Origin of the sequence: Asanoa iriomotensis, from assembly GCF_016862515.1 — a bacterium.
GTDB lineage: Bacteria > Actinomycetota > Actinomycetes > Mycobacteriales > Micromonosporaceae > Asanoa > Asanoa iriomotensis.
On sequence record NZ_BONC01000030.1, the window covers coordinates 1 to 56924 of the forward strand.

The window sequence follows — 56924 nt, forward strand, 5'->3', positions numbered from 1 at the left end:
AGGGGTCGCCGCCGGCGCGCCGCGTGATGAGCATCTGGCGGTAGTCGTCCTCGCTGAGGCCGATGATGAGGTTGTTGTGCGGCAGCCACTGTTCGCGGCTTGTCCACCGAGCGTCAGCGAGGCCTGACGAATTAAGGTAATGGCCTACGGCTGGGTCGCCGTAAGGTCATTCGGGCGCGGATGCACACGTTCGTCACCCAGTTGGTAGCCATACTGCCGCACGTCGCTCAGAGGTGCATGGCCCGCATTGCCGGGGTCCACGTACGTAGGGAGCAGTGCATGGACACGCCGCGTCGTACCCGCACCTACCGCAGCCATCACCTCGACAGCGAGCGGTGGGACCATGTCACGCTGCGGTCGGGCGACGTCGTCATCTCGACCTCGATGAAGGCGGGTACCACCTGGATGCAACGCATCATGAGCCTGCTGGTCTTCGGCGCGGGCCCCTTGCCGGCTCCGCTGGCCGCGTTGTCTCCGTGGATCGACGCGGCCTTCCTGGGCGACGTGGATGGCGTCGTGGCGAGCATCGAGGCCCAGGAGCACCAGCGGTTCCTGAAGAGCCACCTGCCGTTCGACGCACTGCCATACGACCCGGCGGTCCGTTACGTGTACGTCGGCCGCGACACGCGGGACGTGTTCATGTCGGCCTTCAACCACTACAGCGCCTACACCGAGTTCACCTACTCGCTGCTGGACGCCGCGGGCGGCGCGGCTGGACCGATGCCCCGTTGCCCGGCCACCGAGCGAGAGCTGTGGCCCGACTGGATGACCCGCAGCCTGTTCGATTGGGAGACGGACGGCTGGCCGTTCTGGTCTCACCATCACCACGCCGCGACCTTCTGGCCGCATAGGAACCTGCCCAACCTGCTGATGGTCCACTACGCCGATCTGCTCGCCGACCTCGAGGCGCAGATGCGCCGCGTCGCCGCCTTCACCCACATCGAGGTGGCCGAGGATGCTTGGCCCGAGCTCGTGGCGGCCGCCCGGTTCGACGCCATGAAGCAGGAGGCGATCCGCAACGAGAAGTCCGTCAAGCCGCTCTTCTTCGAGGGCGGCGCCCGTCGCTTCTTCTACAAGGGCACCAACGGACGTTGGCGCGATGTCCTCACCGAGGAAGACCTGGCCCTCTACGAGACAGCAGCCGCCCAGCTCGACCCGGGGCTGCGCGCATGGCTCGAAGCCGATTCACCGCCAACGCTTGACTCCGGCGTTTGACGCGAGCGGCGAGGATTCGGGACGACCTCACGATGGACGTCTTGCTGCGGAGCGTGCGCCACGTTCCGCCGAGGGCTCCGGCCACATTCGCCTTTGTCGACGGACCACCAACGGACGCCGCAGCGGCAACGGCTCAGTCAAGACCGCTCATCCACAGGTTTGACAATTGTTCCGGCCTCGCCTTCTCCATTCGTTCGCAGACAGCGGCACTGGCTGCCGACTGGCTACGGTGATCGGTTCAGCATTCGTGCCCTGGCAGGCCGCAGCTTGGGCCTGCAAACCCCGACTGGGCCACCCACGCCCCTCAGGTTTGAGTCCAGTCCTACCGCCATGTGCCGGTTACGGCTTGGCTCAGCCCTGGGCGTTCCAGGTTGGGAGTCGCCCAAAGCCTTGGTGTGGGGGTTCAACTCGATAACGAGCAGACGTGCTCTGAGCTGGCGTTGGGTTTGGGTTCGTATCGAGGGGCGACACGAACCGATACCCAACCGGGGTATCGGCTTGCAAGGACGATACTGCTGCCCGACTAGCCACGCCGTCAATGCGGCACCATCGGTCTCCCGATCTTGATGTCATTTTTGTCGCCTGCCTGACCGTCGAACGAGGCGACGGTCAGGCCGACGATGACTCGCGATCGGATGGCGACGACGGTCAGTGGACGAGCAGGGGTGTCGCGTCGCCGGCTGGGCCGTTGTTGGGTTCGTCGGCTCTGCCGGTGCCGTCTGGTTGGGGTACGCGTACCAGAGTGATGGCGAGGAACGCGGCGACGACGAGGAAGCCGACGGCCCACCAGACTGCGGTGGCGTACCCGTGCACGATCGCCTGGTTGGTGGTGCCGGCGTGGTCGGCGAGCCACGCCGCCGTGGCGCCGGCCGCGACCGTGTTGAGCAGCGCGGTGCCGATGGAGGCACCGATCTGTTGCGACGTGTTGATGATCGCGGAGGCGATGCCGGCTTCGTGTGCGCGCAGCCCGTGGGTGGCCAGGCTCATCGCGGGCAGGAACGCCGTACCGGTACCGAGGCCGAGCAGGACCTGGCTGGGCAGGATCAGCGCCAGGTAGGAACTATCCACCGTCAGCTGGGTCAGCAACAGCAGGCCGATCGCCGCGGTCAGAAAGCTCCCGGCGAGGAGGACTCCGGGCCGGACGCGGTGGCTGAGCCGGGCGCCGATCAGGGTCGGGCCGAGGATCATCGCGATGATGAGTGGCAGGAAGCCGAGGCCGGTGCGGACCGGTGACCAGGCCTGGACGACCTGCAGGTAGTAGGTCAGGAAGAGGAAGAGGCCGAACATGCCGACCATGGAGAGCCCGATCGAGGCGTAGACGCCGCCTCGGGTGCGGTCGGTCACCACGCGCAGCGGCAGCAGCGGGTTTGGCACTCTCGCCTCGACCAGCACGAAAGCGAGCAGCAGGACGGCGGACGCGAGGAACGAGCCGAGCGTCCAGCCGGCACTCCAGCCGTCCGACTCGGCCCGGGTGAAGCCGTAGACGAGCGCGACGAGACCGGCGGTCGCGACTGCGGCACCGGGGATGTCCAGGCGCTGGCGCCGGCGTGCCCCCGATGTGTCGTGGATCGTGGGTATGGCACCGATCGCGGCGACGAGAGCGAACGGGACGTTGATGAACAGCGCCCAGCGCCAGTCCAGATATTCGGTGAGGACACCGCCGAGGATCAGTCCGACGCCACCACCCGCGGCGGCGATCGCTCCGAAGACGGCGTACGCTCGGGCACGCTCCTTCGCTTCGGTGAAGGTCACCGAGAGCAGCGCCAACGCGGCCGGGGCGAGGAGCGCGGCGAAGGCACCCTGCAGGGCGCGGGCGGCCAGCAGCGTGCCGGTGTCGCCCGCGACGCCGCCGACGGCCGAGGCGACGGCGAAGCCCACCAGCCCGATCAGGAAGATCCGTTTGCGGCCGGCGATGTCCGCGAGCCGGCCGCCGAAGAGCAGGAGGCCGCCGAACGCGAGGGTGTAGCCGGTGATCACCCACTGCCTGTTGCCGTCGGAGAAGCCGAGATCGTGCTGGGCCGAGGGCAGCGCGATGTTCACCACCGTCGCGTCCAGGGCGACCATCAGCTGCGCCAGGGATATGAAGACCAGAGCCGTCCAACGGCGGGGATTGGCGGGTGCGGGGTCGGACGTGAGTCGCATGTGGACCTGTTCTGTTCGAGGGGTGGTGTCAGAGGCTGATGACGATGCCGATGCGGCGGTCGCGTCGGCGCAGGAGCAGATCGGCGGCGAACACCAATCGGGAGATCGGGAAGCGGCGGGACATCAGGCGGCGTACCCGGGCCGTCCCGTCGCGGTCCAGCAGCCGGGCCTGGCCGCGCACCGTCGGTGCGCCCCCGGCGACCCGCCCGCTCATGTCGCACGGCGTGACGGTCACCGTCGCGTTGTTGCGGATCCGCTTGACCTTCCCGCTGGTGCGCTCGGTGAGCACGAACAGCTCGCCGGCATCCGCGACGACCCCGACCGGCGTGAGGACCGGTCGGCCGTCCCGGCGGTACGTGGTAACGCTGGCGTACCGGGCGCGGGCGATCGAGGCGGGCACACTCATGCCGGCCTCCCGGCGTTTCGGCGGTCCAGCCAGAGGGCGCCCGCGACGGCCGCGGCACCGAGTGCCTCCCAGCCCGCCGCGTGGAGAAATGCCCTCGGCGCGCGACCGGTGACCGCGAGCCCGGCAAGGCCGGCGGCCATCAGTGCCCTACGAGCGATCACGAAGGCGGGAAAGCCGGGCCACCCTCGCGCCGCACCGAGCAGGTAGGCCGCGCCCTCGCCGATCGCGGCGAAGGAGCTGCTGCCCAGGACGGCGGGCGTGTGGTCACCCGGCCCTCGCTCGGTCGGGCGTTCGAACCCGGACAGGCGTAGTTGGCGGTCGGGACTGACCACGCCAAGGATCCCGAGGGCGGCGCCGGCCGCGCCCAGGGTGGTCAGCGTCCAGAAGGCGGCGTCTCGCGGCGGCCCCAAAAACGGTAGTGTCATCACCGTTTTGACGATAGCGCTAAAGTGGTGGTGTCGCCACCACTTCGATCGGAGGTCCGATGACGCGGGCTCCCCGCCGGGACCAGCTCCGCAACCGGCAACGGTTGATCACGGCCGCCCGCGAGGCGTTCACCGAGCAAGGCCCGGACATCGCCTTGGAGGAGATCGCGCGCCGGGCCGGCGTGGGGACCACCACGCTCTACCGGCACTTTCCCGAGAAGGAGGGGCTGATCGAGGCGGTCCTCGACGACCTCACCGCCGCGGTGAAGGACAGCGCGGCCCGGGCCATGGAGGGCACCGACCCGGTCAGCGCCTTCCGAGCGGTGTTCACGCAGAGCTGCGACATGTCGGAACAGGAAACGGCGACCTTCGCCCAACTGGCCGGCGCCGGCCACCGCGCCGATCAACACGCCCAGCGTCTGATCACCTCCGTGGTCGGCCCGGCCACGGACCGGCTGAGAACCGCCGGTCGGCTACGTGCCGGCATCACCGCCGAGGACATCGCCTCCTTCGTACGCATGACCCTCACCGCGGACAGCGACGACGCCCGCGAAAAGGCGATCCACGTCATGCTCGACGGCCTCGTCACCCCCGAAGGCGCGGCGGTGCCGTGACAGAGCGGGTGAAGACGTTCAGGCGGGTGTGTGTACGGCGGCGAGGTAGGCGAGTGCCTCGGCGCCGCGGCTACCGCGTTCCGGCGTACCGACCAGCAGTAGCCTCTCGCAGGTTGGCGACGAGAGCCTGGATCTCCGGGTCGTCGGGGAACAGCCCGGCGTTGAGGCGCAGGGCGCGGACCTGCTTGTAGAGATCGCTCAGCTCGGGGCCAGCCCCAGCTGACGCTGGAAATCCAGCTCGTCGAAGTAGAGATGATGCTCCGTGATCTTCCCGTTCTTCACGGTCGCGATGTCGGCGCCACGGATTTTGACGTGCTTCCCGGTCGGTTCCATGGTCGCGCCCGTCGGCCCCCGCACCGACCCGGTGTTCGTGCCAACGAAGAAACCCTCGTCGACCGCCTTGTCGCCCGACTCGACCTTGCTGGTCGATTCCCAACTGCCGTCCGGGAAACCATCGATGAACTGACGCCAGTAATCCCCGATCTGCTGGCGTCCCTTGACCTCGCCCGCGTCCGGAGTCATCACGACCGCATCGTCCGCGTACAAAGCCGCTGTCGCGTCCACATCATGAGCTTCCATGGCCGCAACGGTCATCCGGTCCAGTAGTTCGCGCGCCTCTCCCATGTTGCCACCCCCTTTCCTGCTGGTTATCCCCCGATTCGGGCGCCAACCATCGCCGCGGCCCGAAATACCGGAGCGGGCGACGAAGGCCGCCAACCTTGGTTGACAAGTAGCTCAATCAGGCCAGCCGCGGTAATGATCGGCACGACCGCTGGACCGGAAGCAGAAGCGGCGCCCAGTGGTGCTGCGCGGCGTCGCGATCGCGCGCCGGCAAGCGCAGGGCAGGTGGTCCTCCACCGGTTCCGGCCTCCTTCGGCGGTCTGCACGTTCAAGGCTCGGAGCCGGCTTCGAGCCGAGGCGTGGGGGTTCAACTCGATGACGAGGAGGTGCTCTGAGCTGCGTTGGGTTTGGGTTCGTATCGAGGGGCGACACGAACCCATACCCAACGTGGGTGTCAGCTAGCAGGGACGATTCCACTTCCCGACCACGCTGTTCCAGGACTCCGGATCCCCCGGACCTCAAGATCCGTGGGTCAAGTGCCCAAGATCAGGGGCAACTCCACCACGGTAATCAGGTTTGACACCCGACAGGGCGAGGGCCTGGCCAGCCAGGCTCAGGCGAACCTGAGCGTGGCTGGCCAGGCTACCTGCGGCTGGACGCCGCCGGGCCCTGCCTAGGGCAGCGCCCGCTCGACGGTCAGCGTCATGTCGCCGTGCCGGTAGGACACCCTGAACAGGTGGCGGCCCGCGTTCAGGACCCGCCGTTCCGGCAGGGAATGGAAGTTGCCCTTGATCGAGTCGCCACTCATGATCGTCAGGACCGTGCCCGGAGTGAGGCGCGCGCGGACGTCCAGGTCGAGTTTGCCGCTCAGCACCAGGTCACCCGCGGCCCGGACGCTCGTGTAGTCGTGGTCGCCGGAGATGGTGATGGCGAGGCGACCCGCTCGGCCGACGGTCACGTCGCCGCCGACCCTCAGGACGTTGCCGGGCGCGACGTCGGTGAGGGTGAGGGATGCCGCGGACGCCGCTTCCTCGGATGACAGACCAGGCTCCAGCACGCCATTGTCGACGTTGATGCTGCCTGCCACGAAACCGGTGCCGCCGAGCGTGCCGCCGCTGACGTCGATCGAGCTTGCGTGCGAGCCGGTGATCGCAAGCTTTCCGCCTTCAACCGTCGTGCCGCCCTCGTACGTGTCGGCGCCCGTCATGACCAGCGTCCCCGAGCCTTGCTTGGTCAGCGAAGCCGTGTAGAGGTTGTTGTCGATCTTGTCCTGAATGTAGGCCGCGCGCGCGTCCATCCATTGCTTGCGCCACTTGACGGCGTCCTCATGGGTGATCTTGTCGTACAACTCGGGATGGCCGTCAGTAATGGCTTGGACGTACGGATCAGCCAAAATGCCCTGCAGCATGAAGGCCTGTTCGTCGAGCGTGCCGTCCGGGTTCAGCACGTTGGGGCTGAATTCACCGGCGTACGCAACGCCTTGCTCCTTGTAGCGCGCCAGCCACTGCAGATCTTGCCGTTCCCGTTCCTTGATCGCGATCTGGCTGATGTCGTTGGACCAGACGTCCAAGGGCGCTTTATCCATGTTGTACGTCATGGGGCTCAGGAGCTGGCCCGGGCCGTACATGCCCTTGGCCAGGTCGGGAATCCCCCAGCCCCAGCGGTCGTCCGGAAGACCGTCGGGAGCGGTCCAGGCGATGGATGCCCCGGAGGGGGACGTTTGCCCGGTGCCGAGGAATCTCACGCCGTCGGACATCTTGTTGTTCGCCGTGGTGAACATCAGCTCGCGCACCTGGATGGCGTCCATGTTCGGGTAGCGAGAGAGCAGCACACCCATCACCGCTGTCGCGACGGGCGTCGCCGGTGACGTGCCGCTCGAGTTCGAATAGTTGGTGTCACCGGCGCTGCTCGTGGTCCGCACGCTGTTCGAAGGAGTCGACACGGTCCACCATTTGGCGAGCCCCGCCTCGTTGAACCCGAACTGCTTCGTGTATTCGGGATTGGTCGCGGTGGGCGGTTGCACCCCGCCGACGGCTACCCACTGCTTTTCCGCCGCGGGATTGAAGAGGGGGTACGCCGGGCGAAAATACGGGTTGCTCCAGTCGTTGTTGCCGGACGACCGTACGTTGACGGTGCCGCTGTCCTTGATGGCTTCCCAGATGGCGTCCATGAAGGAACGTCCGGGGTGGTTCGGATTGTACTGGATGCCGCCTTCCGAATAGCTCTTCAGGAACAAGAAATACTGGTACTCCAGATCCTTCAGGAACTCGTTGGGGACAATCGTCGCCATTGCCGTGGGGCTGGCGCTGTCCTTGCCAGGCAGTTGGTAGGCGTTGGCGAGGTTGCCGTTGACACCGAGATCTTTTCCGAGGCCGTCAAAGCGGGCCCTGTCAAGGGTCTGGACAAAAGAGCCCCAACTGCTGTTGATGACCCGGGCGCCCGCGTCGACCAGGGCCTTGTTGGCGGTGTACCAGTAGACGTAGTCGTGGAAGGGACCGTGCGACTGGGTATCGGAACCGCCGGTCTTGGCAACGTACATCGTCGATCCGAAGGCGATGCCGTGCTGGTCTTTACCGTCCCGAATGCCGGAGGTGACCCCAAGCATCCCGGTCCCGTGCCCGTAGTCACTTGTCCGCGCCTGATCACCGGCCACAGTGAACGGCTCGCCCGCGGTGAACGGGTTCCCCGGGGTTGCCGTGTTCCGGTACCCGAAGCCGGAGGTGCCGTAGACGCCCTCCGCTCTGACCGGAACGATCAGCCCGGTCTGAAATCCTTCGTGTGTAGTCCGGTAGCCCGAGTCCATCATGCCCAGCGCGACGCCCTGCCCGAAGTAGCCCAGGGCGTAGGCGGTGGACGCGTTTACCGCGACGAGCTGCCACGGGGAGTCGATCGCGGTGCCGGGGTTAGCAGGATTATGTCCGGTGTAATAACCGTATTCCGGCGTTTCCCAACTGGCTTTGGCGGCATCCAGCTCGCCTGGGCTCCTGGCGACAAAGCCGGGGTCTCCCGGGTACGTCGGCGGGCCGCCTGCATTGCCAGACGTCAACGTTGGACCGGTCTTGGACGTTGCCGAGGCGAACCCGGCCGGAAACAACGCGACGCCTGCTCCGGCAGCTACGGCGCCTCCCAGTCGCCGCAGGAACTGCCGCCGACTCGTGAACCTCATGCTCATTCCGGCTCCTTCCCGAGGGGTCGATATCGCTAACGGACCGGGGCGACCTGATCCGCCCCAGCCCCATGATTTACACGCGCTGGCCGAGTCAAAATGATGGGCCGTTACGCCGCTTCCAATAACGGCGCCCGACCCCATTCGCCCGGATCAAAGGGGTGGATAGGGACAAGAGACTCGCACGGAGAGCAACCCTCAGACGTGAAGACCGTCACCGAACGACCCAGCTGCACGGGCTCGCTCCGTCGGGCGCGGCGAGGCCGACCTCCAGTCCACTGAGGGCGCGTGCGTCGCTTGGCGGCCGGGAGGTGATCTCATCCAGCGCACGGCCATCCTGGTCGTCATCGCGGCAGCGCCTCCAAACCGTTGTGCATGCGAAGGCCGACCGCCAACGCCCGCCGCAGCACCTGCAAACTCGGAGGAACAGCGCCGGACAGGCCCGCAGAGATAGCCAAGCCACCGGTCCGCGCGACGATGACGGGGCTGTCCTCGCCAACACCGCAACCGCAGAACGGTCGGCGCCCTCGAAGGAGTGCCGATGCCGTCGCGAGCCCGAAGGAACCGAACAGCGCAGCCGCGAGCGGAAGCATGACCGCCGGCTGCCAACCACCGATGAGGCCGGTGCCGAGGATGACTACGACGCCGGCAACGCTCCGGGCCAAGATCAAGGCAGACGGCACAAGCCGGTAACCGGCAACGGGCGTTGCGGACCGACGCGGTGCGCGCACCTTCGCGGCCGCAGCCGCGATCAGAAGGAAACCCTGCCACGCCGGAACGGCGAACTGGAACTCTCCCACCGCGCGGCCTCCCTTCATGATCATCAATTAGACTGCGACAGAAGTGCCTCGTCAAGAGGGCAGCGTCTATCCACCAGAAGCGGTTTGAGCGACCGTCCACATCGGATCTCCGCCGGAACGGTGGTTTGGCGCGAAGAGCGCGTGGTCTCGGGTGGGACTGCCCCAAGTTCGGTTGACTTGGGGGTTCTGTCGATCAGGCTGCGGTTGCGTCGGCCGCGACGAGTTGGCGGCCGACGTCGGTTTGGACCCGGACGAGGCGCAGAAGGCGGCGAGTGGGCTGCTGACCTTGCTTTCGTTCGGAACCGGGCGTTCGGGCGGCCCTCGGCCTGCGGGCCCGCCCGGAGGTCCTGCTGCGCGATCAGTGGTTGCGAACCGTGCCCGCGGAGTCGGTCGGCGTGCTGACGGACAGAGACGCCGTCGACGCATGGGTGCGCGAGCAGACCGGCGGCCTGCTCAACGGGCTCTCGACGCTCGTGTCCCAGGAGCGGTTGCTGGTGCTCGCAATGGTGTTGACTGTGCGCACTACCTGGAAGGAGCCTTTCGAGGAGGACATGCTCGCGCCGCGCCTCGGTCCGTGGGCCAGGCGGTCAGCCCATAGTCAGTCGCGATCCGGCCCAGACCTTGACCAGCTCGCGGTGTACGAGATGGCGCATGGCCCGGTCTCGTGCTCGGCGTCGAGGGCGACAACGGCGCGTGGTCGACTTGGTGCTGGGCCCTCCTGACGCGCCGGCCGGCGTGGTGCTCGCGCCGGGCTCGCGGCTCCCGGCGGCGGTTCACCGGTGCGGGTCGTTGGATGCCTTCCAGGTCGTGGTCCGCTGGAACGTGATCTGGTGGTGACGCAGGAACTGCCGCAGCCGTTCGCCGACCACGACGACCCGGTCGGGGTTTATCGGCCAGGCACTCGGCGAGCTTGCGGATGCTCCAGCGGGTGAACGGGCGCCCCAGCGTGGTGGGGCGGGTGTTGGCCGTCATACCGGCCCACCGAGGGTCCAGGATGGCCATCCCCATCTCGTTGAACCGATGGATCACCTGACGCACCGAGTCCCCGTCGGCAGTACCAGACGGGCAAACGCCGGCACCGTGTTCCCACTCGCAGCGGCGAGCACAACCATCGCCCGCCGCAACCGCAAGACCCCAACCCGGTACCACGGCGCACGAGAGTTGCGTATCGCTAAGCCGGCCAACGTCTGTGGTCAAGGCACTAGCCAGGGTTGACCGGTTTGGATAAGTTGAGAGCAAATTCATCTGCTTCGCTGGGCGGCGGGAGATCGCGGTGGGTTACTACATGGAGATCGCGTCGATGGGTGACCTCGGCGAGATGATTTCCAACTCAGGGCGCTTTTTCGGGAGGCCCTACGGGGCGTACATCATCGCCTTGGCGACCCGCGTCGACGAAGAAGCGCTGGAGTGGCTCTATGAATACCGGGAAGCCATGGATTCTCTCACCGGCGAGCTCGTGGCGTTCGTGCTCTTCTACAACGAGGCCGAGCTGAGGATCGAATCGAGTACCGGTGACTTCGGCAGAAACCATCCGGCGGTGATGATGACCGTGCGAGACATCATCAAAGAACGCAAGGAGCCGGAAGACCTGCCCTTGGCTCGCGGTCGCAAGCTGGGGTTTGCCACCGCCATGACCTACGGCTCCGACGCTGTCGCCCGCGAGCTTGAAATCATCGACCAGTTGCCCTGCTTCGTCGTCTTCGACGACGCCAGCTCGAACTCGGGCGTGTTCCACACGTTGCCGATGACGGGCCAACGCTCCGACTTCCAGGTGTTCCGCGAACTCATGTCGGGGTTCGCCGCCGACCCGGCCAACGCCGCATACTCCGCCGTTTCCCGAAAATGGGACCGAGCCGCCGCGAGACGGCTGGAGTTGGTCAACCGCGTCAGCTACCTGTCGCACGAGGCGGGCGGATCCTCGAAAGTGGCCGAGGCGAAGCAGGAGATCGCCGAGATCGACCGACAGTTGGCCGTCTACGTCGAGCAGCTCAACCGTCTTCCGAAGCCCTCGCTCGGCCCCCACGTCGACGAGATCCTCAAGGATCGAAAGCGTTCAGCCCGGATGAAAGGGCTTCGCAAGTCCGCGTCGGCCATCGCGACCAACACGCCAACGGTCCTGGACACGGTGGTCAAGACCGCGTCTTCACTCGGCTACATGTGATCGCCGTCCCCGCCAATCGCGGGAGGAACGGATGCCGCTACTGCGGGTGGCGGCGAGTGCCAGCAGGATAAGCAGAGCCGAATAGACGGCGACGGTCCCGATCGGCCCGCCCACCGTAGCAGCATGCCGGCGAGCTACGGTCCGAACGGCAACGCAGCCTTGGTGAAAGGGTTGATGGCCGCGTCGACGCTGCCCTGGATCGGTTCGGGGCCGTGAGTCACGATGTAGCCTAGGACGCCCGCCGTCGCGGCCGGGCCGAGGAAGAACGCGGCGCCGCGGACGGCACCGATGGCGCAGGCCGATTCCGCGACCGCCATCAGCGGTGACCAGCGCCGTCGTCCAGCCGAACGCGACGATGAGGGTTCGCGGCGCGAGCCAGGCCGTCAGCCGTGGCGCGGCAAGCGCGCCGGTGGGGCCGCCCGCGCGGGCAATGGAGAAGAGTGCGCCGACCTCACCCGGCCCAGCGGCGTGTGCCCTGGCCAGCATCACCGACACCGGGCCGCTGCCGCCCTTGATGCCTTGACACGTGCGGTGGCTCTGCCCGCATCGCGTGCGACCTCGGAACGACAAGCCGGCCGCTGCGGCGCCTTGCCGACCGGGGCAGGGCAACGCCGGCCGCCGCACCCCGCTGACCGCAACCTAACGCCGGCGCCGGTACCCAGATCACGGCCTCCGCGGCGACACCCTTCTACTCACAAACCCGCGAGGTCTGGTGATCGACCAAGGGGGTAGGTCGCCCTCAAGAAGGCGCTTCGACGATCCTCCCAGCACCTGTCGGACGCGGCGGACCACGCCGGCCTTTCCAGGCGCCGCCGGACCTCGCGGGAGGCTGCTGCTGGCCGTCCACGCCGATGGACGTCAGGACGCGTCGCCGGTTAGATCCGATCTATGTGGCCTTGCGATGGCCTATCGACCGTGAAGGTTGCCACTTTGGATCGACAGTCGTACGATCACTCGACCCAGACATCCGATGTCTGGTCGTACACCTGTTCGTCGAGATCGGAGCGCCGCGCGCAAGCCCGACAGGACGTGAGGTCGGCGGTGCTCGATCGGTCGAGGGATGTTCGATCAAAGGAGAGAGAACTGTGCCAACGACCAATCGGTATCGAAGGAATGGATCCGCCGCTCTCGGCGTGAGGCGGCGAGCGAGGAGGTGGATCGCCGGTTCGCTCGTTCTCATGCTCGGCGTGGGCGGCGTCGTGTCGCTGAGCGCCCCGGTCGCCGCCGCGGAGCAGCCCGACATCTACGGCGAGCAGCCCGCTCTGAAGGCTTGGTATTCGGCACCCGCGGGGCCGGCGAACGACAAGGCGCTCGCGTGGGAGAAGGAGAGCATCCCGCTCGGGAACGGCTTCATGGGCGCCGGCATCATGGGCGGCGTCGACAGCGACGAGATCATCATCAACGATCACACCTACTGGACCGGGGGGCCCGGGCAGAATCCCGCCTATGACGGCGGGTTCAGCGCCAAGACCTCGGCAGAGAACGCCGCCAACGTCAAGAAGGCGCAGGACCTGCTGCAGGCTGCCTGGGACGCGACGTCGCCCGCGACCGTCGACGCGGAAGGCAGGATCACGCCGGCGACAACGCCGAGCGGAGCGGCGATGTCCGCGATAACCAGCACGGTCGACCAGCTCAAGGGAGTCAAGAACAACTTCGGCAGCTACCGGCAGCTCAGTACGGTCGCCATGAGCTCCAGTGACATCATCGAGCTCACCGGGTTCTCGGCGAACTACACCAACCCGAACAACGCGAACGAAGGCACCGCGGCGCTGTTCGACGGGACCACGGGAACGAAGATGTACGCCGACCGGTTCGGCCGGCCCACCGCTGACAGGCCGTACGAGGTGCAGTGGTCGTATTCCCATCCGTTTGTGGCATCCACTTACCGCCTCGCGACCGGCAACGACGTTCCCGGGCGCGATTTCAAGAGCTGGCAGTTGTACGGCAAGCAGGGCGGCTCGGACTGGGTGCTCGTCGACACGGTGACGGATGCCGCGTTCGGCGCGCCCCGGCAGACGTACAAGTCGTTCGAGGTGGACGTTCCCGGGTCGTACGACGCGTACAAGATGGCCGTGACCGAAACGGTGGCCGGTGCCGACCCGCAGATGTCGGAGATCCAGGTCATCCTTCCCTCGACCGAGGGCGACCCGGTGACGAACTACCGGCGCGAGCTGGATCTCGACGGCAGCAAGGCCTCGGTGTCGTACACGCGGGATGATGTCAATTTCGCGCGCGAGTACTTCGTCTCGAATCCTGGCAACGTGATGGCGATCCGGCTGAGCGCCTCGGAGCCGGGTCAGATCACACAGTCCTTCTCGATCCGGCCGATCGACCCGCAGTCCATTGTGGCCGAAGGTGACACGGTGACGGCCACCGGCTGGGTCGGCGGTCACAACCAGGCCGCGGACGACGTCAACAAGTTCAACGACGCGCTCCACTACGCCCAACAGCTGAAGGTCATCCCCCAGGGCGAGAACGCCGAGCTGGTCACGTCGGGGAAAGCGATCACGGTCAAGAACGCCGACTCGGTCCTCGTGCTCACCACGACGGACACCAACTACCAGCAGGACGTTACGGCCGACCCGCTGTATCCGGGCGAGAAGCCGCTGAACAACTACTTCGACGGGCGTGACCCGCTGATCGACGTCGCGCAGCGCATCGACGCGGCGTCCGGGCGGACGTTCGACGAGCTTTACGCGACCCACCTGGCCGACTACAAGTCGCTCTTCGACCGGGTCAAGCTGAACCTCGGAAACGTCGCGTCCGTGACCAACAAGACGACCCCGCAGTTGTTGGCCGGGTACCGCGCAGGCACGAACACCGCGGCCGAGAACCGCTACCTCGAGACGCTGTACTACCAGTTCGGACGCTACCTGCTCATCTCGTCGTCACGTCCGGGAGGGCTCCCGGCGAACCTGCAGGGGATCTGGGCCTACGGCACGAACGTCCCGTGGAGCGGCGACTACCACGCGAACATCAACCTGCAGATGAACTACTGGCTCGCCGAGCAGACGAACCTCTCCGAGTTGACCGAGCCGCTGATCAGCTATGTCGACAGCCTGGTGCCACGGGGCACCGAGGGTGCCGAGCGGGTTTTCGGTGCGGGCACCCGCGGGTGGACCACGTGGCACGAGAACAACATCTGGGGCAACACCGCTCCCGCGGTGTCGGACGCGTTCTACAGCCCGGAGGACGGCGCCTGGCTCGCCCAGCATGTCTGGGAGCACTATCAGTTCACGAAGGACGTCGACTTCCTCGCGGAGCATTACGACATGCTGCGTGATGCCGCGCTGTTCTGGGTGGACACTCTCGTGCTGGACTCGAAGAGCAACAAGCTCGTCGTGAGCCCGTCATACTCGCCGGAGCACGGACCATACTCGCTGGGCGCGACACAGCCGCAGTCGGTCGTGATCGGCATCTTCGAGGACGTCATCGAGGCACACGAGGTTCTCGGCAACCGACTCAACACGGCTGACGCGGCGAACGGCCTCGAGGGCCGCGCTGCCGAGGACGCGTACCTCGACGAGATCGCCACGGCCAAGGACGGCATGCTCGACCTGCAGGTCGCTCCGCAGGGCACCTACACCCAGAACGGCCGACAGTACCCCGGCGGACAGTTGCAGGAGTGGCAGCACCCCATCGCCATCGACTTCACCGGCGACGGCAGCCACCGCCACACCAACCACCTCTACGCCCTGCACCCTGGTGACCAGGTCGTCGCAGGCCGGAGCGCGGAAGAGGACGCGTTCGTGAACGCGATGAAGGTGACGCTCAACACCCGCGGCGATTCGTCGACGGGGTGGTCGATGGCTTGGAAGTTGAACTTCTGGTCCCGGGTCCGCGACGGCGACCGTGCGCACGTCCTGTACAGCAACCTGCTGAAGCAGGGCACCTATGACAACTTGTGGGATGCGCACCCGCCGTTCCAGATCGACGGGAACTTCGGCGGCACGGCCGGGGCGACCGAGATGCTCCTGCAGTCCCAGGGCGACGCCATCGAACTCCTGCCGGCGATGCCTCAGGTCTGGGACACCGGCTCCGTGACGGGTCTGCGCGCTCGTGGAGACGTCGGAGTGGACATCGCGTGGGCCGACGGCACGCTCTCCGAGGCTGTCGTGACCCCGGACGTCGCACAGACCCTCACCCTCAAGAGCCCGGGCATCGCCCACAAGAGGGTGACGGACTCGAACGGCAACGAGGTGCGGTTCGAGGCAATGGCGAACTACGACGGCGACCTGGACGGCAACACGATCCGGTTCGACGGGCAAGCCGGTGAAACCTACCGGATCTCGGACGGGCCCGGGTTCTCGACGGTCTTCTGGCTCGTCGATCGTGCCGTGAGCGTCGGGCATCTCACCGGCCAGACCGCGGAAGAAGTTCGCAAGCACATCGAGAAGGCGGAGTCCCTCGCCGATTCGCCCGCGTCACACCGGGCGGTCGTCGCACAGCTCGACAACGCGGCACGGAAGGGTCGGGCGAGCGCGGAGCTGGTGGATGCACTCCAGGCACTGGAGGCCAGATTCCGCTGAATTGTGGCACCACGGGTGCCCGGCGACGTGGTCGCGGGGCACCTGGCGGGTGGTGCTCCCGCAGTGCCCTCGATGATCGCGTACGCCAGCTTGGCGGCCCGACCGACCGCGTGGGCCAGGTCCGGGCAGCTGCGGCGAGCAGGTCGATCGCCTCGCGCAGGTACCGCCATACGGTGCTGACCGACACCGCGAACCCGACCGCCTGGCTATTCGGGTCGGTTGCCGTGCTCGCCGCCGAGGACGTACGGCGTCGTCACGCCCTCGTACATCAAGTGGACGATGAGCCCCTCCACGGCGTGGTTCAGGTTGTGACAGTGGTCAGCCCAGGTCCCAGGGTTGTCGGCGACGAAGGCGATCTCGTAGGTCTCGCCGTCGTCCACGTTGAGCGAATCGACCCACCACGGGCTGCCCGTCGCGGCGACTCCATTCCTGCTCAGCACGACCACGTGGTGGCCGTGGAGGTGCATCGGATGTACCTCACCGCTGTTGTTGCTGATCGTCATGCGGACGACATCACCGTCGGACACCAGGTAGGTGGGCACGTCGGGGTACAGGCGATCGTTGACAGTCCAGTAGTAGGCAGGCTTGCCGTCGAGGAAACCGAAGCGCCGCCCGATGTCGTACCTGAACGTCCGGTCCCGCTCGTCGGCGTTGAAGCCGAGCGGGGCCGGCGTGCCGTACCGAAGAAGGTCCACCGTTGCCGTCGGCCGCGAGGCGAAAGGGGCGTCGAAAGAGCTCGAGCCCAGCACCACGGAGAGCGCCCCGCCGACCTGGATCCGGACCGGGGCGCCGCCGGCCGGCATCGTCACCTCCAGATCGGCCCGGGCACCGGCGGTGACGAGCACGGCCTCGCCATCGATGGACGTCGGCCCGTTCAGGTCGGTGCCGTCCACCGCGACGAGGCGAGCGGACGCGCCGGTGACCCACACGGACGTCGGGCCGTTGTCGGTGTTGATGACCCGGACCCGGGCCCGGCTCCCGGGCGGGATGGTGACGGCGATGTCGTTCTCCTGCCCGTTGAGAGTCCGGATGCCGCGGTAGAGGTGGGTCAGCGTCACCACGTCGGTAACCTCATCGGCGGACCCGGTGGGCCGCACCACCAGTGGCCCGAGCAGGCCACCGATGACCTGCTCGTGCGAGATCTGGTGCGAGTGGTACCAGAACGTGCCGGCCTGGTCCGGCACGAACCGGTAGACGAACTGCTCACCCGGCCGGACCGCGTCCTGCGTTATGCCGGCCACGCCGTCGGCGGCGTTGGGAACATCGACGCCATGCCAATGCAGTGTGGCGCCGTCCGGTACGGACTCGTTGACGAGCCGGACCTCCACAAGTTGACCGACCGTCGCCTCGATCAGCGGACCAGGCGACCGCCCGTTGACGGTGTATCCGTCGATTTCTCGCCCCGATGCCAGCCGGAACCGTTCCTTGCGGACGGTCAGCGTGACCGACACATCCGCCGGTCGATCGGGGTCGGCGACCAGACTGGTGATGGTGCGCGCCGAGTCCCCGTGGGACCCATGCCCTCCGTGGCCGGTGCCGCCGTCGTCGACGTATCCCATATCCATAATGGAGTATGGGTCGGGCAACAGGCTCCGCTGCCACTGCCAGACGAGCGGGCCCGCGATGAGCAACGTCGCGGCGATCGCCACAGCCAGGCGAAGACGTCGGTTACGCAGCATCGGTTCTCACGCCGCCGATCGGACGGCTTCGCCTTCCGCCCTGCGGTCAACGCCCGCGACGGCTCGGACCCGACGCCCAGCGTGCAACGCGGCGAGGAACAGCACAATCGCGTTCAGGCCGTGCAGCGCGCCGGCGGCCGGTAAGTCATGGCCGAGGTAACCGAGCTGGCCTTGGACGACAGCGAGCATCACGACGATGCCGGCCCACTTCACGCCGCCGGGAATCTTCGCGAAGAACGAGAGAACCAGCGTAATCAATGCGATCCCCGGAATGATCAGGCCGCCGTTCAGGCCGTGCAGCGGGATCCCCAGGATCTCCGGGAAGATGATCTGCCTGTCCTCCATGACGGCCTTGTCGAAGACGCCCCCGTTGTTGACCCACTTGGTGAGCCCGGCGATGGCCCAGACCATCAGCATGGCCTGCACGACGACCTCGGCAGCGACGACGTACGCCAAGACCTTGTAGACCTTTCTCATGACCGTTCCTTTCCTAGCTCGAGCGTGCGGGACGCGGATGCGGTTTGTTGATGCGGAAACCGTGACGCAGCCTGCGCCTGGGTCGGTCCCGCCGTGGTACGGGGTCGTTGGGGGCGGCACGGGCACGCCCTGCAGCAGCACGCCGGTGCAGACGGGTCGACCGTAGAGCCGGACGGCTGGGCTCGTCATCGGTGCAACCCCGTAGATGCCTTCAGTGCCAGCACTTATCGGCGATGCCGTGGTGGCGCGACATCAAGCTAGGCCCAGGCGTCCTCGCCAAGAAGGCCCACGACACGCACGTCCGGTCGAACGTTCAGACCGAGGTACAGGAGCACCGCCGACCATGCTGTTGATTCAGTTGACGGTCAGCCGCATTGCCAGGTGAACACCGCTCGGTCGAAGTCGCGGGCTCGCAGGTCCGCCGGCCGGACCAACCAATACAGGGTGCCGACGTCTCCCCAGCACATGTTCGCTTCCTCGTCGCTGTCGATCTGCGCGAGCAGGACCCAGCGCTGCGCCTCCTCGTGCACGGCGGGGCCGGTCCAGTCGGCACGGCCGCCGAGCACGACCTGGGCCGCGTCCATCTCGACCGGCCCCTGGACCGGGTCGGCATGCCCGCCCACGCCGTGCCAGGGCCGGCCTACCAGGTCGCTCAGCGCCCAGGCGAAGTCATCCCGGTTGCGGTAGTCGTCCATGAACGCCCGGTGCTCCGGAGCCAGATCCGTTATGGACGCTCTGAAGGCCGGATGGTCCCAATCCGGGCCCGTGACGATCGCCTCGGCGGTGAGCGCCACCTCGCGGTAGGTGGGGACGCCGCTCGGGGTCGAACGCGGCGAAGTCGGTACGCCGGCCGGCACGTAGGTCACCCGGGCCCCGGCCTGGGTTTCCGGCGCCCACGTTCCGACCACCTCGTCCCTGTCCCGATAGAAGAACAGCAGCGTGCCGTCGCCCGGCAACGCGATGTCCAGGGAATCTGCCGGGAGGCTGCCACAGTCGATCGCGGCGACGAAGCCTAGCCACCCTTGACCTTTCCACCGCGGCCAGCCGACATCGCGAGGAAGCTCCGGCAGGCCACCGAGCCTCGCGACCACCGATTCGCCAGGCAGGGCTTTCCGCAACCACAGGCCAGGACGGAGCAGCCCGATCCACCGATCCGCCACAGGCTCCGGAAGATGCCGACGAGCCACCTCGACCAGATCAGTGTCCAACGGCATCGCCATACCCTAAGGCAACTGCATCCTTGTTCTCAGCCCTTACCGGTAGGACAAACGTCATTGCTGGCACCAGACCACGATGCCTCAGGTGCGGTCCGCAGGGACCAAGACGTTGAGAGCACCACTAGTCGGAAAGCAGAATCGATCAAGGGTTTGGGAACGATGTCGAGCGAGGCCTACGGTCTGGCCGAGCTGCTGTTGGCCGCGCGGGAGGCGCATAGAGGCGGTCGGCTGTCAGGTTCGACCTGACAGCCGACCGCACGGATTTAGGGGACGACTTCGATCGTGTCGCAGCCGTAGAAGCTCGTCTGCGTCGACGGGCCGCTGGTGAACTTGCCGAAGACACAGGCCGTCCGTGTCCGTCGGCGTCAGGGCGTCCCGTGGCGGTCCGAAGTGGAGGACCGCGTCCGGGTCCTGGTCGCGGGTGCGCTCGTCGCGCTCCAGCGAATCCTCCTTGTGGACCTTGTTGTGGAGCTCCGGCACGCCGAGACCGCGCAGCAGGACGTCTGGCGAGCCGAAGCGGGTCGCGTTGACGACGATCGTGGTCGCGTCGAACGCCAGCGGGTTGCCGTATTCGCCGGCGCGGGTGGTGAGGACCGCGGTAGGAACGTCGGCGGCGCCCAGGTTGATCGGGTTCACTTCGCTGCCGGGGTGGATGTTGATGGTCACCGGCACCGCGCAGTCGAGCGTGAGCCGCGTGGTCCGCTGGTTGTTGTCAGCTCGACCGTCGACGACGTACGCCCGCCTCGGATTCACCGTCGTGGTGAAGTCGAGCGTGCGCGGACCTGGCTGGCCACACGTCACGGTGTACGTCTTCTCCAGCCGCTGCGGCGTGCCGACCGCGAGGGTGGCCGGCGTCGTGTCCGGGGCGTCGGGGGTGACGGTGATGCCGGGACCGGCCACGACCGTGCGTTCCACCCTGGCCTCGGTCGGACCGTCGGGTCCGGCGTTGGCGACGGTGCTGGCCACCGTGATGGTCACCGGCCTGCCGATCACGCCGAACAGCGGCCCGGGTGCCGTGACGGCGTCGACCGACAGGTCGCTTTCGCGGCAGTCCGGGTCGTTCGGGTTGGCGACGCAGTAGTCGCGAACGGCCGCCGTGGTGTCGACCGTGGCTACCAAGGCACCACCCTCGCCGGCCACTTGGATTTGCTCGACCCGGCTGTCATAGGGGACGAGCACCTGGCCGCGGCCCGCCTGGCTGACGAAGCCCGAACCCTCCGCGTACGCGAGAGCCGGGTTCGGCATTGTGGTCGACCTGAGCACCGCCCCGTCGGCGATGCTGGACACCTTCAGATCCGGCCTCAGGAACGCGGTCCCCGGTGTGGCCACGTGCGCCACCACGACGCCGGCCGACGTGCCGGACTGCGCGGACCGGAAATCGATCTCGGCGACGAAGCTGCGGGCGTCGTCGACATATTCCGGCCGCGGAACCGGATCGCTCAGCGGGTTGGCGACGGTGGGGACCGCCTCTGCGGTCGTGTGGAGCGCGCCGATCGTCAGGGCGACGGCGCCGATTATCAGCATCGGTACGCGGGCCCGCCGCAGCCGGCGGGCGGGAGTGCGGTTCGGCATCGTAGGACCCCTCAGCAGTTTGCCCGGTCGCATTCACCGAAGACGAAGGCTATGCGCCTGCGGTCGGCTCGCCGGGCGAAGGTGTTGTCGTTCATCAGGTCGTTGGACGCCGGGTCGGAGACCCAGAAGTCCGGGTCGGTGTCGGGGTCGAAGACCGAGTCCATGCCACGGCAGTCGCCGGCGACTCCGCCGAGGTTGCCGACGTCAGCGACGCAGGAGTTCCGGCTCCTGTAGACGTTCGGAACGGTGGGCATCTCGAAGTAGCCACCGTTGCAGCAGTATTCGTCGGCCAGCTCGAAAGCGGAGTGGCCGGTCTCGTGGATGAACACCCCGGTCTCGCCGGCCTCGGCGCTCTGCACCCGATTGAAGGCGCACTCCCGCAGGGTGTTCCTGTTGCCGGGCGGCGGGGTCGCGGGATGCAGGATCGCACGGACATGGCCGAACCCGTAGTCGGCGCCGAGATTGGCCGGCATCTGGTGCTGGCAGGTGTCGTCGATGCCGTCGCCGCCCTGCAGATCCCGGAAACCACCCGTGGCGGCGCCGTCGAGGGCTATCCAGACGTTGACGGCACGCTGGTTCTCCAGCAGGAGTTGTTCTCGCATCAGCTCGAGGACGGCGTCGTGCGCATGGTTCAGGAAGTTGGCGTCCTTCGGCCCGCTGTAGACCGGATACGTCAGCAGGCTGGTGTCCGCGGGGTTGTTCGGTTGTCTCCGAACGTTGGTGGTCGCCGGGAACAGGATGACGTCCAGCGCCCTCTCCCGGGCGGCGGTCAGCAGCACGGGTGCGGTCCGGCCCTGTGGCGGATCCCCGACCTGCACCGTGTGCCACCCGGAGTCGACCGGCTCGAGGCGATCGATCGCCAGGCAGCTGTAGGAGAACGTCGAGCCGGCCGCCCCGGCCGTCCGGCTGGCACTCAGCGTCGTCTGCCGGCCCGAGCCACCGATCTTCTGCCGGGTCGCGCCGCCGTCGGTCGAGAAGAAGATGTCCAGCTGGTCGGAGATCAGCGGCGGCAGGCCGGCGCCATCCGGTTGGTCGCCGAACGCTTCTGCGGTGATGGTGACCGTCTCGCCCGGCTGCGGCCACAGCGGGGAGTGCAGGCACCGCACATGCCGTCCGGGTGCTTGCGGCGGCTCGTTGACCTCGACCATGAGGATCATGTCGCCGACGTCGCCGTCGTCCGCGTTGCCCTGCGTCGTGACCTCGGCGCCGCACGGTCCGCTGACGTCACCGGTGAAGTAGCAGCGGGAGTCTTCCGGATGGAGGTCGATCGAGAAGTTCACCGCCCGGTCGGCATCGTTGTTGGTGAGGTCGATCTGGTTGTCGCGGAAATTCAAGCCGTCGTCCTCGTCGAATATCTCGATCTTCACGTCGGTCGTGGCATTGCTGTGGTCGACTGTTTCGGTCGCCTTCCAGTCGTCCGGCGTGATAATCGACTTGTCCTCGATCTCGCCGAAATCGGTCGAGGAGCCCGCAATGGTCACCCGGCCGTAGAAATCGGCTTCCGAATCCAGGTCGATCGGGCCGCCCGGACAGCATTCCGCCACCCTGACAATCGTGACGGTCACGCTCAACGGCAGCGCCTGCGCGGGAGCGGCCCAGGCCACCAGCCCTGTCGCGGCGACGGCGGCGACCACGAGCGCCGCACGTATTCGCCCAGGAACGAGCCGTCTCGCATTTCTGACCCCTACCAATCTCATTTGCGCGCACCCCTTTCCGAAAGAGCATTTCGGGACGATGGTCGTCGCGCCGAGAAGGCGTCGTCAAGGCGACGTACAGCCGGCTTTCAAGTCGGATCAAGGACTGGCGAACACAATTCGTCACCCGTTAGAAGGAAATTGTGATTCCCAATGGAATGGCGTGTATCAAACGATGCCCAAGTCCATCCGTGAGCTTTTCGGCCGGTAGGCGGTGCGCGTTCGGGTCAGGCCAGGGGCGCCGGGGGTCGCCATGGCCGGTCGCACAGGGCGTGGTCCAGGAACGCGAACACCGCCTCGTACCAGATCCGGACGTTGCCCGGCCTGGTGATGTCGTGCATCTCGTCGGGGAACTGGAGCAGTCTCGCGGGCCTGCCCAGCCGCCGCAGGTCGTTCAACGCCGTGAGCGCCTGGGTGAACGGCACCACCGGATCCAGGCTTCCGTGACTGAGCAGCAGGGGCGTGCGCATCTGGTGGGCACGCGAGCGGGGACTCTGCCGCCGGTATGTGTCGGCGGCGTCCAGCGGGTGCCCGAACTCGGCGTGAAACGTCGGCGCCATGGTGCTGCTGCCGACGAACTCGCCCAGGTCCCAGATGCCGGCGTGGACCACGGCCGCGCGGAACCTGCTCGATCGCGCCACCAGGTGGTACGCGAGGAAGCCGCCGAACGAACCGCCCATCACCGCGGTGCGGTCGGCGTCGACGTCCGGCCGTGCGGAGACGACATCCACCAGGCTCATGACGTCGGCGCCTGGGGTGCCCGCCCAGTCACCCCAGGCACGCTCCGTGAAGGCCTGACCGTAGCCGGTCGACGGGGCCGGATCAGGCATGAGGACGGCGTAGCCCTTCGCGACGGCCAGCCAGGGACACCACCGCCACGACCAGGCGTTCCAGCTGGCTCGCGGGCCACCGTGCAGCCACACCAGCAGCGGCCGGGGACGGGTTCCGGCGGGCCGGCACAGCCAGCCGGACACCGGTGCCGAGCCGATGTCCGCGACGACCCGTTCCAGGTGGCCGGGCATCGCGGGATCAGGTGTTGGGCTGGGCAGCACCTGCGGCGCGCGCCGGCCGGACGGGCCGTGCGGGCGCTGTCGGGTCGGCACGGGCACCCGGTCGACCGCCGAACGGATCGCGTAGATCTCGTCGCCGCGAGATTGGACATCGGTGAAGCTGCCCGTGCCGGTGAGTCGCCGGACGGCGCCGGTCGCGATCTCCACGCTGAAGACCGGTCTGCTGCCGGCGCGGTCGGCCGTGAAAAGCAGTGCGTCCGGCGTCCACGCGGCCGGAGTCGGCCAGACGTCGACATCGGTCGCCAGGGGGCGCCCACCGTCGGCCGGGTCGGCGAGGTCGAACAACCACAGCGTGCCGGACACCGGCGCCCCCGGGCTGCCCGCGCCGGCGGAGCCGCCCGACACCCGGGTGCAGGCGAGCCACCGCCCGTCCGCGGACAGCAACGGGCTGAAGAAGTCCGCGTCGTCGTGCGGGGCGAGGGGCCGCCATCGCCACGGACTGTCCGTGCCGCCACGCTCCGCGAGGTGCAGACCAAGGCGCCGCTGCCGCTGGCCGTCCACGATCGACTCCGCCACGACGCGCAGCGCGTCCTCGGCGACCGCGAAGCCGCCGCGCAGCCGCGCCCCGCACAGCTCCGGTAACAGGGCCGCGGTCTGGGAAGCGAGAGACAGGCAGGCCAGGCGGATCCGCCTCTGCCCGGCGCCGCGACCATAGTGGACCGTCTCACCCGGCTCGTAAAGTGCGGCACCCTTGCCCTGGGCCTGTCGCGTCACGTAGAGAACCTGGTCGGCGACGGCCGCGTGTGCGTAGGCCGAGACACCACCCGGTGGGGCGGCCAGCGGTCGTGCCTCGCCCCGGTCGAGCGACCGCCACCACAGGGCGGTCCGGGGAGGGCCGGTGTCAGCCTCGGCGAGGTACAGCACGCACCGGTCCGGCAGCGCTGTCACGGCCCACCCCGGAACGGGAGCCGGCTCCCGGTCGCCGGCGTCCATCAGGACGGAACTGCGACCGGCGCCAGGAAGGTCCAGTTCCAAGGTGTACGACCGTCCGTCCGCCGCGGCAGACAGACCGACCAACCGTGGCAGGGCAAACAAGGACGCGGGCGCCGGCGGATCGGCCACGTGCTGCCTCCTGAGGTGATGCCTCCGAGGCTTCCACTGCCGCTACACACGGGATACACGCTCCCGGTGTTCGGATCATGTGTAGGCGGCGACTCTACGTTCACCTTCCGACGCATTCCAGGGAGGTAGCAAGATGACGGTGACAGCGGTTCGAAACGACCAGTTGACCGACAGCGATCCGTTCCTGCTCGAGATCGTGCCGGCCGACGCGCTGACGGCCTGGATCGACAGCGATGTCGAAGGCCCGGTCGCTCGCACCTGCAACTGCTACGGCAGCTGCGGCGCCACGATCCACCAGACGGGCACGGAATGCACCTTCGGCAGCACCACCTGTCTCGAGCGCTGAACACGCGGGCGGCGCGCCGCGGATCCGCCCCGGCGCGCCGCCGGCCCCTGCCTGTCCAGTGACTGCCGATCCAGAGGCGATGCCGATGCGTTCCCTTTCCGCAGTGCCGGCCCTGGGGGCCGGCCTCGGTTTCCGGACCGAGTTGCACGACCAGATCGTTGCCCACCACGACGACATCGACTGGCTCGAGATCATCACCGAGCACTTTCTTCTCAGCCGTCCGCGCGAGGACCGCGTGCTGGGTGAGTTGCGGGAGCTGTTCCCCATCGTGCCGCACGGCATCGAGATGTCGATCGGCTCTCCCGGTGAAGTGGACCCGCATTACCTCGAGGCGCTGGCCCGTCTCGTCAAGGCGATCGACGCGCCCTACTTCAGCGATCATCTCTGTTTCACCCGGGCGGGCGGGGTCAGTCTGGGATCGCTGACGCCGTTGCCCCGCTCGACCGCACTGGCCCGGGAGCTCGCCGGTAAGGCCCAGCGGGTGCAGGAGGCGGTGGGCGTGCCTTTCGTGCTGGAGAACATCACGTACCACGTGGATCTGCGGACCGGCATGTCCGAGGCCGAGTTCATCGCCGAGTTCTTCGAGCATTGTGACTGCGGACTGTTGCTGGACGTGACGAACCTCTACACCAACGCTGTCAATCACGGCTTCGACCCGCAGCATTTCCTCGACGTGATTCCTACCGAGCGCGTCGTGCAGGTCCACCTGGCCGGCGGGATCGAGGAACCCGGTGTTCTGCTCGACTCCCACTCCACGGCGGTGCCTGAGCCGGTGTGGCGGCTGTTCGACGACGTGCTCCGCCGGGTTTCGCTGAAGGCGGGAATGATCGAGCGGGATCAGGACTTCCCGGAGGACTTCGGCGACCTGCTGACCGAGGTGGGCCGGGCCCGCGCCGCGATGCAGCGCCCGGTGCCGGCATGACCAGTCCCGCGTTCTATGCGGCGTACGCCAACATCCTGGTGTCACACGAACTCCAGGACCTGCTGCGCCGCGAGCCCGAGTCGGTGCGTTCCCGCTACGGACTCAGTGCCGACGAAATCGTGCTGCTCACCTCGGCGAGCCCGCGCTCGCTGCACCTGTCCCTGCACATGCTGCAGGCCAAGCGGGTCGTCCTGCTGGAGCAGATGCTGCCGCAGACCCTGCGACTGCTCCAGGAGCACGACGCGGGCCGCACCTTGTTCGACTACGTGGCGGACGCGATGCGGCGACCCGACGTGGACATGCTACGGGCGGTCACCCACGGCCATGACTTCGTGTCCTGGTTGGACAGCCGGACCGCCGGCCAGTTGCCGGCCGGTGTCGCCGACCTGGCACGGCTGGAGGTGGCGGTCGCGGGCCTTCCTCCGCTCTCCTCCGCCGAGGGCGGCGAGGGCGGCGAGGGCGGCGAGGAACGCCCGGCGACCGGTGCGCTCACCGAGAAGGTCTTCCCGGAGCTGCTCCCGGGGCTGTGCGTCATCACCGTCGGCTGCGACCTTCTCGGGCTTCCCGCGCGGCCCTCCCTCGCGGACCTCTCGTCGATCGAGCAGCGGCCCGCGGGTGTCCTGGTGCGGCGCGACGCGCGGTCCGGCCGCCCCGCGTTCCACCGGCTCGGCGTCATGACCGCGGGGTTGCTGTCGCGGTGCGACGGTCGGTCGTCCCTGGATGCCGTCGTCGCCATGGCCGGGGGCACCCCGTCGGCGCGGCGCGGCGCCCGGGACGTGCTGCACCGCGCGGCGCAGCAGTCGCTCATCCGTCTGTTGCGGGCGCCGCTGGCAGGGCCAACGGTCGTCCCGGTCCTTGATCAGCCATAACCGTGAGGATGTGTTCGTCATGCGCATTTGCGCCGTTGTCAAATATCCGCCGATCGAGGGCGGCGTCAGCGCCCTGAGCTACCGCGTAGTGATGGCACTCGGCGCCGCCGGGCATCAAGTCAGCGTGGTCACCAACGCGGACGAGGTCGAGGACGACTACCGGATGTGGATGCGGCCGGAGGACCGCGCGCGACTGGAGGCGTCCTTCCCCGGCGGCGGAAGTGTCTCGCTGGTCCCCACGTCGGGCCTGGGCCGCAAGTTCGCCGCGTACATCCCGGCGAGCAAGCCGTTCGTCACCAAACTCGCCAGCCTGGCCACGGAGGAGATCCGGCGGATCGACGCGGACGTCGTCTACTCCTACTATCTGGAGCCCTACGGGCTGGCCGCGCATCTCGCGGCGCAGTGGACCGGCGTGCCGCACGTCGTGCAGCACGCGGGCAGCGACCGCACCCGGCTCATGGCCCATCCGGAACTGTCGCTGGCATACCGGGAGGTGCTGCGGCGAGCGGACCTCGTGGTGGCCCGGCCGGGAACGATCGAGGGATTCGGGGTGGATCCCGCGCGGGTGACCAATCTGGGACCGCGACGACTGGCCTCCTTCCCCCAAGCCGACACGCCCGCGCTCGACATCGACGCCACGATCGCCGAGCTGGCGGCCGCCGGCCATCCCTGGGTCACCAACACCGACCCGTTGCCGAAAGACCGGGCGACGTTCGGTATCTACGGGAAGGTCAGCCAGTTCAAGGGCAGCTACGACCTGGTCGACGCGCTGGCCAAGTGCCGCGCCGCCGGCCACTCGTTCAACCTCGTCGTCATGGCCGGAGGCATGTGGCGGGAACGCTTCCTCGAAGCGGCGCGGCACGCCGGCCTCGGCGACCGCACCTGGACGCTGCCGTTCCTCCCACACTGGCGGGTGCCGGAGTTCCTGCGCAGCCTCACCGCCGCCTGTTTCCTGGAACGCCGATTCCCCATCGCGATCCACACCCCGGGCGTGCCGGCCGAAGTGCTCACCGTCGGCACCTGTCTGGTGATGTCCCGGGAGATCGCGGAGAAGCAGCGGTTCCGCGATGAACTCCAGCAGGGGCGGAACTGTTACGTCGTCGAGGATCCGACCGACGCCGCGGAACTGGCCGGCGTCCTCGGGCGGATCGCCGCCGACCCGGCGGAGGCGCTGCAGGTCGGCCGGGAAGGGCAGCGGCTCGTGGCGGACGTCGGGACTGACGTCGAACTGGCGGCCGACTACGAGCGGCTGTTCCGGCGGGCCGCCGACCTCCGTGCCGACCGGGACAGCCGCACGGCCGTGGCGCCGGTCCCCGACGGCCAGTGGGACCTTCTTCGCCGGTTCATGCCGGCGACCATGGCGGTGCTGGGCGAATCGCGGGACGAGGTCCTGGCGCAGGTTGCCGCGGACGGCCACCCGAGTGCGGCACACCGCACCTACGCGGGCGGTGAGGCCGCCGTCGCGTGGATCACGCAGCAGGCCGGGACGCTGCCGGAGGGCGCCCCGGGGGCGGCCGCCTTCGAGCTGGATCTGTTGTGGACCCGCCTCGACCTGGAGAGCCACGACGGCGCCCCGCTGTTCCCACGCCGTGGTGCGGGTGCGCTCGTCCTTTCCGATGTGGTCGGCCCCGGCTCCCGGGTTCCGGTCGCGGCCAGTGGCATTCGGATCCGACGCCACCGCGGTGACATCGAGTCCGTCCTCGCCGACCTGCGAAACGGATCCACGCCCCCCGCGTCGACCGGCGAGGAGACGCTGTTCGTCTTCCTCAAGCGCGGTGACCTCGACGGTGCGGTGCGACGCATCAACCCGGCCACCCGGTCGCTGTTGCAGCTCTGCGACGGCCGCACCCCGGTGACGGAGATCGCGCAGCGGCTCGGCGGTGAGTACGGCGTCAGCTACGACGAGGTCGAGCACATGGTGCTGGAGCTGGCCAACGAGCGGCTGGTGCAGATGTAGCCGGCCGCACCTCGAGCACTGCTTCGCAGCCACAGGGAGGAAACCGTGGGTGAGTCACTGTCGGAACCGGATTTCCGCTGCGCGGACGTCCTCCTGGTGCGCGTCGCCGCGCGGCCACTCGGATGGGGTCACGCGACCACCCCGCGGGACGGTGATGACGAGACCCTGCTGGACCGGATCAGGGAGCTGGCCGGCGACCCGGTGCTCCGCGAGGCGGTCGCGGTCGCCAGTTCCAGCCTGTCGAGGGCGTTGCACGCCGCCCTGACCGGGCCGACATCACCCAAACCGAAGGATCTGCGGCGACTGCTCCTGAGCCTGGAGTCGTACCGGATGCGGATGTCGGCCAGGGCCACACCGTTCGGGTTGTTCGCCGGCGTGGCGAAGGCACGATTCGACGAGACCGGTGCGGCTGTGCTGAACGGCGGTCACCGCACCCGCACCCGGCCGGACATGGGATGGCTGGCCGGCCTGGTCGCGACCCTGGAGACCGACCCGGCCGTGCTGCCCCGGTTGCGTGTGGTGACGAACGCGTCGTATGTCGTGCGCGGCGGGCGGCTCGAGTTGATGGACCGGGCCGGCCCGGCGCCGCAGGACGCCGACCCGGAACCGCTCACCTCGCTGCGGTGCACGCCGGCCGCGCAAGCGGCTCTCGATGCGGCCGCCACCCCGATCGGCGTTGGCGACCTCGCCGAGCTCCTCGCCGCCAAGTGGCCCGGCGCATCCTCGGGCCGATCGCTGCAACTGCTCAGCGGGCTGGTCCGGCACAGGTTCCTCCTCACCGACCTGAGGCCCCCGTCCGATTGCGCGGAGCCCATCGGGCACGTGCTGGACCGGCTCGGTGAGCACCCCGCCGCGGTGGAGCTCGGCGCGATCAGGAGTGCGATGGTCGAGTACGACCGGCTGGCACCCGGCGAAGGTCTCCCGGTCCTGGAGCGGTTGACCGAGCGGATGCGCGTGGCGCGGCCGGCCGGCGACGTGCTCCACGTCGACCTTGCGGTGCGTGCCGAGGTCCGCATCCCGACGCTGGTCGCGCGGGAGTTGGAGAAGGCGATGGAGACCCTGTGGCGGCTGTCTCCGCGTCAGCCCGGAAGCCCGCGCCTGCGCGGTTATCACCGCGATTTCCTGCAGCGGTACGGCACAGGCCGGCCGGTGCCGTTGACCGAACTGCTGTCCGAGGAGATCGGCCTCGGCCTGCCCGACACGTACCGGCGCGACGGCGGGCTGCGCTCGAAGCACCAGCTGTCCACCCTCGATCCCGACGTCGAGCGGAACCGCCTGCTCGCCCGGGTGGTGGCGGACGCCGTCGCGGACCAGCGACGGGAGGTGTGCCTGGACGACGACCTGGTCGACCGGCTGGCCGGGGAACCAGCGGCGGGGGAGCGGCCACACCCCTCGATCGAGGTCAAGGCGCGGCTGATGGCGCCGTCGATGGCGGCGATGACAGCGGGCGACTTCCTGCTGGCCTTCGGCCCGTACGTGGGATCCAGTCCGGCCGGTGCCGTCTCCAGCCGGTTCGCGACCCTGCTCTCCGGGAACGAGGAGATGGGCCGCGTGGTGCAGGGGGCCGACGAGGAACTCGGCGACGAGATCCGCGCGGCCCTCGTCTACCGGCCCACGTCCGACCGGACGAACAACATATTGTCCTCGCCTCGCTGGCTGGCACACCGCATTCCGGTCGGGGTCGGCACGTTCGAGTCGTCGGTGGTCGATCTGCTCCCCGACGACCTCGCGGTCACCGCGACGAGCGACCGGCTGGTCCTGGTCTCTCGCCGGCTCGGCCGGCGCGTCCGGCCGATCCGCTTCAACGTCGCCAACCTGAGCCGGTCCGGGACCGGCATGGTCCGGTTCCTCGACGACATCGGCCGCGAAGGGCTCTGCCCCGTGCAGGGATGGAACTGGGGCGCCATGCGCGACGTCCCGTTCCTGCCCCGGATCCGGCGGGGGAGGACCGTCCTCGCCCTCGCCACCTGGCGCATCGACGACACGCTCGCCGGACCGAACGCGGCCCGGCCGGACTGGTCGCGGCGACTCGCCGCCTGGCGCGAGGCGGCCGGTGTGCCGCGGCGGATCGTCGTCGCCGAAGGGGATCGGGTGCTGACCCTGGACCTGGACGAGTCGTCGCACCGCGAGCTGTTCCGCCGGTCATGCGAGCGGCGTGGCGACTTCACCGTCCGGGAGGTGCTTGACGATTCCTTCGTGGACGGATGGCTCCGATCCCCGGACGGGCCGCACCACTGCGAGCTCGTCGTCCCGATGGTGCGGCGGGAACCGGCCCCGCCCGACCCGGTTGCCGTCCCGCCCAGCACGGCGACGCAGGTCCGGGACCGCGACCACCTGCACCTGCCGGGTGGGGAATGGTTGTACGCGAAGATCTACACGGCCGACGGCAGGCTCACCGAGCTCGCCCGCGACCACCTTCCGGCGCTGCTGGAGCGGCTCGCTTCCGGTGCGCCGCCGCGGTGGTTCTTCATCCGGTATGCCGACCCGGGGGCTCACCTGCGGCTCCGTATCTGGGGGTCGCCGACCGACCTGTGGTCCGACTCACTGCCGAGGCTGCGCGACTGGGTCCTCGGGCTGCGGGAAGCGGGTCTGGTCAGTCACCTGGCGTTGGACAGCTACGACCCGGAGGTCGAGCGGTACGGTGGGCCACCGCTCGTCGAGGCGGCGGAGCGTGTCTTCCACGCCGACAGTGAAGCCGTGATCCGGATGTTGCGGGTGCTCGAGCCGCAACGCTCCACCGCGGATCCCGTCCTGGTCGGCGCATTGAGTGTCCTGCACATGTTCGCCGCGCTGGGCCAGGAGGACGAGGCGGCGGACTGGCTGGCGCGCACCGGAGCCAACGGTGACTACCGCCGGGCGTTCACCGCACGACGCGAACAGGCACTTCGCCTGGCCGACCCCGGCGGCGCCTGGACCGAGCTGCGGCAGCTTCCTGGGGGTGACGACCTGCTGGCGGCCTGGGAGCGGCGGCGCCCTGCCCTGGCGCGGTACCGGTCCGCGCTGCGCTGCGCGGGCGACGCCACGACGTCAATGCATTCGATCGCCCGGAGCCTGGCACACATGCACTGCAACCGGCTGTTCGGCCTGGACCGCACGCTGGAGAACCAGGTGCTGTCCGTGGCGCGGAACGTCATGCTCACCCGCGCGCGCCGGGCCCGGTATGCGCCGCGCTGACGCTATTTCTGTCCGACGACGGCGAACAGGCCCGTCGGCAGCCGTTCGCTGCCGAACGACGTACGCTTCCCGGCCGTCATCCCGTGCCGCTCCAGGACGGCGACCAACCCCGCGACGTCGAGCAGAACGTTCTCGTGCCGCTCGTCGCTGCGTCGCCACGACGCGTCGGCGGAGCGTACGAACGTCGTCATCTCCTGCACCATGCGCCGGCGTCCGGTCGCGACTGGTCGCGAGAACACGGCCCACTCCTCGTTCACGCGTGCCAGGGATGTCATGTTCCGCCAGTCGTCCAGCCAGCCGAGGTCGATGACGTCGATGGCGAGGACGCCTCCGGGGCGCAGCGCATCGGCGATCGCGGTCACCGTACGCGTGACCGACTCCTCGTCGTCCAGGTAGTTGAGGACGTGTCCGACGCCCACCACGGCATCGACGGCCGGCAACCGGTCCGCGGGCAGGACGAGGCGCCGCAGGTCCGCTGCCGGCAGCCGGGTGCGGGCCCTCGCGAGCATGGCCGGCGAGCCGTCGGTGGCGATGACGCGATGACCGGCATCGAGCAGGTGACCGGTCAGCGATCCGCTCCCGCACCCCAGCTCCAGCACGACACCGTCGCGGCGCCGCACCGGTTCCAGCAGCTCGAGGATGCCGGGCGCGCAGCGGTTGCCGTGAAAGGCGAAACCGCTGTCGTGTACGAGGGCCAGGTCGTCCTGGTAGTAGTCAGGCATTGCGCAACCTCCGTCCGGCGGTCGCCACCACCGGGTTGACCAGAAGGAACGTGAGGGCGAAGAACAGGGCGAGCACGATCCAGCCGATGGACCGCAGGTCGCCGATCAGCGTGGCGACCAGGACGGGACCGACCACGCCGCGCAGCGCGATGCCGAGCGAGAAGACCCCCGCGTACTGTCCCTGCGCGGCCGGGTCGGCGAACGCGAATCGCAACCGCCAGTTCGCGGCGGAGCTCCACAGTTCGCCCGCGGTCAACACGACGACGCCGAGGACGAGCAGCGCCGTCGCCGGACCGGCGGTCGGTCCACGGGTCAGACCGAACACCACGCAGGCGAGCGCGACGGCGACGCACGCTCTCCGCTGCAACCGGCGCGCGCCGTCGACGGTGACCGCGAGCCGGGAAGCCGGCACCTGCAGGGCGACCACCAGCACCGTGTTGAGCCCGACGACCCACGCCGCCACGGCCGCCGGCGCCTGCGTCGAGCTGATGATCCAGAGCGGCAGGCCGACGCCGAGGATGACGTCGTGGACCGTGACGAGCCCGCCGACGACGGCCAGGGAGACGTACGGAAGGTCCGCCAGCGCGGACCACGGCCCGCGCCCGTCCGCCGGAGTTCCGGCCACCCGTGGCTGGACCGTGGTGACCGTTGCGGCGGCGGCGGCCGCCGCCGCGGAGCCGAGGAAGAGCCACCGGTATCCGGTGGGTGAGTCGGCCGCGACGGCGAGGCCGGTCAGGAGGACGCCCACCGTGAGGCCGACGTTGAAGACGCTGCGGAGCAGGGCCAGCACCGGGACCTGGTCGTCCTTGGTGACCACGCCCACCAGCAGCGCGTTGCCGGCGATGATGGCGGTCTGCTCCAGGAACCCGACGGCCGTGATGACGACGAGGTACGTCTCGAAGCTCCGCGCCTGCCCCGCCAACGCCAGTGCCAGGGCCTGCGCCAGGCCCGCTACCACCGCCGCCTCCCGTGGCCCGATGCGGTCGACGAGGCGACCGACCGGCACGGCCAGCAGAATCCACAACAGGCCGGACACCGACAGGCCGATGCCCACCTGCGACGGCGAAAGCCCCACGACGCGGTTGAAGTAGATCACCGTGCCTGTGGAGTACAGCCCGAAGCCGACACTGGTGAAGAAATGGGCCGCCACGAAGACCGCCGTCGACCGGTGGCGTATCCGCATCACCGATCCAGCCTGGTGGCGCGATCTACACGTCGGATACGCACGGCGCACGTGTAGGAGCGGCGTAGCACCCGCGCTCACGCTGGCCGGAACAGGTTGTGCGCGCCGCTGGCGCGCCGAGAGGAAGGACGAGCCATGTCCGACGAGCACACCGCTGACGAGTTCGTGTTGGATCTGCGCGTGGAGACCGAGCCGGCGCTGGTGTCGGGCCAGCAGATGACCGGCACCGGCACCGCGCCGGCCGTCTTCATGACGGGCACCGGAACGGCACCGGCCAGCTGATTCATTGTCGATGACAAAGCGGGTCCGGCCGGATCGGCCGGACCCGCTGCGCGTCAACGGCGGCCGAACCGCTCGCGCTCGGCGCGGGCGATGACCACGTTGCGGGCCACGGCGTGGATCTTGCCCTCGAGGGTCACGTCGGTGCCGAAGACGCGGTTGACATGCATGTGCGCCAGGCTCGCGGCGACCGTCTCCATGGTGTCGCACCCGCGCAGCGCGCATCCGTACCCGGCGACGGCGGGCCGTCGCGAGCGCCACGCCGCCACCAGTTCCGGACCGCCCGGGCGCCGCGCCAGTTCGTCCCAGTCGCCACCTGGATCGGCCAGCAGGAGTGCCTCCCGGCGCCGCGCGGTGAACGCCTCGCGGTGCTGCTGCCTGGTCCCGGTACGCGCGAGCCAGCCGGGAAGGTCGTCGGGCCCGCCGAGCGCGGCGAGCAGGTCGAGGACACTCAGCGCCCCGATGAGGACGCGGTCCGCCGTCGACGCGTGGGAGTCGAGCACGCGGAGCATCGCGACCGCCGACACGCTGTCGGCGTGGAACGCCCGTTCGGCCTCGGCGAGCACGTCCGGGCCGCCGTAGCGTTCGATCTCCGGGTCGTAGCTGTCCAGCACGACCTGGCCGAGCAGGCCCGAGCGGCGCAGGCCGGCGGCCCACTCACGAAGCGCCGGCAGCGCAGCGGCCCACAGCGCCTCCGGCTCGCCGTGCATGCGCAGCCTCAGATGGGGGAGCGGGTCCGCGTACCGCACGAAGAACCAGCGGTCCACGACCCCCGGTCCGACGAGGTGGAGCAGGCCGTCGACGTGGTCGCGAAGCAGTTCCGGCGCGCGTCTCGCGCCCGTGTAGAGCTTCGCGTACAGCCACTCCCCACCGGGCAGGTGGATCTCGTCACGGGTGCGGACCGCGGGCCGGATCCGCGGTGCTCCACCTGGGTCGTCGCCGTTCGCCTTCCGGGACACCAGCGGCACGACGATTTCGCAACGGTGGGGCCCGTCCGGACCGCGCAACCATCCGTCGCTGTCGTGGTCACCCACGACCTCCTGGACGAGCAGGTCGTCGCCGCGCTCGCATTCACGGCGGAACAGGAGCCGGTGCAGCGGGTCGTCGAGATCGAGCGGCATGCACTGGTCGCCGTCGACGAGCAGCACACGATCGGGCACCTGCGCCGCGTCGCGCCACCGCGCCAGTCGGTCCAGCCAGGGTCCGGCCACCGCGCCGTCGGCGAGCAGCGCCTCGTCGACCTGCCACCGCGCCGGTGAGAGGACGGTGCGCCCGTGGGAGACCCGTGGCAGAAAGGGCGCACTGCGTAGCGGTCCCCAGTCCCAGTTCCGCAGGCCGCAGGTGCCTTCGTGGCCGAGGTCGGCGAGGAAGCGCGCGACGCCGGGGGCGAGAACGGTCGGGTTGAGGACGTTGAACACCGCGGGTACGACCTCCCGGCCCAGCCGCGACGAGTGGAGCACGAGCCGGTCCGGCGTAGCCGTCACGGCGAGGTCGGACGGCGGCAGGTCGACGACCGTGGGGTCGAACGACCCGACACCCACCGGTAGGCGGTGATCGAGCCAGCGGGGTGAGGTCAACACGTTGCCCAGCCGGCCCACCCGGGGCTGGTACGCCAAGGCGGCCACGACGGCCGGGACGTCCGTACCGTTGATGTGCCGGATCAGCTTTGCCAGGTCCTCTCCGACGTCGCCGAGAAGGTGGGCGAAGCGGCCCAGCATCGCGCCCGCCCGACTCGAACCGAGGTACGGCCCGAGCACAAGCAGGAAATCGCCGTCACGCATCGCCGTGACCGATCGCGCCATGAGGTGCGCGTAGATCTCCACCGACGCCGGCGGACCTCCGCGCGCATCGTCGAACCCCTCGCGGTCGAGTCGCGTCATCAGGGCGTCGTCGAGCACGACCTCCCGCTCGCCACGGGCCGCGGCATCGGCGACGAGCCGGGCCAGTATCCGGTCACGACGCGGGTCGTCGCCGGTCGACGCCCGTCGTGGTTCGCGGCTCGGACGCTCGCCCGGGCGCCGGTACGGGGCGGGCAGGCCGAGGCCGCACTCCTCGGAGACGAGCTCGGTCAGGGCGACGGCCCGGCCCGTGCCGTACCGCTCCAGGAACGCGGTGTGGTAGTCACGCAGCCACGGCTGGCCGGTCCGGCGCGGCGACAGGCGCCACAGCGCCTCGGCCGCCTGCTCGATCTCGCGGGCGACCAACGCCGGGATTCCGGCGTCCACGTCGAGCACGAGGTCCACCTGGAGAGGATGGTTCGTCGGCTGCACCTCGCACATCTCGGTCCGGAGCGACTCGAACGCGGGTTGCCCCTGCCCGACCGGAAGGCCGTCGTAGGCCGCGATGTCCCGTCGGATCGCGCGCAACCGGGCGACCACGGGGTGACCGGGGAGCCGTTCCAGCAGGTAGCCGACCGGGTCGGCGCAGTCGAACGGCGGACGTAGGTCGGTGAGCAGGAAGCCGTGCACGACGAGGCCGCGGATCATCGCGGCGACGGTCTCCTCGTCGACGCCCGGAAACCCGAGCCGCACCGCCGAGACGAGGGCGTGGTGCGTGATCGGAGCGACCGCCGCCCGCAGCGCGGCGTCGACGGGGGGAGTGTGACGCAGCGATACGACTCGGCGTTGTGTGTCGTTGTCGTCGACTCCCGCGTCGGACAGGTCGGTCAGCTCGATCCGTCCGCCCCGCACGGTGCCCGCCTCGTTGGCGACCAACCGGAGCCCGGTCAACACGGCCGGTTCGGTCTCCAGGCGGCTCGCCAGCGCCAGCAACCAGCCGGCGTCGGGACGCGTGTGCGTCCGGTGGTCAAGCCCGAGCCGTGCCTGCCCGCCGGGCACGAACCGTGCGGGCGCCACGCCGGCGAACAAACCGAACGGGGTCGTGCGCGCGCCCATCCGGAGGCGGTAACGCGCGACGCTCACCGCGAGCCGGCGCAGATCCTTCACCCGCGTCGGCCGTTCGCCCGCCAGTGCGGACCGCAACGCGTCGGACAGGCTCGGGCTGGCGACCGCGATTGCCTCGCGCAGGATGGGATCGGCACTCAGGTCACGGACGCGCGCCAACCAGGCCGCCGCGTCGTCGGTGTCGACCTCGGCTCCGGTCCGGATCCCGTCACCGTGCGGGTTCCCGTACGGATGAGCCGCTGCGCGCAGCAACAGCACGTCGGCGGACCTGAAGCGCGGTTCGGTCACGGCACGTTCCTTTCCCGGGGTCATGTTCGGTATCCGGTGGCCTGCAGGGCGAACAGCTCCGCGTAGCGGCCACCGAGCGCGCTCAGTTCGGCGTGGGTGCCCTGTTCGACGATCTGTCCGTTGTGGAGCACGTAGATGCGGTCGGCGTGCCTGATGTTGGCCAGCCGGTGCGTGATGAGCACGGTGATGCGGCGCGCGGCATCCCTGCGCAGGGCCGCGAACAGCGCCTGCTCGGCGCGCGCGTCGAGCGCCGCGGACGGTTCGTCGCAGATCAGCAGCGGCGCGTCCCGGAACAGCGCACGAGCCATGGCCAGGCGTTGCCACTGCCCGCCGGACAGGTCCATGCCCCCTTCGAACTGGCGCGACAGCAGCGTCTGGTAGCCGGCCGGCAGAGCGAGGATCATGTCGTGCGCGCCGGCCGCACGCGCCGCGGCGTGTGTCGCGGCCTCGTCGGGCGTGCGGTCGCTGCCGAGGCGGATGTTGCCCTCGGCGGTGAACGGCCAGTGCCAGTAGTTCTGGCTGACCATTCCCACGTGCCGCCACACCTGTCCCGGCTCGAAGCCGCCCAGCGGCAGGTCGTTCCAGCACACCGTGCCGGAGTCCGGTTGGTACAGACCGGCGATGAGCCTGGCCAGGCTCGTCTTGCCCGAACCGTTCTCACCGACCAGTGCGATCGTCTGTCCACGACGGATGGTGAACGTGACGCCGGCGAGGGCCGGAGCGGGGGTGTTCGGGTAGCGGAGCGCGGCGTCGCGGACGCTGATCCGCTCCGGCGGGCGCATCGTCCCGACCGCGGTCACCGTGCGGACGCGGGCGCGTGCGCGGACGCAGAAGTCGGTGTAGTCCTCGAAGTAGAGTCCCTCCTCGTACACCCGGTTGATCGTGTTGATGGCGAGGGTCGACGACTGGCGGGCGGCCTGCACGGCCAGCACGGCCGCCCCGGCCGCGGCCAGCGGCAGGGCGTGCCAGCCGACCAGTGCACCGATCACGGCGTAGACACCGAGCGTCGCCGCGCCGGAGAGGACGCTGCCCAGCGCCCGGGCCGCGGCCTGGCGTCGCGCCACGTCCAGCTCGGCCGCGATTTCCGTCTCCGCCGTGGCGACGTACTCGCCGAGCAGGTACCGGCGCATGGTGAGCGCGCGCAGTTCGGCCGCGGTCTCGCGCAGGGCCATGAGGTCGGCGAGCATCCACAACCGTCGCCGCCGGCTGGTGCGGGCATGGATGCTCAGGTACGACAGGCGTGCCGCGCGCAGTGCCGCCCAGAATCCCGGCACGCTGGCCAGCATGAGCGCCAGCACCAGCAGGGGATGCAGGATGAGCAGGGCGGTGGCGGCGGCCACCAGGCCGAGGGAGCCGGCGAGCAGGTCGACCGTCGCGCGCACCAGGTGCTGCACCGACTGCGCGCCGCCCTTGCGGGCGCGTTCCAGCTCGTCGCAGAACCGCGGGTCGTCATAGGCGGCGAGGTCGACGCTGGTGGTCAGTTCGAACAGCCGGCGCTCGGCCAGGGTCAGCACCCGCGGCTCGAGCCGGGCCAGTGCCCACCCGGCGCCGAGGGTCAGCCCCGACCGCACCGCGACGGCCACGGCGACGGCGACGAGCTGTGGAAGCGCGGCGCGCAACCGGTCCGGTGTCGCACCCTCGGCCAACAGGGCCTGCAACGCGGCCCGCGTCGCCAGAAGCGCCCACGCGGTCGCCGCGCCCGCGGCAAGGTTGAGCACCGCCGCCGCTGCCGTGTCCCAGGCGCTCGCCCGCCACGCCATCGCGGCGGTTCGCGCCACGATCACCGGCAACCGCCAGAGGACGGTGGCCAGGCGCGCCTTGACCAGTGACCGGTGATGGATCTGCCACCACCCGTCGCGTAACGCCGGCAGTCTCCTGGCGGTCGGCGCGCTAACCACGGGAGCCTGTCAGCCAGGCGCTCAGGTCGCCGGTGGCCAGCGATGGGTCGCGGCGGAGGATGGCGCCCTGCACGCCGGCCAGCTCTGGCCCGGGTTCGAGGCCCAACTCGGCGGCGAGGAGCCGGCGCACGTCGCGGTAGGCCTCCAGCGCCTCGGCCACCCGTCCGGATCGGTAGAGCGCGAGCATGAGCTGCAGGTAGAGCCGCTCACACATGGGATCCGCCGCCACGCCGGCGCGCAGTTCGCCGACGAGTTCCTCGTTCTGGCCGAGGCGCAGCCGGGCGTCGGTCCAGTCCCGGAGCAACGACCGGTGCTGCTCCTCCAGGCATTCGACCCACTGCTCGACCTCCGGGGTGGACGGAAGGTCGGCCAGCGGCCTGCCCCGCCACAGCCGGGCCGCCTGCCCGAGCAATGCGACGCCGCGACGCAGGTCTCCGTCGCGTAGCTCCGCGCGGCCGCGGTCGGCGAGGCGGCGGTAGCGCAGGGCGTCCAGGCAGTCGTCCTCGACGTTCAGCACGTAGCCCGCCGCGCCGGTGAGGATCTTGGCTTTCGAACGGCCCGCGGTCAGGAGGCCGCGGATCGAGCAGACGTAGGTGTAGAGGTTCGCGGCGGCTGACTGCGGCGGTCGCTCACCCCACAGCTCGCGCATGATCCGGTCGGTGGAGACGGGCTGGTCGGCGTGGGCGAGCAGGACGGCCAGCACGATCTTCGGTTTCGTACGACGCAGGGTGTACGCGGAACCGCCGCTGCGCATCTGGAGGCGGCCCAACACATAGAAGTCCACAGATACCTTGCCCTTCCGGTCGGTGCGGATGTGACGGGCGCGACATCGCTACCTACACACCGGGTACATTCAGAGCGCCCGTTCTCTTCGCGTCCTTGCGGCGTCCTTACGACGTCCTCGACGTGCGCCCGCCGGACGGGGTTAGGAGTTGACCGGTCGTATGGATTTCCGCCTGCTCGGTCCGATCGAGGTATGGGCAGCCGGCAACCGGGTTCCGCTCCACGGTGCACGCCAGGAGCGCATCCTCGCCGCGCTGCTTCTCGACGCCGACCGTCCGGTGTCGATACCGCGACTGGTGGACATCGTCTGGGACGAAGGGCCACCGGCCACCGCCCGCCGTCAGGTGCAGGACGTCGTGTCCCGGCTGCGATCGGTCCTCACCGCCGCCGGCGCCCCCGCCGACACGATCCGCGCCGCGCGTGAGGCCTACCAGCTGACGCTCACCGGTCACCGGTACGACGAGCGCAGCTTCGGCGAGCTGGCGGCCCGGGCCGAGGACCTCGGTGCGCGAGATCCCGAAGGTGCCGTCGCGCTCCTGGACGAGGCGCTGGCGCTGTGGCGCGGGGTGCCGCTGGCCGGGCTGGAGGGCGCCGGCCTGCGCGACGCGGTCACGGCGTTGAACGCCCGGCGCCTCGCGGTCGCGGAGCGGCGGTGGGAACTGGAGCTGCAGCTCGGCCGGCATGAACACGCGGCTGAGGAGTTGTCCAGCCTGCTGTCGGCTCATCCGTACCGTGAGCGGATCGCGATCCTGCTCATGGCCGCACTGGCCGGGCAGGGGCGGCGAGCCGAGGCATTGTCCGTCTATCACCAGGTTCGCCGGACATTGTCCGAGGAGCTGGGCGTCGAACCCGGCCCGGAGCTGCAGGCCGCGCACCGCGCGCTGCTGCGTGGCGACCGGGCCGAGTCGGCGGAGCCCGACCGGAGAACCGCCGCGCCGGCCGGCGGCCGATCCGGCCCGCCTGCGCAGCTTCCTGCCGGCGTGCCCTCGTTCGCCGGTCGGGCCGACGCCCTCGCCTGGCTCGACGGCCTGTTGCGGCCGGACCAGCGGGTCGGTGCGGTGTCCGGCACCGCCGGCGTCGGCAAGACCACCCTGGCCGTGCACTGGGCGCATCGGGTGTCCGACCAGTTTCCCGACGGCACGTTGTATGTCAACCTCCGCGGCTTCGACCCCGGCGGCCGGCCGCTGGATCCCGCCGACGCGGTGCGCGACTTCCTCGAGGCGTTCGGAATTCCCGCCGGCCGCATCCCGCAGGGCCTCGATGCCCGGGCGGCGCAGTACCGCGGCCTCATCCAGGGCCGCCGGATGCTCGTCGTGTTGGACAACGCCCGCGACGCCGACCAGGTCCGCCCGCTGCTGCCCGGCACGCACACCGCTGTCGTCGTCGTCACCAGTCGCAACCGGTTGACCGGGCTGGTCGTGGCCGACGGGGCGCGCCCGTTCCATCTCGATCTGATGTCGCCGACCGAGTCATACGACCTGCTGACCGGTCGGCTCGGCCCGGATCCGTTGTGGTGCGAGCCGGAGGTGGCGCAGCGGATCGTCACCGTGTGCACCGGGTTGCCGCTCGCGCTGGCGATCGTCGCCGCACGCGCCCAGCAGACCGGGTTCCCGCTGGCGGCGGTGGCCGCCGAGCTCGGCGGCACCAGCCGGCCACTGGACGCGCTGGACGGCGGGGACGCCACGACCCGGCTCCGGGCGGTCCTCTCGTTGTCCTACCGTGCCCTGACGCCGGCAGCCGCCCGCCTGTTCCGCCTGCTCGGCCTGCATCCGGGTGGCACGGTCGGGCTCCCTGCGGCGGCCAGCCTGGCCGGCGTACCCTCACCTGTCGCGCGCGACCTGCTGACCGAACTCACCCGCGCCTCGCTGCTCGCCGAACCCGACCCGCGTCGCTACGCACTGCACGACCTGCTGCGCGCGTACGCCACGGAGCTCGCGTGCGACGAGGAGACCCCGAGCGCGCGGAAAGCCGCGTTCACCCGGCTTCTCGACCACTACCTGCACACCGCGATCGAGGCCGATCGTCAGCTCAGCCCGTCGCGCAAACCCTGCGCGATCCCGTTCGGCGAGCCGGCGCCGGGCACCACGGTCGGCCAGGTCGACGATCCCGTTTCGTGGTTCACGGTGGAGCGCTCCAACCTGTTGGCCGTGCTCGATGGCGCCGGCGACTCCGACGTGGCGAAGCAGGCCTGGCAGCTCGCGTGGGCGGCCGACTCCGCCCTGGAACGCCAGGGCCACTGGTCGGATCTCGCGCATGCGTGGCGCCTGGCACTCTCCATCGCGACGGCGCTGCCCGACCTGCGGGGGCAGGCGTTCGCGCAACGCCGGCTGGCCCAGGCGTGCACACTGCTCGGGCGCGACGCCGAGGCCGACGCCCACCTGGGCCAGGCGTTGCGGCTCTACGAGGACGCCGCCGACCACGCCGGTCAGGCCATCGTCCACCATTCACTGTCCTGCGTGTACGAGCAGCGGGACGACTACAAGCGGGCACTGCACCACGCCGAACACGCATTGTCGTGCGCGCTGTCGAGCGGCGACGAGAGCCAGCAGGCCCTCGCGCTCAACGCCATCGGCTGGTGCCACGCCCAACTCGGCCAGCACGCCGAGGCGTTGGCCCACTGCCAGCGCGCCCTGCTGCTCCTGGACCCGAACGACCACCGGGCCCAGGCGGACACGTGGGACTCCATCGGCTTCGCCTGCCACCACCTCGACCGCCACGACGAGGCGGTGCACGCCTACCAGCAGGCTCTGACGCTGGCCCGCCAGGCCGGAGCCCGCCACCTCGAGGGAACCGTCCTGACCCACCTGGGCGACACCCACCTCGCGGCGGGAGACCCCACGGCGGCCCGGGCCGTTTGGAAGCCCGCATTGGACATCCTGGCCAGCATCGACGCGACCGTCGCCGACCAGCTTCGCGACCGACTCGGTCGAGCACGGCTATGAGAGCGACCATTACAAGGGAACGTTCCGAGCCCGCACGCCGAAGTCTCAGCTCGGCAACTGGCAGCAGTTCGCCGTCAGCCGGACCTGGCTGGTCGCCCGCGAGCGCCCGCCTGGCGGACGATGGAATTCTTCGAAGACGCCTATCGGCGGGGGCGTGTTGCGCTACTTGACCACTTGGCGCCCAGGTCATCGGCTCGGCCCACAACAGCCCGGAATACCTGGCCGAGGCCCTGGAGATCGTGGCCCGCGGCGACGTGAAGCCGATGATCGACGTGTTCCCGAAGGAGAAGGTCGGCGAGGCCTACGACCGCCTGATCCACGGCGACCTCCGCTTCCGCGGCGTCGTGACCTACTGAGCCGAGGGAGATCGGATCGCGCGAGACCCACCCACGTCGCCGCGATAGTCACCGGACCAGGTCTGCCTCGGGGCCGGGCAGCCAAGCGTCGGCCGGCAGGTCAAGCCAGCCGCCGGCGGTGCCGAGGTCGTGCGCGGCCTCCCGCAGGGCGGTCAGGCCCGGGTGGTCCAGGTCCGTGCGCCAGATCATGCTCCACGGGTAGACGGCGACCGGGTCCACCAGCGGCCTGACCACCGCGCCCGGCACCTCCGGTTGGCTGCTGATGGTCAGGATCGGCAGATCCCACTGCTGGATGTGGTACGCCAGCTCGTCGATCCCACGGACGTTCGGGCGCGGTGGGGCGGGTGGTGTGCCCGTGTCGGCGAAAAGTTGCAGCATCGCCTGCTCCCACTGCGCCGACGCGTGGTCACCGCAGTGCCAGCACGCGTCGGTCTCGCGCAGCGCGGCCAGCGGCACTTCCGGCGCGCCGGCCAGCGCATGACGCTCCGGCACCAGGACCGAGATGCGCTCGTACCGGATCAGCTGGTGTTCCAAACCGCCCGGCGGCGTGCCGCTCACGCCGTGCCACCGGCCGAAGGCGACGTCCAACCGGCGTGCGGCCAGCAGCGGCAGCGACGCGTCGAGTCCACCATGGAACCGCGCGAAGAACTCGTAGCCCGACGCGCGGGACCGGGCCGCGGCCAGGACGAGGGCCGGCGTCAGGCGCTGACCGACCACGTCCACCAGCAGGGAACGACCCGAGCCGCGCAGCTCCCGCAGCGTCTCGTCGTGCAGCGCCAGGATCTGCCGCGCCCGGCCCAGCAGGTGCCGGCCCGCCGGGGTGAGGGCGACCCGCCGGCTGGTCCGGTCGAACAGCGGCGTCCCGGCCCGCTCCTCGAGCTTGCGCACGTCCCGGCTGACCGCCTGCTGTGCCATGAACAGCCGTTCGGCGGCCCGGCTGAAGTGGAGCTCTTCGGCGACCGCGACGAAATGCCGCAGCAGGCGGAGGTCGGGGTCCATCTGTGCTGTCTACCGGATCCACACACCTGATGTGTAGATCGGTCGCCGACAGGTGTTGGACCGCGACCCACCGGACCGGCCACGATGAGGTCATGACCGACATCCACGTCGAACAGCGCGAACCCCAGCCGGTGCTGAGCATCCGGCAGACGATCCCGGTGGCGGAGCTGACCCAGGCCCAGGGCGCGAGCCTGCACGAGTTGTGGCAGGTCCTGCAGGACGGCGGCATCACGCCCGCCGGGGCGCCCTTCGTCCGCTACCACACGTTCGGTGACGTCGAGACCGACGTCGAGACCGGCGTGCCGGTCGCCGAGCCCGCTGACGGCACCGGCCGGGTGCGCGCGGGGGAGCTGCCGAGCGGCCGTGCCGTCCGGACCGTCCATCTTGGTGGGCACGACCGCCTCGGTGAGGCGTACAACCGGATCCAGGAATGGCTCGAAACGCACGGCACGGCGACCGGCCCGGCCTGGGAGGTCTACGAGTGGATCGACCTGGCGGTCGAGCCGGACCCGGCGGCGTGGCCGAGCCCCGCCGACTGGCGGACCCAGCTGATCCAGCCGGTCTCATGACGGAGCTCACCGCTGCCGCCTTCGCCGCGCGGATCGACGCTCTCCGCGCGGCCCGGGAGAAGGTCCGCATGGGCGACGTTTTCGCGCTCGCCAAGGAGCACATCGACCTGCCCACCGCGGAGATCGACAAGCTGTTGGACAGCGACACCCATCTCGTACGCGTCGGCGCCGTCAGCATCATGGGCAAGCGCGCCGTCCGCAAGCGCACCACCGAGGCCGAGCGCGCGGAGCTGTTCGACCTCTACCTGCGCCGCACCGACCGGATCGACACCTGGGACCTGGTCGACGTCAGCGCTCACCAGGTGGTCGGCGGCTACCTGCTGGACAAGCCACGGGACGTCCTCTACCGGCTGGCGCGGTCGGACGACTGGTGGGAACGCCGCATCGCGATGTTCGCGACACTGACGTTCGTGCGTGCCAAGGAGCTCGACGACACGTTCGCGCTGGCGGAACTACTCGTCGACGACGAGCACGAGTTCGTGCGGACCGTCGTCGGCGGCATGCTGCGGGAGGCGGGCAAGCACGACCGGGCACGGCTGCTCGCCTTCCTCGACCGGCACGCCGCCACCGCGCCGCGGATCGTGCTGCGGTTCGCGATCGAGCACCTCGACAAGGACCAGCGCGCCGACTACCTCGCCCGGCGCCCTTGAGGCGTCAGCGGCGGGCTTCCAGCGGCAGGTCGGCGGCGCCGACGGTGAGGATCACCGAGTCGTCGTCGACGTCGGCCACGTCGGTCAGCGCCGCGTAACACGTGCGCCTCGGCGGTGGTCCGGTGAGGACGATCCGCACGTAACCCTCACGCACCAGGCGCGCGGCCATCGCGCCGGGCACTCCCGGCAGGCTGTGCCGTGTCCAGCCGGGGATCATCGATTCGACGTCGCCCATGTCGCCGATGCGGCGGCCGTCGTCGGCGACCGCGAGCGGGTCCGGGCGGTGCAGGTCCCGGACGCGGCCGATTTTCGCGCCGGAGCGGTCGACAACGGTAAGACCGGGACGAAGCCGATGTGGTTGTTGGTCGGAGGTGTACCGGCCACTGCGGATGTCACTCATCGCAGCCTCCGAGTCATGGGTGCATAACACAACCATTGCACGATTCACGGCACATCGCACGGCGCAGATGGGCACAAACCAGGCAAACGCGTCAGGAGGCGTACGCCTCGACCTCGTAGATGCGGGCCGCCCGATCGGTGGTGCTGGTCGGCGTGATGACGTTCAGGCGCAGGTAGCGGGTCCCGACCGGGCCGAAGGTGCTGGTCGTGACGTTGGCCGTGTTGCCGCGGACCTGGGCGACCGTCGTCCAGGTGACGCCGTCGACGCTGGTCTGGAGGTCGAAGTCGCGGGTGTTGAAGCCCGCGCTCTCACCGCCGGCGCCGGCGTGCCGGACGACGACGCGGCCGACGCTGGCGGTGGCCTGCAGGTCCACCCGCCACCATTTGGTCGTGCCCAGCGAGCACCACTTGTCCGCGTTGCCGCCGGTGGTCGTACCGTTGACGGCCTTCTCCGGTCCTTCGTTGGCCGCGCACTGGCTGTCGGCGGTCGCGGGCCGGCCCAACGCGAGGTTCGGCGGCGCCGTGCCGGTCAGCGCGAAGTCGTCGATGTCGAACAGGCCGCCGCCGCTGCCGGTGAAGACCAGGAATAGCGGACCTGACCCGGCCGACAGGGTCGTCGAGACCTCGGCGTAGACGCCGTAGCCGCCGGTGTTAGCCACCGGGACCGAGCCGAGCAGCGGACCCGTGGCCGAGCCCGACCGCACCTGGATGATGCCGCCCGCGCCGCCGGACGAGATCCGGGCCGAGAAGCCGGTCCGGCCGGCCACGTTGACACCGGCGAAGCCGATCCAGTCCCCGTTGTCGATGTAGCCGACGCGGTTGCCGCCGCGCGCCGCCGCGTCCGCGACGATCTGCACGCCGGACTGCGACGTGAAGGACTCGGCCTCGACGCGGCCGGTGGGCGCGGTCGCCCACGGCACCTGCGGCGACCGGTAGAAGGTGATGCCCTGCGTGGTCCATCGTGGACCGAGCGCGCCCAGCCGCACCCGGAAGCCGTCCCAGTTGCGGGCGGACTGCGGTGACCAGGCCAGCTCGGCGATGGCCGGCATGCGCGGGAAGGCCATGAACTCGATGTCGGCGAGCCGGGTCAGCGTCTCGCTCCACATCGGAGCTTCGACGCCGATGATCGCGCTCGCGGGCACGCCGGGTAGCAGCGTGCCGGGATCCCAGTCGTACGCGGTCCGCACCTCGATCAGGCCCGCCCAGCTCAGCCCGAGCGGCGTCTCGTTGGTGTACTTCATGTCCAGATAGGTCTTGTTGGCCGGCGACAGCAGCACCTTGTCGCCCTTGGCGACCGCGGCGCTCAGGTCCGCGTCGGAGGTCGTCGTGCCCCAGAACTGCGCGACCCGGTTGGGCGTGTGGTCGGCCTGGCCCAGCTGGTGCCAGCCGATCACGGTCTTGCCGGCGGTGCCGACGAACGGCTGCACGCGGTTCATGAACGTGCGGTAGTCGGCGTCCGACGTGCTGTGCGCCTCGTCGCCGCCGATGTGCAGGTACGGCCCGGGCGTGAGCGCGGCCAACTCGGTGAGCACCTGCCGCACGAACGTGTAGGTGATCTCCTTGCCGACGCAGAACGAGCTGAAACCGACCTCGATGCCGGTGTAGAGCGGCGGTGCGACGTTGTCGCAGTTGAGCTCGGCGTACGAGGCCAGCGCGGCGTTGGTGTGCCCCGGCATGTCGATCTCGGGCACGACCGTGACGTGCCGGGCGGCGGCGTACGCGACCAGGTCCGTGTACTGCGCCTTGGTGTAGTAGCCGCCGGGCCCACCGCCGACCTGGGTGCTGCCGCCGTAGGTGGCCAGCCGCGGCCACGCGTCGATGACGATCCGCCAGCCCTGGTCGTCCGACAGGTGGAGATGCAGCGTATTGATCTTGTACTGGCTGATCTCGTCGATGTACCGCTTGACCACGTCCACGCCGAAGAAGTGCCGGGACACGTCGAGCATCGCGCCGCGGTACGCGTACCGCGGCCGGTCGACGATCCGTCCACCCGCGACCTCCCATGGTCCGGGTTGGACGGTCCGGGCCTCGACGGCGGCCGGCAGCAACTGCCGCAGGGTCTGCACGCCGTAGAACAGGCCGGCGGCGGTCTGCGCCCGGACGGTGATCGCGGCCGAGGTCACGTCGAGTTGGTAGCCCTCGGCGCCGACGCTCGGATCGGCTCCGGAGAGCAGCAGCGCGATCCCGCTCGTCGGTGTGCCGGTGCTGGTGCTGACCGGCAGCGCGTACCCGGTGGACGGTCGCAGGATGCCGGCCAGATAGGTCCCGACGTCGACGGCGGCCGGCGCGGTCTGGATGGTGGCGCCCGCTGGAAGCGTGTAAACGGCTGCGGTTGGCGCGACGGATGCCGGCGCCGGCACCACGCTCGACAGGCTCACCACGGCGGCACTCGCCGGAGTGGATCCGACCGGAACGAGCGCGGCGGCAACGACCACGGCGGCGGCAGACAGGGCGGCACGACGGCGCATGACGTCCTCCAGCGAAACAGTAAAGTTTCCTGCGAGTTTGACGGCAGGCTATGTCTCGCCGGCAGTGGTGTCAAGAAACGGTCTCCGTCCAGGTCGGTGTTCCGCTCAAGATAGCGTTGCGGACCATGCGAGCCGTGCAGTGCGACCGCTTCGGCGGCCCCGAGGTCCTTCAGCTGGTCGACGTGCCCGCGCCGGTGGCGGGCGACGGCCAGCTCCTGGTCGACGTCAGCGCCGCCGGCGTGAACTTCGCCGACACGAGCCGGATCGCCGGCACCTACGGGCCGGCGCTGTTGCCGTTCATCCCGGGCACGGAGGTCGTCGGCCGGGTTGCTGACGGGCGCCGGGTGCTGTCCACGGTGTTCGGTGGCGGCGGTTTCGCCGAGCAGGCGGTGGTCGACGCGGCTAACGCCGTGACCGTGCTCGACGAGGTCGGCGATGCCGAGGCGCTGGCCCTGCTGGTGCAGGGCCTGACCGCCTGGCACGTGCTGCACACCTGCGCCCGGATCCGGCCCGGCGAGACCGTGGTCGTCAACGCGGCGGCCGGCGGCGTCGGCACGCTCGCCGTGCAGCTCGTCCGGCACTTCGGCGCCGGCCGGGTCATCGCGACGGCCTCGACGCAGGCCAAGCGCGACCTGGCCCGCACCCTCGGCGCGGACGCCGCGGTCGCCGGCGACGCGGACGGCTACGGGCAGCGGGTGCTCGACGCCAACGACGGCCGGCCGGTGGACATCGTGCTCGACTCGATCGGCGGCCGGGTCTTCACGGCGGGCCTGGGCATCCTGGCCCAGTTCGGCCGCATGGTCACCTTCGGCAACGCCTCCCGCGAAGGCGTGCCGGCGGTCGACCCCGACGCGCTCGCGGATCGCAACGCCGGCGTGACAAGCTTCTGGCTGCGCCCGGCCCTGACCGTTCCCGGCACGTACGCGGAACCCCTGACCGAGATGTTCGGCCTGGTCGCCACCGGGGCGCTCAAGCCGCTGGTCGCCGCCGCCTATCCGCTCGAGGACGCCGCCCGCGCGTTCACGGACATCCTCGCCCGCCGCACCACCGGGAAGGTGACGCTGCGCCCCTAGGCCAGGGCGGCGACGATCTTCTGCTGTGCGGCGTCGAGCTCGGCGGCCGGCACGTCGTGGCGGACGTTGGCGAAGTTGAAGTCGATCATGCCGCGGGCCGGGAACACGTGCACGTGGGCGTGCGGCACCTCGAACCCGGCGATGACCAGGCCGGCCCGCGGCGCGTCGAAGGCCGTGCGGACCGCGCCGCCGATCCGGGCGGCGACCGCCATCACGCGGCCCCACAGCGCCGGGTCGAGCGTGGTCCAGTCGTCGACCTCGGCGCGCGGCACCACCAGCGTGTGGCCGGTCGTGAGCGGCGCGATGCTGAGGAACGCGACCACCTCGTCGTCGCGGTGGACGAAGCGGCCCGGCAGCTCGCCGGCGATGATCCTGCTGAAGACCGTGGTCATGACAGGCATCATTCCAAAAGCGACTTGAGGGTACGCAGGTCGGCCAGCACCGTGGCGGCGTCGGTCTCGAACGCCTCGCGGCTCGTGCCCTCACGGCGGAACACGGTGAACACGACCTCGCTGCCGTCGCCGTTGGCGTACACCCGCAGCGGGTTGTAGAAGGTCTCACCCGACGGGAACGTCACGTCGTGGTCGAGAATCCCGAACGCGTTGTGCGGCGCGAAGGTGATCTCCACCTGACCGCCCGGGGTCTCGCCGAGCCACCGCCCGCCGACCTGCTCGATCGCGCCGGTCAGCCCGGCGGCCCAGCGCGGGAGGTTGGCCGGGTCGGCGGCGAACGCGTAGACCTCCGCCGGCGGCCGCGCGATGGTGACACTCACGTGCAGCGACTCGTAGATCACCCGTCAGTCGTACCACGCCTGCTGTTTCCCTGTGGCGGCTAACCTCCGCGCGGTGCGGGGTGTCGAGTTCGTGGTGCTGTTCTTCGGAGCCGTCGGGGCGTACGCGTGGCTGGGCAGTCCCGGCAGCCCCATCCCGGTGCTGCTGGCGCTCGGCGCGCTGGCGTTCTGGTACCTGCGCACCCGCCCCGACGTCGACCGGCGCGACCTGTGGCGCGCGTCGGCGCTGCGCCCGGCCCTGCGGCCTGTCCTGCTGACCTGGGCGGTCGCCGCGGTGGTCGGCATCGCGGTCGTCGCGGTCTTCATGCCCGACAGCCTGTTCGCCCTGCCCCGCCAGTCGCCCTGGCTGTGGCTGGCCGTGGCGGTGTTCTACCCGCTGCTGTCGGTCTATCCGCAGGAGGTGCTGTTCCGGGGGTTCCTGCTGCACCGGTACGCGCCGGTGTTCGGCACCGGGCGGGCGGCGGCTCTCGCCAGTGCGGCCGCGTTCGGCTTCGCGCACGTCATCTTCGGCAACGTCTGGTCGGTGCTGCTCACGCTGGCCGGCGGGTGGCTGTTCGCCCGCCGCTACCAGCAGACACGGTCACTGCTGGTGGCGTCGGTGGAGCACAGCCTCTACGGTGTGCTCGCCTTCACCATCGGCCTCGGCGACCTCTTCTATCACGGCGCCACCTGAGCGGCGGCGGGCCGCGGCCCGTAACGCTCGGCGGCCCGGGCACGCGCCTTGGCGGCCTCGGTCTCGCGGTCACGCGGCGGCGCCTTGATCACGAGCGTCTCGAGCAGCGCGCGGGTGGCCTCGGTGACCGCTTTGACGGCTTCGTCGAACGCCTCCTGGTTGGCCGTCGACGGCTTGGTCGTGCCGCTGACCTTGCGCACGTACTGCAACGCGGCGGACTCGATCTCGTCCTCGGTGGCGGGCGGCTCGAAGTTGCTCAGCACCCGGATGTTCCTACACATCCGCCCAGCATGTCATCGTCGCGCGGCCGGTCGCCACCATTCCCTTTCCGGGCGGCATCGGTGATCCTCTATGTAGCGCCGCTCACCGTCCCGGACGGCTCATGACGAGAGGAACGCGCCATGTTGAGGAGACTGGCCGGGCTGTGTCTGGCCCTCGTGGTGCTGGTGTTTCCCACGCCGGCATACGCGGAGTCCAACGGCGGCGTGCGGGTGATGCCGCTGGGTGACTCGATCACCGACGGCTACAACGTGCCCGGCGGCTACCGGATCAACCTGTGGCAGCGGCTGGCCGGCGGCGGCTACGCGGTCGACTTCGTGGGCTCCGGCTTCAACGGCCCGGCGAGCCTCGGCGACCACGACCACGAGGGCCACTCGGGTTGGCGCATCGACCAGATCGACGCGAACGTGGTGGCGTGGCTACGCGCGTACACGCCGCGCACGGTCCTCCTGCACATCGGCACGAACGACCTGAACCAGAACTACGACATCGCCAACGCGCCGGCGCGCCTGTCGGCGCTGATCGACAAGATCCGGGCGACGGCGCCCGACGTCGAGCTGTTCGTCGCGCAGATCACCCCGGAGACCGATGCCACCTTGGCAGCACGGGTACGCGCGTACAACGCGGCGATCCCCGGCATCGTCGCCGGCAAAGGCGCGCGAACGCACCTGGTCGACCTGCACTCGCCGCTCACGACGGCCGACCTGGCCGATGGCGTGCACCCGAACCAGGCGGGCTACGACAAGATGGCCGCGGTCTGGTACTCGGCCCTGCGCGCGGTGCCGGCGAGCCTCCAGGTGGGTCCGCCGGTGGGCACGGCGGTCTCGCTGGTCAACCCGCAGTCCTCGCGCTGCATGGACGTCTCGGGCGTGTCGACCACGCCGGGCGCTCAGGTGCACATCTGGGACTGCCACAACGGTGTGAACCAGAAATGGACGCGGACGGCCGCGAACGAGCTGCGGGTCTACGGAAACCGGTGCCTGGACGTCGCGGGCTCGGGCACGGCCAACGGCACGAAGATCCAGATCTGGGACTGCAACGGTACGGGGGCGCAGAAGTTCAGCTTCCAACCCAACGGCTCGATCGTGGTGCCGGCCTCGGGCAAATGCCTGGACGTGACGGCCAGCGGCACCGCCAACGGCACGAAGGTCCAGCTCTACACCTGCAACGCCACGGGCGCCCAACGCTGGACGACAGCCTGACCGCCCCGGTCGACCTCGTCGAGTCGACCGGGGTGGCGCGACGACTCAGTTCGAGTTGATGATCAAGGGAGCGCCGACGGTCAGGAGCAACGTCGCCAATGCGGCGAGCGTCAGCACCGCATTCTTCACTGGCTTAGTCATGTGACTTTTCACCTCCTTCTGATAGGGAATTGGTCGGGCCACCACGTGCCGTTGCCGTCACCGTCGCCTTCGGCCCTTGCCGAGCCGTGGCCGTCATCATGACCGCGATCAGCGCAGCGACACCTGCGGCGATCAGAAGGTCACCGGCGCTCACTACCTTGTGGATCGGCGGCACGGCAATGACATCACCAAGGTGCGCCACGAAGGTGTTCGCGTCAGCCGGAGCGTTTTTGCGGGTTTCCACGCCGACCGGTAGCCCGGCCAGAACCGCCGCCTCCGGGTCGTACGGCATCCGCCCGTTGTTCAATGCGATAGCGATGGCATTCAGCGCGCCGCCCACGAAGATCATCGCCACGGCGATTCGAGCGGCAAGACCTCGCCCACGCAGGTTCAGCACCAACCAGATCGCAACGGGCCCGAATACCACCGCAAGCATGGGCACGTGCAGCCCGTCTTCGACGAACCTCGCAAAAGGCTCAACAAACAGTTGCACGACCTGCACCACTGCGGCGATCCACAACAGCCAGGGGGCGCGGAGTCGCACTGCACCCAGATTCGCGAGCCGCCCGCCGAACGCATATCCCCCCGCCACGCCAGCGACCAAGGGCGCAACCAGGAGGAGAGCGGTGTACACCACCGCCACACCTTAGTGGCCGAGATATCCGCGGGGGCTGCCGTGTGGACACTATGGACATACCGGCCGGCTTCGGTGTCTGCCGGTTCCTAAACTTCGGTGCCATAGACGGCATCGGATGGCACTGCGCGTTGGTGCGCTGGAGTTCGGGGTCGCTCGACACCACTGCCAGGCGGATAGCCCCTCGCCGACGCCACCGGGTCAGGTGCCTCTGCCGACCAGGCGTTCGTACAGGCGCCGCGCGGTCGGGTTTTCGATCCCGACGCCCCGCGACGCCACACCGGAGAACCCCTAGCCTGGCCCTGATCGATTGTGTCCGAGGACCGACACCGGGCAGGAGGATCGCGTCGTCGCATCCGGCGAGGGCGTACTCGCGTTCCGCACTTGCCCTGGTCTTGCCCCGCCACCTGCGTCGCGCACCCGGTGGGGCACCGTCGGCATCACCGCCGGTGCCCGCGGGTAGCGCGTGACCTCAGGCCGGGCTCAGCACCGTGCCCAGGACGTCCATCCCCAACGGTTGGCGCGCGAGCAGTAGAACCAGCCGTCGGTTCCCACCACCCGCAGGGTCGGCTCGGCGGCGGAGAGCGGGAAATCGGCACCGAATCGCCCGGTGCCCCCGCCGGGGAAGCTCTCCCATCCGGTCCACGTCCCGGACCCCACGGCCGTCTGCGTGGTGTAGTAGATGTTGTTCGACGCCGTCGTGCCGATCACGATCGTCTGCTTGATGCCGACGCTGTCGTAGTTGACGTCCACGACGTACGTTCCGTAACGGTATTTGCCGTATCGGTTGGGCGTGGTCTTGTCACCGCGGCCGATGGTGCATCCGGTCGACACTGTGCAGGCGGGGGCCAGGACCCGCATCGTCACGCCGAAACCGTCGATCCACCACGACTTCTCGGACAACACCTGGTCCAAGTTGGCGGACGGGTTGGCGGAGGCGGGGCTTGGAGCGGCAAGGAACGCGAGCCCAAGGACGACGGTCAGGAAGCCGGCGATGGAACGTCGAACCCTCATAGATCTCCTTGTGTCGAGGAAAATGATCTATGAGCGTACGAATCGTGTGTTGGATTCCCGTTGGCCCAGGGGTAGCGGCCACACGTCAACGGCTGGCGTGTGAGTTGCTTACTGTTCCGGTGTCTTGCGTAGCCAGAGCCGCACCGCCGCCAGGACGCACACCGCCGCGACAACGGTGATGCCCGACTTCGCCGAATCGGAAAGATTATCCAGGTGGGTGGAGCCACGCGAAAGGGCGACCGCCGCGAGCGCGAACACCAGCAGGAGGACGGCAAGGCTACGCCGCAGAATCATGGCCGCCATTGAAGCACGACGGTGACATCCCGGCCGCGGGCAGCTCGCGCTCGCCCTGCCGAGGGCGGTGCCGTTCGGCCTCGCCGACATAACGCAGCGGTGCGGTTGCCGGGCTTGGACGACGTCCTTCCCCGATCTGCGCTGACGAGCATCTTTTGTGTCGTACCTGTGGGATAGCTTCCCTGAGTCCGTCCGGAACCGTCGGCGCACAGGAAGGTGGCAGCGTGAGGGCTCTTCTCACCTCGTCCGGGATCAAGAACGGCAGCATCCACGACGCGCTGGTCGACCTGCTGGGCAAACCGATCGCCGAGGCCAACGCCCTGTTCATCCCGACCGCCATCTACCCGTTCCCCGGCGGGGCCGGCGCGGCGTGGCGAGCGATCACCGGCCAGGGCCCGTCGCCGCTGGCCGGGCTGGGCTGGAAGTCGTTGGGTGTCCTGGAGCTGACGGCGCTGCCGAGCATCGAGGAGGCGGCCTGGGTGCCGACGGTCCAGGAGGCCGACGCGCTGCTGGTCTGGGGCGGTGACCCGCTGTTCCTAGCCAACTGGATGCGGCGCTCCGGCCTGACCGCTCTCCTGCCGACGTTGCGCTCGGAGGCGGTCTACGTCGGGGTGAGCGCCGGCAGCATCGCCGCCGCCCACACCTTCGTCGAGACCTACGTCGATCCGCCCCGGGGCAGCGACGGGCCACTGAAGTCCGAGGACGTCGTCTTCAGCACGCCTGAGGGCGACGTCGACCGGATCCTGGTCACCGGGCAGGGTGCGGGGCTCGTCGACTTCGCGGTGATCCCGCACCTGGAGCACCCGCACCACCTCGACGCGTCCCTGGCCAACGCGGAGAAGTGGGCGGCGCGGATTCCCGCACCGACTTACGCGATCGACGACGAGAGCGCCATCAGCGTGGTCGACGGCACCGCCACGGTCGTCTCCGAGGGGCATTGGAGGTTGTTTGAGCCGTGACCCCAGCTATCGCGCGACCCGGCAGTCGATGACGACAAGACCGGACCCGGCCGGATGGACCGCGGCGGTGGTCAACCCGGCGCGTGCGGCCAGCGCGCTGTAGTCCTCGACAGTGCGTTCGCGACCGCCCGCCAGAACCAGCATCCGCAGGTCCATCTCCGCGAACGTCGCCGGGTCGTCGCCAGCCGTGCCGTGCGACTCGACGATCACCACGCGCCCGCCCGCACCGCCCGCACGAGTGGCTGAACCGCCTGCGCCAGCGGCCGCGGCGCGTCGGTCGGTGGCTGCGCCCCGTTGGTCGGTAGGCGCGCCGCGTTCCTCCGCGCCTGCGCTTCGTTGGTCGCTGGGCGTGCCGTGTTGGTGGGTGGCGGCGCCGTGTTCCTCGGTGTCCGCGGGGTGATGGTCGGTGGGGGTGCCGTGTTGGTGGGTGGCGGCGTCGCGTTCCTCCGTGTCCGCGCCGTGTTGGTGGGTGGCCGCGCCGTGTTCCTCCGTGTCCGTGCCGCGTTGGTCGGTGGGCGCGCCGTGTTCCTCCGCGTCCGCGCGGGCGGCCTCCGCGCAGCGGCGCAGGATCGTGGTTGCCTGCTCGTCGGGCCAGTCGTGCAGGACCGCGCACAGCAGGTAGACGTCGCCCCCGGCGGGCAGTGGGTCGAAGAAGCTCTGGCCCGCGAACTCGCACCGGTCGGCCAAGCCCTGCTCGGCCAGGAAAGCGCGCCCCCGTGCCACCGTGCCCGGCAGGTCGAGCAACGTCGCACGCATGTCAGGGTTCGACCGCAGCACCTCGGCCACCAGCGAACCGGTGCCGCCGCCAACGTCGACAAGGTGGCGCACCCCCGACCAGTCGATCGCCCCGGCCGCCGTGGTCCGGGTCGAGGACGCCATCGAGGCGTCGAACGACGCCGCCATGTCCGGGTGGGCGGCGAGCCAGTCCCAATACGGCGTGCCGAATGCCGCCTCCCACGCCGGCATGCCCGTGCGGATCGTGTGCAGCAGTTCCGTGAACGCCAGGTCCATACGGCCGCCGAACTCGTCCAGGGCGAACGCGGTCCGCATGCCGGCCGGATGGTCGGACCGCAACAGCGACGACACGTCGGTGAGCGCGAACTCGCCCGGCGACGGCTCCGCGAACACCCCATGGCCCGCGAGGTGCCGCAGCAGCCGGCCCAGCGCGTCCCTGTCGGTGCCGGACCGCGAAGCGAGATCCTCGACGCGCGAGACCCCTCCGGCGATCAGGTCGGCCAGGCGCAACGTGGCCGCCACCCGGACCGCCATCGGCGTCACCAGGTCGGCCAGTGGGGCCAACCGCCGCCAGGCTTCCTCGGATGAGGAGGAGGAGCTCACCTTCCCAAGCTAGCCCGCTGTCGTTTCTGT

At 69.6% G+C, this 56924-nt stretch carries 46 protein-coding genes and 1 pseudogene; 18 read left to right on the forward strand and 29 right to left on the reverse strand.

Translation table 11 applies throughout. The features are described from left to right. The first annotated feature begins 180 nt into the window (after positions 1-180). Positions 181-1215, forward strand: coding sequence for a sulfotransferase domain-containing protein (locus Air01nite_RS21140; RefSeq protein ID WP_203704497.1), 1035 nt, complete (start codon positions 181-183; stop codon positions 1213-1215). A gap of 648 nt (positions 1216-1863) precedes the next feature. On the opposite strand, the gene Air01nite_RS21145 is transcribed toward Air01nite_RS21140, so the two are convergent. The 3 genes from Air01nite_RS21145 to Air01nite_RS21155 are packed head-to-tail and all read right to left on the reverse strand — an operon-like array spanning position 1864 to position 4188. Further along, on the reverse strand, positions 1864-3357 hold the full coding sequence (locus Air01nite_RS21145; protein WP_203704498.1) for an MFS transporter: 1494 nt from the start codon (positions 3355-3357) through the stop codon (positions 1864-1866). A gap of 28 nt (positions 3358-3385) precedes the next feature. After that, positions 3386-3763 (reverse strand): PPOX class F420-dependent oxidoreductase, encoded by a 378-nt coding sequence (locus tag Air01nite_RS21150; RefSeq protein ID WP_203704499.1) that lies wholly within the window; start codon positions 3761-3763, stop codon positions 3386-3388. Next, positions 3760-4188: a hypothetical protein gene (locus tag Air01nite_RS21155; protein WP_203704500.1), complete on the reverse strand. Its 429-nt coding sequence runs from the start codon at positions 4186-4188 to the stop codon at positions 3760-3762. Before Air01nite_RS21155 ends, Air01nite_RS21150 begins: the two co-directional genes overlap by 4 nt. Positions 4189-4247: 59 nt before the next feature. On the opposite strand from Air01nite_RS21155, the gene Air01nite_RS21160 reads away from it, so the two are divergent. Continuing rightward, entirely contained in the window at positions 4248-4802 is a 555-nt protein-coding gene (locus Air01nite_RS21160; protein ID WP_203704501.1) for a TetR/AcrR family transcriptional regulator, read from the forward strand. A gap of 198 nt (positions 4803-5000) precedes the next feature. On the opposite strand, the gene Air01nite_RS21165 is transcribed toward Air01nite_RS21160, so the two are convergent. From Air01nite_RS21165 to Air01nite_RS21175, 3 genes are all read right to left on the reverse strand, one after another. Next, positions 5001-5426, reverse strand: a complete 426-nt coding sequence (locus Air01nite_RS21165; protein ID WP_203704503.1) for an ester cyclase — start codon at positions 5424-5426, stop codon at positions 5001-5003. A gap of 610 nt (positions 5427-6036) precedes the next feature. Then, positions 6037-8535 (reverse strand): S8 family serine peptidase, encoded by a 2499-nt coding sequence (locus Air01nite_RS21170; RefSeq protein ID WP_203704505.1) that lies wholly within the window; start codon positions 8533-8535, stop codon positions 6037-6039. A gap of 338 nt (positions 8536-8873) precedes the next feature. Continuing rightward, positions 8874-9353, reverse strand: a complete 480-nt coding sequence (locus Air01nite_RS21175; RefSeq protein ID WP_203704507.1) for a MauE/DoxX family redox-associated membrane protein — start codon at positions 9351-9353, stop codon at positions 8874-8876. Between the two features lie 1249 nt (positions 9354-10602). On the opposite strand from Air01nite_RS21175, the gene Air01nite_RS21180 reads away from it, so the two are divergent. Beyond that, entirely contained in the window at positions 10603-11490 is an 888-nt protein-coding gene (locus Air01nite_RS21180) for a hypothetical protein (protein WP_203704509.1), read from the forward strand. A gap of 134 nt (positions 11491-11624) precedes the next feature. Here the strand turns inward: Air01nite_RS21180 and Air01nite_RS21185 are convergent, their stop codons facing one another. Continuing rightward, a complete protein-coding gene (locus Air01nite_RS21185; RefSeq protein WP_203704511.1) occupies positions 11625-11807 on the reverse strand; it encodes a hypothetical protein in 183 nt (60 codons plus the stop codon). Positions 11808-12341: 534 nt separating this feature from the next. Here Air01nite_RS21185 and Air01nite_RS21190 point away from each other — a divergent pair. After that, a complete protein-coding gene (locus tag Air01nite_RS21190; protein ID WP_203704513.1) occupies positions 12342-16019 on the forward strand; it encodes a glycosyl hydrolase family 95 catalytic domain-containing protein in 3678 nt (1225 codons plus the stop codon). Positions 16020-16081: 62 nt separating this feature from the next. Here Air01nite_RS21190 and Air01nite_RS41955 read toward each other — a convergent pair. The 6 genes and pseudogenes from Air01nite_RS41955 to Air01nite_RS21215 all read right to left on the reverse strand — a co-directional run. Further along, positions 16082-16221, reverse strand: a pseudogene (locus Air01nite_RS41955) (IS5/IS1182 family transposase); the annotation flags it as partial. Positions 16222-16225: 4 nt separating this feature from the next. Further along, positions 16226-17578 (reverse strand): multicopper oxidase family protein, encoded by a 1353-nt coding sequence (locus tag Air01nite_RS21195; protein ID WP_239090857.1) that lies wholly within the window; start codon positions 17576-17578, stop codon positions 16226-16228. A 126-nt stretch (positions 17579-17704) separates the two neighbouring features. Next, on the reverse strand, positions 17705-18175 hold the full coding sequence (locus tag Air01nite_RS21200) for a hypothetical protein (RefSeq protein WP_203704517.1): 471 nt from the start codon (positions 18173-18175) through the stop codon (positions 17705-17707). 365 nt (positions 18176-18540) lie between these two features. Beyond that, positions 18541-19389, reverse strand: a complete 849-nt coding sequence (locus tag Air01nite_RS21205; protein WP_203704519.1) for a YwqG family protein — start codon at positions 19387-19389, stop codon at positions 18541-18543. A 234-nt stretch (positions 19390-19623) separates the two neighbouring features. After that, entirely contained in the window at positions 19624-20964 is a 1341-nt protein-coding gene (locus Air01nite_RS21210) for a hypothetical protein (RefSeq protein ID WP_203704521.1), read from the reverse strand. An 11-nt stretch (positions 20965-20975) separates the two neighbouring features. Further along, entirely contained in the window at positions 20976-22508 is a 1533-nt protein-coding gene (locus Air01nite_RS21215; RefSeq protein ID WP_203704523.1) for a hypothetical protein, read from the reverse strand. Between the two features lie 10 nt (positions 22509-22518). Between Air01nite_RS21215 and Air01nite_RS21220 the strand changes: the two genes are divergently transcribed. Further along, positions 22519-22869 carry a hypothetical protein gene (locus tag Air01nite_RS21220; RefSeq protein ID WP_203704525.1) on the forward strand — a complete coding sequence of 117 codons (351 nt, stop codon included), beginning with the start codon at positions 22519-22521 and terminating at the stop codon, positions 22867-22869. A 16-nt stretch (positions 22870-22885) separates the two neighbouring features. Here the strand turns inward: Air01nite_RS21220 and Air01nite_RS21225 are convergent, their stop codons facing one another. Beyond that, a complete protein-coding gene (locus tag Air01nite_RS21225; protein ID WP_203704526.1) occupies positions 22886-24616 on the reverse strand; it encodes a S9 family peptidase in 1731 nt (576 codons plus the stop codon). Positions 24617-24923: 307 nt separating this feature from the next. On the opposite strand from Air01nite_RS21225, the gene Air01nite_RS21230 reads away from it, so the two are divergent. From Air01nite_RS21230 to Air01nite_RS21250, 5 genes are all read left to right on the forward strand, one after another. Then, a complete protein-coding gene (locus tag Air01nite_RS21230; protein WP_203704527.1) occupies positions 24924-25136 on the forward strand; it encodes a hypothetical protein in 213 nt (70 codons plus the stop codon). Positions 25137-25215: 79 nt separating this feature from the next. Continuing rightward, positions 25216-26058, forward strand: coding sequence for an MbnB/TglH/ChrH family RiPP precursor modification enzyme (locus Air01nite_RS21235; RefSeq protein ID WP_203704528.1), 843 nt, complete (start codon positions 25216-25218; stop codon positions 26056-26058). After that, positions 26055-26927, forward strand: a complete 873-nt coding sequence (locus Air01nite_RS21240; protein WP_203704529.1) for a hypothetical protein — start codon at positions 26055-26057, stop codon at positions 26925-26927. Before Air01nite_RS21235 ends, Air01nite_RS21240 begins: the two co-directional genes overlap by 4 nt. A gap of 19 nt (positions 26928-26946) precedes the next feature. Then, on the forward strand, positions 26947-28884 hold the full coding sequence (locus tag Air01nite_RS21245) for a PqqD family peptide modification chaperone (protein WP_203704530.1): 1938 nt from the start codon (positions 26947-26949) through the stop codon (positions 28882-28884). Between the two features lie 45 nt (positions 28885-28929). Next, entirely contained in the window at positions 28930-32058 is a 3129-nt protein-coding gene (locus Air01nite_RS21250; RefSeq protein WP_203704531.1) for a lantibiotic dehydratase, read from the forward strand. A 2-nt stretch (positions 32059-32060) separates the two neighbouring features. Here the strand turns inward: Air01nite_RS21250 and Air01nite_RS21255 are convergent, their stop codons facing one another. Together Air01nite_RS21255 and Air01nite_RS21260 are read right to left on the reverse strand one after the other, a co-directional pair. Then, positions 32061-32780, reverse strand: coding sequence for a class I SAM-dependent methyltransferase (locus Air01nite_RS21255; RefSeq protein WP_203704533.1), 720 nt, complete (start codon positions 32778-32780; stop codon positions 32061-32063). Beyond that, complete coding sequence (locus tag Air01nite_RS21260) at positions 32773-33963, reverse strand: MFS transporter (RefSeq protein WP_239090864.1); 1191 nt, start codon at positions 33961-33963, stop codon at positions 32773-32775. The genes Air01nite_RS21255 and Air01nite_RS21260 overlap by 8 nt, the downstream gene beginning before the upstream one ends. Before the next feature lie 135 nt (positions 33964-34098). Here Air01nite_RS21260 and Air01nite_RS21265 point away from each other — a divergent pair, with 135 nt between their 5' ends. Then, a complete protein-coding gene (locus Air01nite_RS21265) occupies positions 34099-34245 on the forward strand; it encodes a hypothetical protein (RefSeq protein ID WP_203704537.1) in 147 nt (48 codons plus the stop codon). Positions 34246-34298: 53 nt separating this feature from the next. On the opposite strand, the gene Air01nite_RS21270 is transcribed toward Air01nite_RS21265, so the two are convergent. The 3 genes from Air01nite_RS21270 to Air01nite_RS21280 are packed head-to-tail and all read right to left on the reverse strand — an operon-like array spanning position 34299 to position 40115. Continuing rightward, positions 34299-37433: a lantibiotic dehydratase gene (locus tag Air01nite_RS21270; protein WP_203704539.1), complete on the reverse strand. Its 3135-nt coding sequence runs from the start codon at positions 37431-37433 to the stop codon at positions 34299-34301. Positions 37434-37453: 20 nt separating this feature from the next. Beyond that, positions 37454-39331, reverse strand: a complete 1878-nt coding sequence (locus tag Air01nite_RS21275) for an ATP-binding cassette domain-containing protein (RefSeq protein WP_203704542.1) — start codon at positions 39329-39331, stop codon at positions 37454-37456. Further along, entirely contained in the window at positions 39324-40115 is a 792-nt protein-coding gene (locus Air01nite_RS21280; protein ID WP_203704544.1) for an AfsR/SARP family transcriptional regulator, read from the reverse strand. The genes Air01nite_RS21275 and Air01nite_RS21280 overlap by 8 nt, the downstream gene beginning before the upstream one ends. Positions 40116-40275: 160 nt before the next feature. Here Air01nite_RS21280 and Air01nite_RS21285 point away from each other — a divergent pair, with 160 nt between their 5' ends. Then, positions 40276-43056 carry an AfsR/SARP family transcriptional regulator gene (locus tag Air01nite_RS21285; protein WP_203704546.1) on the forward strand — a complete coding sequence of 927 codons (2781 nt, stop codon included), beginning with the start codon at positions 40276-40278 and terminating at the stop codon, positions 43054-43056. 404 nt (positions 43057-43460) lie between these two features. Here Air01nite_RS21285 and Air01nite_RS21290 read toward each other — a convergent pair whose 3' ends face one another. Further along, complete coding sequence (locus Air01nite_RS21290) at positions 43461-44411, reverse strand: LysR family transcriptional regulator (protein WP_203704548.1); 951 nt, start codon at positions 44409-44411, stop codon at positions 43461-43463. Between the two features lie 92 nt (positions 44412-44503). Between Air01nite_RS21290 and Air01nite_RS21295 the strand changes: the two genes are divergently transcribed. Both Air01nite_RS21295 and Air01nite_RS21300 read left to right on the forward strand, forming a co-directional pair. Further along, positions 44504-44980 carry a GyrI-like domain-containing protein gene (locus Air01nite_RS21295; protein ID WP_203704550.1) on the forward strand — a complete coding sequence of 159 codons (477 nt, stop codon included), beginning with the start codon at positions 44504-44506 and terminating at the stop codon, positions 44978-44980. Continuing rightward, the gene (locus Air01nite_RS21300; protein ID WP_203704551.1) at positions 44977-45630 is read left to right on the forward strand and encodes a DNA alkylation repair protein; all 654 of its coding nucleotides are present in this window, start codon (positions 44977-44979) and stop codon (positions 45628-45630) included. Before Air01nite_RS21295 ends, Air01nite_RS21300 begins: the two co-directional genes overlap by 4 nt. Positions 45631-45634: 4 nt before the next feature. Here the strand turns inward: Air01nite_RS21300 and Air01nite_RS21305 are convergent, their stop codons facing one another. Next, a complete protein-coding gene (locus tag Air01nite_RS21305; protein ID WP_203704552.1) occupies positions 45635-46030 on the reverse strand; it encodes a hypothetical protein in 396 nt (131 codons plus the stop codon). Positions 46031-46121: 91 nt separating this feature from the next. Further along, positions 46122-48497 carry a family 20 glycosylhydrolase gene (locus tag Air01nite_RS41610; RefSeq protein ID WP_203704553.1) on the reverse strand — a complete coding sequence of 792 codons (2376 nt, stop codon included), beginning with the start codon at positions 48495-48497 and terminating at the stop codon, positions 46122-46124. 125 nt (positions 48498-48622) lie between these two features. Between Air01nite_RS41610 and Air01nite_RS21315 the strand changes: the two genes are divergently transcribed. Next, on the forward strand, positions 48623-49570 hold the full coding sequence (locus Air01nite_RS21315; RefSeq protein ID WP_203704554.1) for a quinone oxidoreductase family protein: 948 nt from the start codon (positions 48623-48625) through the stop codon (positions 49568-49570). Here the strand turns inward: Air01nite_RS21315 and Air01nite_RS21320 are convergent. Continuing rightward, positions 49567-49962 carry an HIT family protein gene (locus Air01nite_RS21320; protein WP_203704555.1) on the reverse strand — a complete coding sequence of 132 codons (396 nt, stop codon included), beginning with the start codon at positions 49960-49962 and terminating at the stop codon, positions 49567-49569. The genes Air01nite_RS21315 and Air01nite_RS21320 overlap by 4 nt on opposite strands. 8 nt (positions 49963-49970) lie before the next feature. Further along, positions 49971-50363, reverse strand: coding sequence for an SRPBCC family protein (locus Air01nite_RS21325; protein ID WP_203704557.1), 393 nt, complete (start codon positions 50361-50363; stop codon positions 49971-49973). A gap of 52 nt (positions 50364-50415) precedes the next feature. Between Air01nite_RS21325 and Air01nite_RS21330 the strand changes: the two genes are divergently transcribed. After that, a complete protein-coding gene (locus Air01nite_RS21330; protein ID WP_203704559.1) occupies positions 50416-51033 on the forward strand; it encodes a CPBP family glutamic-type intramembrane protease in 618 nt (205 codons plus the stop codon). On the opposite strand, the gene Air01nite_RS21335 is transcribed toward Air01nite_RS21330, so the two are convergent. Next, a complete protein-coding gene (locus Air01nite_RS21335; protein WP_203704561.1) occupies positions 51018-51314 on the reverse strand; it encodes a DUF2277 domain-containing protein in 297 nt (98 codons plus the stop codon). The genes Air01nite_RS21330 and Air01nite_RS21335 overlap by 16 nt on opposite strands. Before the next feature lie 120 nt (positions 51315-51434). Here Air01nite_RS21335 and Air01nite_RS21340 point away from each other — a divergent pair, with 120 nt between their 5' ends. Continuing rightward, on the forward strand, positions 51435-52514 hold the full coding sequence (locus tag Air01nite_RS21340) for an RICIN domain-containing protein (protein WP_203704563.1): 1080 nt from the start codon (positions 51435-51437) through the stop codon (positions 52512-52514). Positions 52515-52647: 133 nt separating this feature from the next. Here the strand turns inward: Air01nite_RS21340 and Air01nite_RS21345 are convergent, their stop codons facing one another. From Air01nite_RS21345 to Air01nite_RS21355, 3 genes are all read right to left on the reverse strand, one after another. Next, positions 52648-53292, reverse strand: coding sequence for a DUF5317 family protein (locus Air01nite_RS21345; protein WP_203704565.1), 645 nt, complete (start codon positions 53290-53292; stop codon positions 52648-52650). 480 nt (positions 53293-53772) lie between these two features. Continuing rightward, complete coding sequence (locus Air01nite_RS21350; RefSeq protein ID WP_203704566.1) at positions 53773-54303, reverse strand: PLL family lectin; 531 nt, start codon at positions 54301-54303, stop codon at positions 53773-53775. A 108-nt stretch (positions 54304-54411) separates the two neighbouring features. Continuing rightward, on the reverse strand, positions 54412-54597 hold the full coding sequence (locus Air01nite_RS21355) for a hypothetical protein (RefSeq protein ID WP_203704567.1): 186 nt from the start codon (positions 54595-54597) through the stop codon (positions 54412-54414). A 224-nt stretch (positions 54598-54821) separates the two neighbouring features. On the opposite strand from Air01nite_RS21355, the gene Air01nite_RS21360 reads away from it, so the two are divergent. Then, positions 54822-55556, forward strand: a complete 735-nt coding sequence (locus tag Air01nite_RS21360; protein ID WP_203704568.1) for a Type 1 glutamine amidotransferase-like domain-containing protein — start codon at positions 54822-54824, stop codon at positions 55554-55556. A 6-nt stretch (positions 55557-55562) separates the two neighbouring features. Here Air01nite_RS21360 and Air01nite_RS21365 read toward each other — a convergent pair whose 3' ends face one another. After that, the gene (locus Air01nite_RS21365; protein WP_203704569.1) at positions 55563-56894 is read right to left on the reverse strand and encodes a methyltransferase; all 1332 of its coding nucleotides are present in this window, start codon (positions 56892-56894) and stop codon (positions 55563-55565) included. Between the last annotated feature and the right edge of the window lie 30 nt (positions 56895-56924).

Excerpts from the sequence above, each read along its gene's own strand:
- Air01nite_RS41610 (WP_203704553.1), bottom strand. The coding sequence starts at position 48,497 with ATGCGCCGTCGTGCCGCCCTGTCTGCCGCCGCCGTGGTCGTTGCCGCC.
- Air01nite_RS21300 (WP_203704551.1), top strand. The coding sequence starts at position 44,977 with ATGACGGAGCTCACCGCTGCCGCCTTCGCCGCGCGGATCGACGCTCTC.
- Air01nite_RS21170 (WP_203704505.1), bottom strand. The coding sequence starts at position 8,535 with ATGAGCATGAGGTTCACGAGTCGGCGGCAGTTCCTGCGGCGACTGGGA.
- Air01nite_RS21200 (WP_203704517.1), bottom strand. The coding sequence starts at position 18,175 with ATGAGAAAGGTCTACAAGGTCTTGGCGTACGTCGTCGCTGCCGAGGTC.
- Air01nite_RS21175 (WP_203704507.1), bottom strand. The coding sequence starts at position 9,353 with ATGATCATGAAGGGAGGCCGCGCGGTGGGAGAGTTCCAGTTCGCCGTT.
- Air01nite_RS21340 (WP_203704563.1), top strand. The coding sequence starts at position 51,435 with ATGTTGAGGAGACTGGCCGGGCTGTGTCTGGCCCTCGTGGTGCTGGTG.
- Air01nite_RS21260 (WP_239090864.1), bottom strand. The coding sequence starts at position 33,963 with ATGCGGATACGCCACCGGTCGACGGCGGTCTTCGTGGCGGCCCATTTC.
- Air01nite_RS21285 (WP_203704546.1), top strand. The coding sequence starts at position 40,276 with ATGGATTTCCGCCTGCTCGGTCCGATCGAGGTATGGGCAGCCGGCAAC.
- Air01nite_RS21305 (WP_203704552.1), bottom strand. The coding sequence starts at position 46,030 with ATGAGTGACATCCGCAGTGGCCGGTACACCTCCGACCAACAACCACAT.
- Air01nite_RS21335 (WP_203704561.1), bottom strand. The coding sequence starts at position 51,314 with ATGTGTAGGAACATCCGGGTGCTGAGCAACTTCGAGCCGCCCGCCACC.
- Air01nite_RS21205 (WP_203704519.1), bottom strand. The coding sequence starts at position 19,389 with ATGCCGTTGGACACTGATCTGGTCGAGGTGGCTCGTCGGCATCTTCCG.
- Air01nite_RS21350 (WP_203704566.1), bottom strand. The coding sequence starts at position 54,303 with ATGAGGGTTCGACGTTCCATCGCCGGCTTCCTGACCGTCGTCCTTGGG.
- Air01nite_RS21165 (WP_203704503.1), bottom strand. The coding sequence starts at position 5,426 with ATGGGAGAGGCGCGCGAACTACTGGACCGGATGACCGTTGCGGCCATG.
- Air01nite_RS21295 (WP_203704550.1), top strand. The coding sequence starts at position 44,504 with ATGACCGACATCCACGTCGAACAGCGCGAACCCCAGCCGGTGCTGAGC.
- Air01nite_RS21145 (WP_203704498.1), bottom strand. The coding sequence starts at position 3,357 with ATGCGACTCACGTCCGACCCCGCACCCGCCAATCCCCGCCGTTGGACG.
- Air01nite_RS21255 (WP_203704533.1), bottom strand. The coding sequence starts at position 32,780 with ATGCCTGACTACTACCAGGACGACCTGGCCCTCGTACACGACAGCGGT.
- Air01nite_RS21185 (WP_203704511.1), bottom strand. The coding sequence starts at position 11,807 with ATGGCGGTCGCGGAATCGGCCTGCGCCATCGGTGCCGTCCGCGGCGCC.
- Air01nite_RS21160 (WP_203704501.1), top strand. The coding sequence starts at position 4,248 with ATGACGCGGGCTCCCCGCCGGGACCAGCTCCGCAACCGGCAACGGTTG.
- Air01nite_RS21140 (WP_203704497.1), top strand. The coding sequence starts at position 181 with ATGCACACGTTCGTCACCCAGTTGGTAGCCATACTGCCGCACGTCGCT.
- Air01nite_RS21235 (WP_203704528.1), top strand. The coding sequence starts at position 25,216 with ATGCCGATGCGTTCCCTTTCCGCAGTGCCGGCCCTGGGGGCCGGCCTC.
- Air01nite_RS21150 (WP_203704499.1), bottom strand. The coding sequence starts at position 3,763 with ATGAGTGTGCCCGCCTCGATCGCCCGCGCCCGGTACGCCAGCGTTACC.
- Air01nite_RS21155 (WP_203704500.1), bottom strand. The coding sequence starts at position 4,188 with ATGACACTACCGTTTTTGGGGCCGCCGCGAGACGCCGCCTTCTGGACG.
- Air01nite_RS21240 (WP_203704529.1), top strand. The coding sequence starts at position 26,055 with ATGACCAGTCCCGCGTTCTATGCGGCGTACGCCAACATCCTGGTGTCA.
- Air01nite_RS21210 (WP_203704521.1), bottom strand. The coding sequence starts at position 20,964 with ATGCCGAACCGCACTCCCGCCCGCCGGCTGCGGCGGGCCCGCGTACCG.
- Air01nite_RS21355 (WP_203704567.1), bottom strand. The coding sequence starts at position 54,597 with ATGATTCTGCGGCGTAGCCTTGCCGTCCTCCTGCTGGTGTTCGCGCTC.
- Air01nite_RS21245 (WP_203704530.1), top strand. The coding sequence starts at position 26,947 with ATGCGCATTTGCGCCGTTGTCAAATATCCGCCGATCGAGGGCGGCGTC.
- Air01nite_RS21320 (WP_203704555.1), bottom strand. The coding sequence starts at position 49,962 with ATGACCACGGTCTTCAGCAGGATCATCGCCGGCGAGCTGCCGGGCCGC.
- Air01nite_RS21265 (WP_203704537.1), top strand. The coding sequence starts at position 34,099 with ATGTCCGACGAGCACACCGCTGACGAGTTCGTGTTGGATCTGCGCGTG.
- Air01nite_RS21290 (WP_203704548.1), bottom strand. The coding sequence starts at position 44,411 with ATGGACCCCGACCTCCGCCTGCTGCGGCATTTCGTCGCGGTCGCCGAA.
- Air01nite_RS21230 (WP_203704527.1), top strand. The coding sequence starts at position 24,924 with ATGACGGTGACAGCGGTTCGAAACGACCAGTTGACCGACAGCGATCCG.
- Air01nite_RS21315 (WP_203704554.1), top strand. The coding sequence starts at position 48,623 with ATGCGAGCCGTGCAGTGCGACCGCTTCGGCGGCCCCGAGGTCCTTCAG.
- Air01nite_RS21190 (WP_203704513.1), top strand. The coding sequence starts at position 12,342 with ATGGACGTCAGGACGCGTCGCCGGTTAGATCCGATCTATGTGGCCTTG.
- Air01nite_RS21195 (WP_239090857.1), bottom strand. The coding sequence starts at position 17,578 with ATGGGATACGTCGACGACGGCGGCACCGGCCACGGAGGGCATGGGTCC.